The organism is Acidobacteriota bacterium (genome assembly GCA_016712445.1).
GTDB lineage: Bacteria > Pseudomonadota > Alphaproteobacteria > Caulobacterales > Hyphomonadaceae > Hyphomonas.
Genome location: JADJRB010000001.1, coordinates 388,869 through 443,471, shown reverse-complemented (window position 1 = coordinate 443,471; position 54,603 = coordinate 388,869). Strand labels below are relative to the sequence as shown.

Sequence of the window (54,603 nt, the reverse complement as noted above, 5' to 3'; positions counted from 1 at the left end):
CTGGTCACGGTCATAGGTTCAAGGCCGGTCAGGGTCATGATCGCCATATACGCGGCGCTGTCGGCGAGGCTCATCTGGGTCGGCCCGGAGATATAGCCACCGGGGCGCAGGTGGGTTTCGTCCGCTTCCAGCCGCAGGATGGCGCGGCCTTCTTCCATCAGCACAACCTGGTTCTGCCGGCCGCGCCCCTTGAAGGCGCCGTCAAGGAATGCGTTGGCCTCTTCGGCGGTAAACTTCGTCATGCATCCTCTCGCGGGGGAACGTCTTGATTGTCACATGACCCGGCGCCAACCTGTCGTCAACGACCCGCGCCAAGTGGTCACGCCAAGGAAGGACGCCGCATGCTCACCGCCGGAGACGAGTTCCCGATCCACCAGACGCCGGAGCCTGTGGCTTTCGCCGGGTCGGACCGCAATTTCTACGACCGCTATTTCTTCAACGGCTACAGCGCCGACGGGAAAACCTTCTTCGCTGCGGCGATGGGCGTTTATCCGCACCTCAACATCATCGACGGCTCGGTCTCGATCCTGCGCGATGGCAAGCAGGCCTCGATCTTCATGTCGCGCCCGCTCAACATGGAGCGGATGGACACGTTCGTGGGGCCGCTGTCGGTCTCGGTGATCGAACCGCTTAAGAAAGTGCGCTTGACGCTGAAGGAGACCGAGGGCCTCGCGCTCGACGTCGAGTTCACCGGCCGGGCCTTTCCGATCGAGGAGCCGCGCTTCACGCGCCGCATCGGTCCGCGGATGATGATGGATCTGACCCGGATGACACAGAACGGCCGCTGGTCCGGCACGCTGAAGATGGACGGCAAGGAAGAGAAGGTCGATCCCGCGAGCTGGACCGGCACGCGCGACCGCAGCTGGGGCGTGCGCCCGATCGGCGCACCGGACCCGCAGCCGGCAATCCCCGCCGTGCCGCCGCAATTCTACTGGATCTGGACGCCGACCAATTTCCCGAACCTGTCAATGTTCTTCCATGTCAACGAGGACGGTGCGGGCGAGCCCTGGAACCAGCGCGCCTCGCTGGTGATGGACGGCTCGAAACAGGGCGAGGGCATCCACCTCAGCGACCCGAAGATGGACGTGCGCTATGCCAAAGGCACGCGGCGCATGCAGTCGGCGACGCTGTCTGTGAAGGACCCCTCCGGCCGTCCGCATACGGTGGAGTTCACGCCGCTCGGCACGTTCCTGATGAAGGGCATCGGCTACGGCCACCCGGTCTGGCGCCACGGCGCCTTCCAGGGCGACCAGCTGAAAGTGGTGCGCGAGGATTTCGAGCCGCCGAAGACGCCCTGGCAAATGCCGGAGAACCTGCACATCCAGGAAATCGTCAAGGCGGTCCACAAGGGGCCGGACGGGTCCGGCTCGGAAGGCATCGGCACGTTCGAACAGCTCTTCCTCGGCCCCCATGTGCCGTCGGGCTTCAAGGACATCCTGGACGGGGCGGCCTGATCAGACGGAACTTCGCGCGCGGGCAGGCGGTTCGAAGGCCTGAGCGGCGCCGTGCTGCTGCAGTCCCGAGCGGAGGATGTCGCCGGCCGGTGTTTGCGTCAGGCCTTCCAGCCTCTGCGCGGCCGTCTCGATATCGAACCGGTAGCTGACCACCGGCCCGTCGCGGTGCACCGAAAGCCCCCCGAGGCTTCGGAAGAGTTGCCGGGATGCGCGGTTCTCTGCGAGCGTCTCCGCCGTCAGATGGGTGATGCCGGCGGCGCGTGCGTCCGCGATCACGCCGGTCAGCAGCAGCCGGGCGAGCCCCTTGCCGTGCCAGTCATCCAGCACGGCGAGGGCCAGTTCCGCCTCCCGGCTCGTTCCGCGGCGAATGGCGTGAACCGCCCCGATGGCGGGCTGGCCGGGCGAAGCAAGGTCAATCGCGCCCCAGGCTATGTGTTTCCAGCCGTCCGCGTCGCACAGGCGCTCGATCACATGGTCGGGCAGGGTCTGCGAGCCATTGAAGAAGCGCAGATAACGGGAATGGTCAGAAAGCGCGGCGATTCCGGCCCGCATACGGCCGGCATCGTGCCGCCCGATGGGCCGAACGAGGACCGCCTCGCCGCTGTCCAGATGGACGGGGAAACTGCGATTTGCCATGCCCGGATTGTTGCGGTGCAACATGGCCGCAATGGGGCGTGGCTGCAGCATGGCGGCGATGTAATTTTGCAGTGCTTTTAGCGTGTCTTTTCCGTTTCGAGCGGGTATGGGACGCCGATGCTGGAAATCCGCAACCTCGACTACCGCGTTGAAGCGCGCCCGCTGTTTGAATCGGCGTCGGCGCGGATTTCCGCTGGCTGGAAGGTCGGCCTGATCGGGCGCAACGGCACGGGCAAGTCGACGCTGCTGCGCCTGATCCGCGAGGAAATCAATTCGCCCGGCAAGGACAGCCCGATCCGCCTGCAGAACGGTGCCCGCCTCGGCTGGGTGGCGCAGGAAGTGGCGCCCAGCGACGATACGATCATGGACGTGGTGCTGCAGGCCGATTCCGAGCGCCACGCGCTGATGACCGAGGCCGAGACCGCCACAGACCCGGACCGGATCGGCGAGATCCATGCGCGCCTGCTCGACATCGATGCCTGGTCGGCCGAGGCGCGCGCCGCCGAGGTGCTGATGGGGCTCGGCTTCCAGCATGCCGACCTGTCGCGCGCGACGCGGGAGTTCTCCGGCGGCTGGCGGATGCGCGCGGCGATTGCCGGCGCCCTGTTCGCCCAGCCGGACCTGCTGCTCCTCGACGAGCCGTCGAACTATCTCGACCTTGAAGGCGCCGCCTGGCTGGAAGGCTACCTGCGCAAGTATCCGAACACGGTGCTGATCGTCAGCCATGACCGCGAGCTGCTCAATCGCAGCGTCACGCACACGCTGGCGCTGGAACACAAGAAACTGTCGATCACGCCGGGCGGCTATGACGACTGGCTGCGCCTGCGCGCGGCGAAGTTGGCGCAGCTCGAAAGCCAGCGCGCCAAGCAGGCCGCCGAGCGCGAACACCTGCAGGCCTTCGTGGACCGGTTCCGCGCCAAGGCCTCGAAGGCGCGGCAAGCGCAAAGCCGCGTCAAGATGCTCGAGAAGATGCAGGATGTGCAGATCCCGATTGCCGAGCGCACGACACCTTTCAGCTTCCCGGCGCCGGACTCCAAACTCTCGCCGCCGCTGCTGGAGATCAAGGGCGCAGACCTTGGCTATGGCGCCGGTGCGCGAATCCTAAGCGGTGTGGATATTCGTCTGGACCCGGATGACCGGGTGGCGATTGTCGGCACCAACGGGCAGGGCAAGACGACGCTGGTGAAATCCATCGCTGAGCGCCTGCCGCTGATGGCGGGCAGGCGGTTGGCACCCAAAGCCGTCCGTATCGGGTATTTCTCGCAGGACCAGCTGGACGAACTGACCGCCGGCGACACGCTGCTCGAACACGTCATGCGCGCCCTGCCGCAAGGCACGCCGCCGGCCAAGCAGCGCTCGGTCGCCGCGCAGATGGGGTTCAGCCACGAGAAGGTCGAAACCAAGGTCGAGGCCCTGTCCGGCGGCGAGAAGGTGCGCCTCATTCTCGGCCTGATCGCGCTCGAAAAGCCGCACATCCTGATCCTCGACGAGCCAACCTCGCACCTTGATATCGACAGCCGCGAAGCGCTGATCTACGCGATCAACGACTTTCCCGGCGCCGTGCTGCTGATCACCCACGACGTCTACCTTGCGGAGGCGACGGCGGATGAGCTCTGGCTGGTAAAGGATGGCCGTGTGTCGCGCTATGACGGCGACCTCAACGACTATCGCACGCTGGTGCTGAGCACCGACCGGGAGAAGGCGTCCGCGTCGAAGGGTGCTTCCGGCGAAAGTCAGGACAAGGACGAACAGCGCCGCAAGGCCGCGCAGGCCCGCGAAGCTGCCGCGCCGCTGCGCAAGAAGGCGCAGGATGCGGAGAAGACGATGGAGCGTCTCGCCGCCAAGATCGCTTCGCTTGATGCCGAAGTGGCGCGGCCGGATATCGCGCCGCACGAAATGAAGCAGCGCCTCAAGGAGCGCGCGCGCTACGTATCCGAGAAGGAGGCTGCGGAGCTCGTCTGGCTGGAAGCGTCAGAGGCTTACGACGCCGCGGTGCGCTGAGCGGACGAGGGTCACCCCCAGAGCGACGTGCTGGGCGGCGATACCATCCCGCCCTCAATCGCCAACCCGTCCGCGATGTCTTCGGCCAGCCAGAGCGGTCCGTCCACATCCGCAGCGTCGGCAAGACCCGCGAGCAGAACGGCGGGCGCTATCGACAGCGAGCCGGCCACCATGCAGCCGACCATCACGCCCATGCCGGACTGGCGCGCGGCGCGCACCATTGCGAGCGCTTCGGTCAGCCCGCCTGCCTTGTCCAGTTTTACGTTCACCGCATCATAGGCCTTCGCGAGCGTCTGGATGTCGGCGCTCGTATGGGCGCTTTCGTCCGCACACACCGCAACAGGGCCTGGCCGCCGGATCAGCGCCTCGTCCTTGCCGGCGGGAAAGGGTTGCTCGATCAACACGACGCCGAGCTTCGCCGCCGCCTTGGCAATGGCGGGAAACGCGTCCGCCGCGAGGCCTTCGTTGGCGTCGACGATCAGGCGCGCATCGGGGCGGGCCGCGTGGACGGCCTTGATCCGGTCGAGGTCTTCGGGGCCGCCGAGTTTCAGCTTCAGCAGCTTGCCGGGCGCGGTGCGGGCCGCTTCGGCCATCTCGTCCGGCGCCGCAAGGCTGATCGTGACGGCGGTCTCGACCGGGCGCGGCGCGGGCAGGCCGGCGAGTTGCCAGACCGGTTTGCCGGCCTGTTTGGCGGCGAGATCCCACAGCGCGCAATCCACCGCGCAGCGTGCGGCGCCCGGCGGAAGGGCGTCCTGCAGCGCCGCGAGGTCCATCCCGTCTTCGAGGGCCGCGCGCACGGATTCGATGGCCGCCATCACGGACGCGGTCGTTTCTCCGAAGCGCGCATACGGAACACACTCCCCGCGGCCCGCGTTTTCACCTTCGACAAGGCGTACCTGGACCGTGTCCGCATGCGTCTTCGCCCCCCGCGAAATTGCGAAGGCGGCGCGCAAAGGCGAGGAAACATGGACGATTTCGAGCTTCCGCTTGCGCATAGGTTAATCCCGAGAGGTGAAATGTGTTGGACTGGCCAGCCCTGTGCTTAAGCATGTTTTGTTAGAAAGGTCAGGTCACCAAGCCGCATGTTGCACCCTGTCGACCCCGGATTCGCGCTCGAGTCGAGTGACGAAGAGACGATCCTCCGCCTGTCGGGCGACTGGACCGTGGCGACGCTGCATACGGTCGAGCCGGCGTTTTCGGCGCTCGACCTGCCGCCGGCAGCGCAGATCGACGTCTCCGGGCTCGGCCGGCTCGACACGGCGGGCGCCTTCGTGATTGACCGGGCTGTGCGTGCCATCGGGACATTTCCGCCACTTCTGCGCGGCGAGCACGCGACGGCCGCCGGGCTGATCGCGCAGGTTCATGCCGTCGCCGATCCGGCCGAGAAGTCGCCTCCGCGGGCCGTCAACCTGATCGACCTTCTCGAAAGCCTCGGGCGCAATACGGTTGCGTTCGTGCAGGAGGTGGTCGCCACGCTCGCATTCCTGGGCGAGACGCTCGTCACGCTCGTCCGCCTGCTGCTGACCCCGTGGAAGATGCGCTGGACCTCCATCGTGTCGGTGATGGAAGAAGCCGGCCTCAATGCCATCCCGATCATCGCCTTCCTGTCCTTCTTCGTCGGCATGGTGGTCGCTTTCATCGGCGCGACGACCTTGCGCGATTTCGACCTTGAAGTGTTCACCGTCGAGCTGATCGGCTTCTCGATGCTGCGCGAGTTCGGGGTCGTGCTTACCGGAATCGTGCTGGCGGGGCGCACCAACTCGTCCTTCACGGCGCAGATCGGCACCATGCGGATGCGCCAGGAAATCGACGCGATGCAGACGCTCGGCTTGAAGCCGATGGAGGTGCTCGTGGCGCCGCGCGTCCTGGCGATGCTGGTGATGACGCCGATCCTCGCCTTCGTTGCCACGCTGTCCGGCATCGCCGGGGGCATCATCGTCGGCTGGACATCGCTCGACATCAACCCCGGCCTGTTCATCGAACGCCTGCGCAATGCGGTGCCGCTCGACCAGTTCTGGGTCGGCATGTCGAAGGCGCCGGTCTTCGGCCTGGTCGTGGCGCTGATCGCCTGCCGGCAGGGCCTGCTCACCGGCGGCAGCGTGCAATCCCTCGGCCATCGCACCACGACTTCGGTCGTGCAGGCCATCTTCGCGATCATCGTGCTCGATGCGCTGTTCGCCATCTTCTACATGCAGATGGGCATATGAGCAGCGATCCGATCATCCGTATACGTGACCTCACGGTCGCCTTCGGCAGCACGACGGTGTTCGAGCATCTCGATCTCGACCTGCCGCGCGGCGAGATCATCGGCGTGATCGGTCCGTCCGGCTGCGGCAAATCCGTCCTGCTGCGCACCATCACCGGCCTGAAGGCGCCGGAAAGCGGCAGCATCGAAGTGTTCGGCCAGCGTCTCGAGACGCTGCCCGCAGAGGAGCGCACGGCGGTCGAGCGCCGCTGGGGCATCATGTTCCAGGACGGCGCGCTGTTCTCGAACCTCACGGTGCGCGAGAACGTCATGGTGCCGATGAAGGAGCACACGAAACTTAGCGCGGCCCTGATGCGTGACCTGGCCGACATGAAGATTCGCCTGTCAGGCCTCGGCGCCAGCGCCGGCGACAAGTTTCCGTCAGACCTTTCAGGCGGCATGCGCAAGCGCGCCGCCCTCGCGCGTGCGCTCGCGCTCGATCCCGAACTCCTGTTCCTCGATGAGCCGACCGCCGGCCTCGACCCGATCACCGCCGCCGCCTTCGACGAACTCGTCCGTTCGCTGCAGCGCGCGCTCGGCCTCACGGTCTTCCTCGTGACGCACGATGTCGATACGCTGCACGCCACGTGCGACCGCATCGTGGTGCTCGGCGAGAAGCATGTGCTGGCGATGGGAACGATAGCGGAGCTCAGACGCGTCGATCATCCCTGGATCCAGGAGTATTTCAGCGGGCCGCGCGGACGTGCGGCGGCGCCAATGACGGAAGAAGAGGCTTAGAACGAGCATGGAAACCCGCGCAAACTATGCCCTGATAGGGGCCCTTGTGGTCATCGCGACCGCCCTTGTTGCCGGCTTCGTGCTCTGGCTCGGCCAGTCCGAGTTCCAGCGTGACTTCAAGGCCTATGACATCGTGTTCGATGGGCCGGTCTCGCTCGAGCAGGGCGCCGCCGTCCGCTATATCGGCGTCAAGGTGGGCGAGGTGGCCACCGTGCGCATCGACAAGGCCGACCCGTCCAAGGTGCGCACCCATATCCGGGTGTCGCGCGAAACGCCGATCAGGGAAGACTCGACTGCCTCGATCCAGCTCGCCGGCATCACCGGCATCACGTTCGTCCAGATCAGCGCGGGCACCGGCCGGCCGCTCGAAGGCAAGCCGGGTCAGCCCGTGCCGATCATCAAGTCGGAGCGCACGCTGGTGGACCAGATCGTTGCCGGCGGCGCGCAAGCGCTGGGGCGCGCGAACCTCACTTTTGACGGCATCAACAAGATCCTAACCGACGAGAACATCGCCTCCATCACCACTTCGATCCACAATATCGAGACGCTCACCACGCAGCTCGCCGGCGACAAGGGGCTCGTCAGCGAAGCGTCGGCGACGCTGAAGGATGTGTCCGATGCTGCGGCGGCATTTGAAACGGCCTCCAACGAGTTCGGCTCGGTCAGCGTGTCGGCGAATACCGCGATCACCGGCGCGGGCGAAGACCTGAAGACACTGGTTGGCGACTTCCGCACGGTCGCGACGGCGGCGACCGAAACGCTGGCCCAGACACAGCGGACGGTTGCGGCGGCCACGGCCGTCATGGAAGGCCCGGCGACCCAGACCTTCGAAAATACGTCGGCCGCCAGCCAGGATCTGCGTGTACTGATCAACCGCCTCGACCGCGCCGTGCGCGAGATCGAGCGCAATCCGCAAGGCTTCGTCGTCGGCGAACCCCTGCCTTACGAGGAGAAGAAGCGATGATCCGGAAACTGGTCCTTGTCGCAGCGTTCGCGGCCCTCGGCGGCTGCGTCAATGTGCTGAAACAGCCTGAGGCGCCGGATGCCTATTACCGCATCGGCCCGATGGAGCCGATGCACCGGCTCACCGCGACCGTCACGATCCACGAGCCTGAGGCTTCGCGCCTTTTCTCTGGCCGCACGATCGCTGCCGAAGACGAGACCGGCGCCCTGCGCATCGTGCGCGGTGTGCAGTGGACGGACAATGCGACCGAGATGATGCAGGGCGCCCTTCTGGATTCGCTCAGCGGCGAGGGCCAGTTCGCCGCGCTCGCATCGAACATGTCGGGGCCGACGCAGTTCGAGGTGCAGTGGCGCCTGTCGGAGTTCACGCTTTATGGCGAGACGGCGCGCTGCCGGCTCGATGCCACGCTGCTGACCGGGCGTGCGCGCAAGGTGGTCTCGCAGACCAGTCTTGCCACCTCCGCCATCGCACTCGATCCGTCGAACGCCGCCCGCGCCAAGGCGCTCACCGATGCCGGCCGCGCCTGCGTCAGCGAACTCGCAGGCTTCATCGCGCAGGAGACGCGCGCGCCGGAATAGGCGGGCCAAGAGCAAATTTCGCTCAAGTGGGCGCCGGTTGAGCGCAAGAACTTTCGATCAATCCGAAAGCCTTGAGAACGCGATCTGATTCCATCAGATCGCGCTTTGCTCTAGCCCTTTTTCATCGGGCAGGTGCTGATGCCCAAGAGACTGTAGACCGGGCAGGTGCCGGCAAGGCCGGTGATCAGCGGTACAAGGCCGATCCAGCCCCAGACGATCTTGGGTCCGACGAAGACGAGGCCGATGAGTACGAGGCCTGCAATCACGCGCAGGGCGCGGTCGAGGGTGCCTTCATTGGTCTTGAACATGGCGGTCTCCTTTGTTGATGGAGACACTTTAAGCCGGCCCGGCCAAGGCGTCGGTGACTAAGTCACCGAACCGGCGGCTTTCCTTTGCAGGACGGATTTCGCCCGCAGCGTCACCTTTCCGCGCGACAGGCCGACCAGGCCGGCCCGTTCGAACCGGGCCAGTTGGCGGCTCACGACTTCGCGGGCCGAACCGATCTCGGCGGCGAGTGCGTCATGCGTCAGGTGCACGTCGTCCTGCGCGTCGGCGCGTGCGAGAAGCGCCTCGGCAAGGCGCGCTTCGATGCTGGCCGAGGCGAGCGATTCCACCAGGTGTTCGAAGTCGGCAAACCGGTGCGCCACGGCCATGAAAACGCGGCGGCGGAAGTCGGGGTCTTCCGCCAGCCGCCGTTCGTATTCCGCAGGCGGGATCAGCTCACCTTTAAGTTCGGTCTCGGCCACACCCTCGGCGGAATAGACCCGCCCTTCGGCGAGGCAGGTGAAGGTCTGCAGACAAACATCGCCTGGTTGGACCCGGTAGAGCACGATCTCGCGCCCGCCCGGGCTCGTCAGCGACACCCGGATGCAGCCTTCCGCCAGCACCACGAACCCCGCACAGGTGTCGTCGGGGCGGAACAGCACCGTGCCCGCCGGACAGGCCAGCGGACGGGCACCAGAAGAAGGCGGCGTTGCACGCGTCATCGCACCACAATAAAAAAGGGGCGGTCTGCCATGCAAGCCGCCCCTTGAGGTCAGGTCGTCCGGATCCGCCCTAGCCGGCCTTCATTTCGTCGAAGGCGAGATCCTTGTCGACGCGCACGTCTTGCGGCAGGCCGAGCACGCGCTCGGCGATGATGTTCTTCAGGATCTCGTCGGTGCCGCCCGCAATACGAAGGCCCGGAGCCCACATGAAGCTCTGCTGGAAGATTGCATCGCCCGGCATCCGCTCGGTTTCGGTGATGATGCCGTAATGGTCCTGCATCTCGATGGCCGAGTTGCAGATGTCCTGCAGGTGGTTGGCGGTGATGATCTTGCCGATCGAGTTTTCCGGGCCCGGTGTCTGGCCGCGCGACAGGGCCGTCTGGGTGCGGAACTTCGTCAGCTTGTAGCCTTGGGCCGCGACATACCAGTCGGCCAGCTTCTCGCGGAAGGCCTGGTCGGTGATGCTGCCGGCGTCCTTGGCATAGGCCATGATCTCGGCCCAGTCCGGACCGGGTGAGCCGCCAACCGCCAGGCGCTCGTTCATCAGCGTGACGAGGGCCACCTTCCAGCCGTCGCCGACGGGGCCGAGACGGTCCGTGTCCGGAATGCGCACGTCGGTGAAGTAGACTTCGTTGAACTCGCGCCCACCCGAGGCCTGGTGGATCGGGCGCACTTCAACGCCCTTCTGCTTCATGTTCACGATGAACATGGTCAGGCCTTTGTGCTTCGGCACTTTCGGGTTGGTCCGCACGAGGACGATGCCGAAATCCGAATAGTGCGCGCCGGAGGTCCAGACCTTCTGGCCGTTGATCACCCACTCGTCACCGTCCTTGACCGCCTTGGTCTTGAGGCCGGCCACGTCGGAGCCTGCCGAGGGTTCGGAGAACAGCTGGCACCAGATCTCTTCGCCCATCAGGGCCTTCTTCACATAGCGTTCCTTGTGGGCGTCCGAGCCGAACGCGATGACGGTCGGCACGCACATGCCAAGGCCGATGGCAAACGGGCCGGTCGGCGCGTCGAATTTCGATTCTTCCTGGCCCCAGATGACGGCTTCCATCGAGGTACCGCCGCGTCCGCCCCATTCCTTCGGCCAGGTGATCTGGGCGAACTTGTTCTCGGCCTTGATCTTCTGCCAGTCCTTGGCCTTCTGCAGCATGTTCACGCGGTCGCGCGATGTCGGCGCCGAGCCCTTGGGCTCCAGGTGCTTGCTGAGGAAGTCGTGCGCTTCCTTGCGGAAGGCGGCCTCGGCGGGGGTGTCGTTGAAGTCCATCTCGGTCTCCGTTGCTTTCAGTGGCTAGAGGTTGAAACCGGGCGCTCGGTCCGGGTTACAGTTTGGTAAAAAAATTTCTGTGTGAACGGTTGCTGACAGCGTGCCGCCATATTCCATCCCGAATTGGGGCGTCGTATGAGCTTCGTGCGCCGGGGCAAGGAGCGATGGGCTCCAGTTCGCGGCGCACTACAAAGGGACGAATTCTCATGTCGAAGATTCTTGCGCACACCCGTCGCATCGCCGCTGCCTCTGCAGCCTCCATGCTCATTGCCGGGCTCGCGCATGCCGGTGTCGAACTCAAGCTGGGCGCCGACAAGGTGCCTGCAACCGCGGTGACGTTCAGCGTCTCGCAGCAGCCGGTTTACGATCCGATCACCTACATGCCGGTCGAGCCGGCCAAGTCGACGCTCTACGCCGGCGGCATCTATGTCACGCGCAGCTTCGACGCGTCCTCGGTGAAGGTCATCAAGAACATTGTGGCAGGCACGGCTGTTCCGACCGTCGAGATTACGATCACGGCTGACGGCTCGGCCGACAAGCAGGTCTGGACGCTGACCAACGCCGTGCTGAACAACTACTCGACCTATACCGGCGAGAACAACGTGGTCGTCGAGAACTTCGACATCACCTACAAGACCGCCAAGCTCGACGTGTATGCGGCCGGCGCGACCAAGCCGACCGACTCGGTCAGCTGGGAAGCCCCGCCGCCGGTCACCTACGGCGCCGTTGAAGGCCAGTAACGCAACAACAGACGGGCGGCGGGAGAATTCCCGCCGTCCGCTCATTGCCGCAGGGTTGGCCTCAGGCCGCATTCTTTGCCTCGAGCGCGCGCACCAGTTTCTCTTTCCAGACCTTGGGTGAGCCTGCCTGCACCGCCAGCAGCTTTGCGCGGCGGTAGAACAGGTGGCAGTCGACTTCCCAGGTGAAGCCCATGCCGCCATGGGTCTGGATGTTTTCCTTCGACGCGAACCAGTAGGCCTCCGACGCGGCAACGCGGGCGGCCGCAGCGGCTTCCGGAAGTTCGGCTGCGCCGGTCGAGAGCGCCCAGGCGCCGTAATAGCTGTTCGAGCGGGCGACCTCGTTCTTCACATAGATGTCGGCCAGCTTGTGCTTGATTGCCTGGTTGCCGCCGATCGGGCGGCCGAAGGCGTAGCGGTTCTTGGCATAGTCGTTGGCCATGTCGAGGCAGACCGAGGCGCCGCCCAGCTGTTCGAAGGCGAGCAGCACTGCCACGCGGTCCATCAGTTCGGCGTTCAGGCGTTCGCCTTCGCCCTTGCCGCCCAGCCGCTCGGCGGCGACGCCGTCGAACTGGATCTCGGCATGGCTGCGGGTCGGGTCGATGGTCTGGACAACCTTGCGGGTCACGCCCTTGGCGGACAGGTCGACCAGCACAAGCGCGAGGCCTTTGCCTTCCTTGGCGAGCACCACGGCGTGCGTGGCGATGTCGCCGTCTGTGACCGGGATCTTGGTGCCGGTCAGCGTCTTGCCGTCAAACGTGGTGCGGATGTTGGAGGCGTCCGGCGCGCCCGGGCCTTCAGAGGCGGCATAGGCGCCGATCACGTCACCTGCCGCGATCTGGGGCAGGATGGCGGCCTTCTGCTTTTCGCTGCCGGCCAGCTTCACGGCTTCGGTCAGGTAATAGGCGGTCGATGCGAACGGGACGGGCGCAATCGCGCGGCCCATCTCTTCAGCCAGCACGCACATTTCCAGCATGCCGAGGCCCAGCCCGCCGTGCTCTTCCGGGATCGCGGCACCGAGCCAGCCCATCTCGCCGACCTTCTTCCAGAGGTCCTTGTGATAGGCGACCTTGTCGTCGTTCAGCACCTTGCGGACTTCCGAGGTCGGGCACTCGGCCGACAGGAACTTCCGGGCTTCGCCGGCAAGGTATTTCTGGTCTTCGGAGAAATCGAAATTCATGGCGCGTTTGCTCCCATCGCCCTTCAGGCAGGCGTGCTTGTTATGCGGATGACGGGAGAATAGCGCACTTTACGCGCGCGGAAAGGCGTGACCCAGCGGCAATGGCGGGCAGGCGGATCGGTTGAATTTCACCGTTCCCGTTCACCGGACCCCCACAAACCTGTGGCACCTTGTCGTCTGGTTGGAGGACACCCCGCATGGCCAAGGCCCTGTTCCACAAGTCGCAGCGCGTTTTCGTGAAGCCGGTCGGCACATGGGCCGTCGTCGAACATGTCGTTCCCCATTGGGTGAAGGACGTCAACGAACCGCTCCGCATTACATATGACTGTGGGCTCGGCCGCCAGTTCCACGCACACGAGCTTGTCTCCGAACAGGCCGTACACAACCAGAACCGCGTCGCCGACGATGACGACGACATCATGCTGGAGCAGTGGGTCATCGACCGCCGCTCGATCAAATGGCGTCCCAGCGAGTTCGGCGTCACGCTCGCCAATCCCGGCACCTATCCGGTGGTGGCGACCGACGAGGGCAGCAGCGGCGGCTGGCGCGTCAGCGGCGCCGAGTATGACCGCGACCCGCAGCGCATCGAGCACCAGGCCCGCATGATCGTCCACACGCCGGACCTCCTGCGCGTCGCCCGCAAACTTTCGGAATTCGCATCGGACAATCCGGGCGACGTGCCGGCCGACCTAAAATCGGTCGCCCAGCACTGCCAGATGATCCTGCGCAACGTCTACCGGCTCGACGAAGAAGTCACCGTCGCAGCCGAATAGTCATGCGCGGCGTGTCCGCGCGATGATCCACACCAGCAAGACGCCTGCACCCGCGCCCGCCATGTTGGCGAGGGCGTCGAGCGCGGACAGCTCGCGCCCGGTGCCGGAAAGGCCCTGCGCGATTTCCATCAGCGCGCCGTAGCCGCCCACCGCCAGCCAGGCGGCGAGCCGCCGCGGGCTGAACCACATTGCCGCCGGCACCGCCAGCAGCGCATAGGCCGCAAAATGTCGGATCTTGTCCGAGATGTCGGGCGCCGGCACATCGCCGGGCGGGACCAGCGAGTAGTATCCGATCATAGCCGCAAGACAGAGCGTGATGACCAGTGCGGCGCGGCGGATCGGCGGCGGATAGGGCAAGCAGTCAGGCTTCATGCCTGCCTCATGCCAGTCCCGCCGATTGCAGACAACGCCCTCGACGCGCCCGGCCCGGCCCTATATCCCGGTGGTTCCCGATATTCCCGAACTGAGGAGCGCCAGTGATGCGAACGGAAACGCCAGTTGCGGTGAAGCTCAAGGACTATTCGCCCTATCCCTTCACGCTCGACAGCGTGTCGCTGGACTTCGATCTCGGCGCTGCGAAAACGCTGGTCAAGGCCGTACTCGAGGTGACGCCGCTTGCCGCCGGCCCGATGCGCCTCGATGGGGAGGCGCTGCACCTCAAGTATATCGCCATCGGCACGGGCGACGGTCCGGCAAGGCCCCTCGATCCGGCAGACTTCGCCGTCGATGCGCGCGGCCTGACACTGCACACGCCGCCGGCCGGTCCGTTCACGCTGGAAACCGAAGTGGAGATTTCGCCGGAAGCCAACACCGCGCTGTCCGGCCTCTACCTTTCGGGCGGTCGCCTCTGCACCCAGTGCGAGGCCGAAGGCTTCCGCCGCATCACTTACTACCCCGATCGGCCGGACGTGATGAGCGCCTTCCGTGTGCGGATGGCCGGGCCGAAGGCGGCTTTCCCGATCCTGCTGTCGAACGGTACGCCCGGCGCGTCGGGTGACCTGCCGGACGGGCGGCACTTCGCCGAATGGGTCGACCCGCACAAGAAGCCCGCCTACCTCTTCGCGCTCTGCGCCGGCGACTATGACGTGCTGCGCGACAGCTTCACCACGATCTCCGGCAAGACCGTCGACCTCGGCATCCATGTTGACAAGGGCGACGCCCCGCGCGCCGCCTGGGCGATGGACTCGCTGAAACGTTCCATGCGCTGGGACGAGGAAGTCTATGGCCGCGAGTATGATCTCGGCGTCTTCAACATCGTCGCCGTGCGCGACTTCAATTTCGGCGCCATGGAGAACAAGGGCCTCAACATCTTCAACTCGGCCTATGTGCTGGCCGACGAAGCGACGGCCACCGACTTCGATTTCGAAGCGATCGAATCCATCGTTGCCCACGAATACTTCCACAACTGGACCGGCAACCGCATCACCTGCCGCGACTGGTTCCAGCTCTGCCTGAAGGAAGGCTTGACGGTCTTCCGTGACCAGAACTTCTCCGCCGACATGCGCTCGCGCCCCGTCCAGCGCATCAAGGACGTCATCAAGCTGCGCGCCCGTCAGTTCGCGGAAGATGCCGGCCCGCTCGCCCATTCCGTGCGTCCGGACACCTACGGCGCCATCGACAATCTCTACACCGCGACGGTCTACGAAAAGGGTTCCGAGCTGATCGGCATGCTGCGCCGGTTGATCGGCCCGGAGAAATTCCGCGAAGGCATGGACCTCTATTTCGCGCGTCATGATGGGCAGGCGGTCACGATCGAGGATTTCTACGCCTGCTTCGAAGCCGTCACCGGCGAGGACTTCTCGCAGTTCCGTCTCTGGTACGCTCAGGCCGGCACGCCGGAAGTGAAGGTGGAGGAGACCTGGGATCCGAAAACGCGCGAGCTCAGCATCACGCTTTCCCAGTCAACGCCCGCCACGCCCGGCCAGCCGGTGAAGAAACCCGTGCCGATTCCGCTTGAGATGGCCCTGATGGACAAGGAGGGAAACCTCGCCGAATGGACCACCATCTTCGAGGATGAAGAGCTCACGATCACCCTCGACCTGCCCGAAAACGTCAAGTCGCGCCCGCTCCTGTCGGTCAACCGCGACTTCTCGGCGCCCATTCGCGTCTCCCGCGCGCTCAGCCGCGACGAGCGGATCGCGCTGGTGCGGGCGGAGACCGACCCGTTCAACAAGTGGGACGGCCTGCAGACGCTGATCAAGGAAGAGCTGCTTGCGCTCTCCGACGGCAGCCAGACCAATCCGAACCACGATCTCGTCGAGGCCATCGCCTCCTCCGTGCGCGGCGCGCTGAATGACCCGGCCTTCGCGGCGCTGCTGACGCGCCTGCCGGAAGTCGGCGAACTCTTCCTCGAGCGCCAGCCCGCCGATCCGGTCGCGCTCGCGGCGGCGCGAAAGAAACTGCAAGGCGCGCTCTACAGCCTGCTCTCGGGCACCATCGCCGAGACGCTGCAGGCCCCGGCGCCAACGCCGTATCATCCGGGCGCGGAGCAGGCGTCCGTGCGCGCGCTGCGCACGGCGTTCATCGGTCTTCTAGGGGCATCGGACTCTCGCGACGCAGCGCCCGCGCTTTTCAATTTCTATGAGCGCGCCCCAAACATGACCGAGCGGCTCTCCACCCTGCGGGCCCTGATGTCCACCAAAGGCGGCGCCAAGGCCGAAGCTGTCTCCCACTTCGAAGCCCTCTGGAAGTCGAATCCCCTCGTCATGGACAAGTGGTTCTCCGTGCAGGCCTCCACCGGCACGGCCGAAGACGTGAAGCGCCTCATCGCGCACCCGGACTTCGACCTGCGCAACCCGAACCGCGTGCGCGCTGTCATCGGCGCTTTCGCCATGCAGAACCTCGCCGCGTTCCACGCGCCGGACGGCTCCGGCTACCGCGCGGTGGAAGGCACCATCCTCGCGGCCGACAAGGTCAACCCGGCCCTCGGCGCGCGCCTGATGACGGCGTTCGAACAATGGCGCCTGCTTGAGCCGCGCGCACGGGCAGAGGCCGAGGCTTGCCTGCGGCGCCTGATCGAGGCCGGCCTGTCTGAAAACGCGATGGACATTGCCAGCCGGGCGCTCTCGGACCCCGCCCAAACAAGTTAACAAATCCAACGGATTGGTTAACCAAGCGGCAATCTTTGGCACCCAGACTGCCCGAATCCGGCGATCCGTTCGGCGGACAAGGGGAAATCTTGGCCAAGCCTGCGTCACGCTCCAGCAAGGAAAAGCCTTCCGCACAGGCGGAAGTGCCCTCCCTTGCGGCTGACAACCAGCGCACCTGGGGCCTCGTTCTCGGCATTCTCGGCCTGCTGGCCCTCGCCCTTGCCCTGAAGGGTTGGGACGAGCGCCAGTCTGACGAGCGCGACTTCCTGTCCCGTCTCGACGCCGAAACCCGGATGCTCGCGGCCCGGGTCGAGGCGCGCGCCGATGCGGGCCAGGGCCTGCTGAAGCTGGTCGGACAGGCGCAATTGTCCACCTCCCAGGTCGCGGGCCTCTCGCCCGGCATGGACGCGCTGGTCACCTTGCGCGATGGGGCCCAGTCGCCCGCGGGCTCGCGCCTTGGCGATGCCGCCGCCGCCGCCAAGACGCTTCCCCCCGGCGAGCCCGGCCTGACCGTCACCGTGCACGGCGACCTTGTGCTCGTCGATACCGTACCTGGCGGCGAGCCGCTGATCGCGCTGTCGCCGGTCTCGGCCACCTTCGCCGAACCGGAAAATGCGCGTCTGACCTTCCGCTCGCCCGGCAACAAGTTCAGCTATGGCGCCGCCTGGCTGTCGGATGCGGCAGACCGGGCTCCCGGCGGGCCGCCGTCGATCCAGTCCGGCGACAACATCGTGCGCGCCGGCACGGCGTGCACCCTGGTTGAGGGCAGCCTCGTCAGCGTCTGCCTCACCGCCGCCCGGCCGCTCTTCACCGCTGCCGATATTGTGCGGCTCGCCATCTTCGGCCTGTTGATCGCAGCCCCCGCGATGGCCATGCTCGGCCTCACGCGCCGCCTGTCCCGCCGCCAGACCGAAATGCTGATGCAGGCGACCCGCAACGAGGAGTCCGACCGCATCCTCGGCCTCGTCATGCGCGGCGCACAGGCCGGCTATTGGGAATGGTCGTTCGACACCGACAAGATCTTCTTCAGCGACGGCGCCTCCGCGATACTCGGGCTTGACCGGACCGGTCTCTCCTCGCTGCAGGACCTGCTCGGCCGTGTGCCGCTGGAGGGGCATGAGCGCATCCGCGAAGCCTTCCAGAAGGCGCAGACCATCGGCTGGATCCAGATCTCGTTCCCGGTCTCCGCGCCACAGGGGCGCTGGATCGAGATGCGCGGCAGCCTCTCCGACGATCCCGCCTCCGGCCACCAGGTGTTCGGCGGCATCATGCTCGACGTCACCGACCGCAAGCAGGCGGAAGACCGCGTGCGCGCTGCCGAGCGCCGCCTGCGTGCAGCCATCGAAGGCTTCGCCGGGCCGTTCGCCTTGTGGGACTCCCGCAAGCGGTTGCTCTACTGGAACCGCGCCTTCGCCCACAGTTTCGGCCTGCAGGATACGCTGCGCGCCGGCATGGGCCACGACACGGTCCAGATTGCCCGGGCCGGCGCCGTGCTGCTGGAACGCCAGTCGAGCGAAGACGCCCGCACGATGCTGATCGCGCTGCGCAGTGGCCGCTGGCTCAAGATGGTCGAACGTCCGACCCCGGACGGCGGCCTGCTGACCGTCGGCGTCGATGTCACCGAGAACATCCGCAATGAGGAAGAACTGAAGAAGCAGCAGGAAAAGATGAAGCGCACCGCGCTCGACCTGCAGCGCTCCGAAGGCAAGGCCAGCGAACTGTCGCGCAAGTATGCCGAGGAGAAGGCCAAGGCCGAGCACGCCGCCTTCACCAAGTCCGCCTTCCTCGGCAACATGAGCCACGAACTGCGCACCCCGCTGAACGCGATCATCGGCTTCTCCGAGATCATGATGAACGAGCTCGCCGGACCTCTTGGGCATCCGTCGTACAAGGAATACTCGCGCGACATCCTCACCTCGGGCCAGCACCTGCTCGACATGATCAACGACATCCTCGACATGGCGAAGATCGAGGCCGGCAAGATGACCATTACGCCGCAGCCGATCGACCCCGTCGATCCGGTCGATGCCGCGCTCCGGATGATCCGCCGCAAGGCCGAGGAGAAGGAGATCGACCTCGTGCTCGAGGCTGGCCAGAACCTGCCGGACATCGACGCCGACCACCGCGCCATCCGCCAGATGATGCTGAACCTCGTCTCCAACGCGATCAAGTTCACCGACCGCGGCGGGCGCATCACGGTGCGCGTCGAACAGCGCGGACCAGACATCTATTTCGGCGTCACCGACACCGGGATCGGCATTCCGGCCGAGGACATCGCCCGCCTAGGCCAGCCCTTCGAGCAGGTCTCCAAAACCAAGGACCGCAACACCGATGGCACCGGCCTCGGCCTCGCGCTCACCAAGTCCTTCGCCGAAATGCACGGCGGTCGCCTGCACCTGTCCTCGATCTACGGCGAAGGCACCACGGTCGCCTTCTTCCTGCCGATCGGCGGACCCGCTGCGGCAGGTACCGGCGCCGCCCCGCGCGACGTTGCCTGATCAGGCCGGACGCAGGTTCCAGGCAACGATACGGCTTGCCGCCGGCGCCACGAACAGCTCGCCCCAGGCCCCGGTCTTCAGCTTGCGGTCCAGTCCGGCGGGCTTCTCGTCCACGACATCCGGCAGGAAACGCGCGGTGCCATTGCTCGTGACGACGAGCACATTGGCGTCGTCGGGCAGCGCTGCGATCTCTGCGAGCAAGGCGCGCCAGCCGTCGCGGATCGCGGCTGGATCGACCAGCCAGCCCTCCGGAACTATGCCGTCCGTGTCCCACGCCTTCAACGCCACTTCACCGAGACGGGCGACCACCGCCTCCTCCGGCTGGTTCTCGTCCGGGCCGTAATCGATCTCGCGCAGGAACGGGCGCACCAGCAGCGCCGGCGCATCCGTCCGTACCGAGAGGATCGTGCGCGCCGTCGCGCGCGTGCGCTCCAGCGGCGAGGCGAGCGCCGCCGCGAAGGCCGTCTCGGCAAAGTGTGCGGCGAGCCTGGCGGCCTGCACGCGGCCGGAATTCGACAAGGGCAGGTCGGTGCGCCCGCCGACGCGCGTCACCACGTCGCCCGCATCGAACGTATTGCCATGCCGCACAACGAACAGGCGCGCCATGTGTCAGCCGGCGTCCGGGTCGCCGTGCTCGGCCACCAGCCGTTCGGCGAGCTTGATATCCTCCGGCGTATCGATGCCGGGTATGGCAATCGCGCCGGGCTGCACTTCCACCGCCTGCACGCTCATGCCGTTCTCGATGAGGCGCAGCTGTTCCAGCCCTTCCAGCCGTTCGTAGCGGCTCTCCGGCAGCGCGCAGTAGCGCTGCAGCGCCTCCAGCCGGAACCCGTAGAGGCCGATATGCTGGCACACGGGCGACAGCGGCGAGAGCTTGCGCAGCTCCGCCTCCTTGCGCATCGCCGGCAGGATGATCTTGGAAAACCAGATCGCGCGACCTGCCGGATCAGTCACCAGCGTCGTGCCGGAGAACGGCGTCTCCAGCTTGTGCGCCCGCAGCCGGTCGAGCGCCTCCCAGCTGAGGCGGATGAACGGCGTCGCCGCATCCGTACCGCTCGCGGCGAGCGCATCGACGATGGCCACCACATGCGCCGCCGGCGTGAACGGCGCATCGCCCTGCAGGTTCACCACGAACTCCGGCGACGCGCCGAGCCCGTCCACAGCGGCGAGCGCGCGGTCGGAGCCGGACGGCAGCGCCGGGTCGGTCATCACCACCGGAATGCCGCCGTCGCGGCAATGCTCGAGGATGCGTGTGTCATCCGTCGCCACCACATAGTCCGCCTGCGTCAGTTGCGCGGCGGCGCGGCGCGCCAGGCCCGCCACGCGCGCCACCATCGTGCGCCCCGCGATCAGCGCCAGTGGCTTGCCCGGAAGGCGCGTCGAAGCATAGCGCGCCGGAACAACGATCAGGGTCTTCATGGTCAGAGGCTCGTCTTCTGCGCGCTACTGCTGCGCATCGATGGCTTGCGACAAGGCGAGCACCGGGCCCACCCAGGCCAGCGTCGGCTCCGGCACGCCTTCACGGCGCAGGAACTCGGTGAAGGCCGGCACGAAGCCCGGATCGCTGCGGCACTCTGCAATCGCCGCGCGCAGATCCGGCACCACCTGGTTCTGGAAGCTGTCGGCAAACCGGCGCAGCTCGTCGGCCTTTGCCGCCAGCAGGATCGCCTGCACCGGGTCAATCTCGCCATCAGCGCGCGTCAGCTGCCGCAGGTCCGATACGAGCATCCGGTTGTCCGAGGCAAAGCGCTTGAGGATCCGGTCGGTCTTGTAGTCCACCCATTCGGTGGTGCACGGCTCCGGCGCGGTGGCGCAGGCGCCCAGCGCACTGGCAGCCGCCAGGGCAGCGAAAAGGGCACGAAGGTTCATGGCGTCAGCTCCCGGTCCTGTGTCGCGCGCACCCTACCGGCTCAGGATGGCGCCGCAAAGCGCCTGCAGGCAGGCAAAAAAGACCCCGGCCTTTCGGGCCGGGGCTGAAGGGATCTGCGTAAGGGGCGTCTCTTATTCTCCGTCGAGCGGAACTTCGGGCACTTCGGGCGCTTCCGGCGGCTCGGGCATCTCGGCATCGTCGCTGCGGAAGATCATCACCCGCTTGCGTTTCTGGCCATCGGCAGCGGCGCGGAAGGCATCCTTCTCGGCGGCGGTGATGCCGGGGTAGGAGTCGATCGCGGCGAAGGTGGCGGCCTCCTTCAGGCGGTCACGGCCACCTTCGACACAGGCCAGGCGAACCATTTCGCCGTCCGCATCGGCGCGCTCGATGATGCGGGTCTCGCCCGGGTTCAGCTTGGCGTCCTGACAGCTGTCTACGAGGAACTCGACCACGCCGGCCTGCGCTTCGATGCGGGCTTCGAATTCGGGGCCGAAGCGTTGCTCCATGATCCGTTCGATCTCCGCGCCGTGGCTTTCGATGCGCTTCTCGATGACCAGCGCGCGGCGCTCAGTATCTGCGTCCATGCGTTCCTGGTCGGCGAAGCGTGCTTCCAGTTGCGCGCCGTGCTCTTCCATGCGCGCTTCCATCTCCGCTGCGCGTGCCTCGATCTCTGCCGCCTTGGCTTCCATCTTGGCTTCGAATGCGTCGGACCATTCCTCGATTTCCTCTTCCGACATGCCGCTGAAGTTCATCCGCAAGGCTTCCGAGGCGCCCAGCGTACCGAGTTCCGCGCCCATCAGACCCAGTTCGGTCGAAAGACGGGTGATTTCGATGAAGTCGGGATCACTGGCCATATCGATCGCCACATCGACCGAATAGATCTTCGACAATTCGGCGGAGTCAGCCGCAATCTTGCTCTCCAGCTCGGCGAGTTCCGGCGGATGCATGTCTTCCGGCGTCACTTTTGCCATCGGGTCACCGAGCAGTACGATCTGGCGGTCGGCATTGTCGTCCTTGCTGATCCACAGGCCGTCGCTTTCGATGCGGAACTCGTGCACGCCGTCATTCTCGGGTTCACCGGCGGCGGCGACCGAAGAGGAGATCGCAAGTGTCGACACACCGAACAGGAGGGCGGCACCGAAGCCGATCATGCGGCGGCGGGACGAAGGGGCGGGATAGGTCATGCGGGTCAGTCTTTCCTTGAGGGCATGAGTCAGGGGCAGGCGGCCAGTGGCCAGGGCCGGTTCGGGCAGGTGCAGCCGGGCCGCCTTCACGAGGATTGAACCGTAGGCATGCGGGCTGGTCTGGCAGCGCGCGAGGACGTCAGCGTCACATGCGGCTTCCTGGTCAGTCCGAAATGCGTTCCGGGCAATATAGGCCAGAGGGTTGAACCACATCGCCGCCACGAAGAGTTCAGAGACCTGCAAGGCCCAGAGGTCGCCGCGCCGCACATGCATCAGTTCATGGGCGAGCGCTGCGCGCGCCTCTGCGGGCGTGTAGTCGTCCTCGAACCAGGCCGGCATCACGACAACAGGGCGGAAAAGTCCGGTCACGAACGGACCGCGGGATATCAGGCTGGACACGATGCGCGGCGCACGGCGCAGGCCGGTCTCCGCCGCGATACGGTCCGCAAGGTCGGCCATGCGCGCCGACACCGGCATCGCTTCGCGTTCCACCGTCTGCATGAAATTGCGGTGCGCCAGCAGGCTGCGCAGCGCGAAGTAGAGCGTGCCAGCCACCCAGGCTGCGACGCCGGCCATCAGGGCCATTGTCCAGAGATCGGCCGGCAGGCTGGCGGGGGCAGCGACTGCAGCGACGGGTTCGGCCGGCATCGCCGGTTGCCAGGCGGCGGCATGACCGGCGCCCTCGGTCAGCGCCGTGGTCGTTTCCGTCGTGGCGGTGCGAACCGTCGTCACAGTTTCGGCAGCCGGCGCGGCGGCGAAATCGAGGTTGAGGAAGGAGACGGGCGTCGACATCGGCGGCAGGAGAAAGCGCACCACCGGAATGGCCCAGAGCAGGTAGACGATACCCGCCCCGAACTGGCGCGACACCGCCCGGCGCAGCATCAGCACCACCAGGATCAGCGCCGACACGGCCAGCAACGTTTCGAGGGCGTTGGAGAAATCTCCGTTGAGAATGGCGTGGATCATTTCTTCAGCTCCCCCAGAAGCTTCTCAAGTTCGGCGATGTCTTCCCGGCTCAGGCCGCGGCTGTCGGCAAGGTGGGCAACCAGCGGCGCAGCGCGGCCGGAGAACACCCGGTCAATGAACTGCGTGGCGGCCTCGGCCTTGTACTCGGCTTCGTCGAGCACCGGGTAATAGAGGTATCGCCGGCCGTCTTCCTCGGTGCGCAGGGCACCTTTCTCCACCAGCCGGGCGAGGAAGGTCTTCACCGTGCGGATGTTCCAGTCGCGCCCGTCGCCGAGCACATCGTGCACGTCGCTGGCCGCAAGGCCGGGCCGCGCCCAGAGGACATCCATGACCTCGAGTTCTGATGCGGAAATCTGTGTCATTGACCACCTGCATTATGACTACACACGTGGTCTTATAATCGACTACAGCCGTGGTCAACTTGAATCAGATGAAATTCCGGTAAGCGTTTGTTGCGCAGCGCCGGGGGCCGCATGCCCTTCATTTCCCTGAACGGCTCCTGTAGGGTTAATCGCAGTTGCGTACGCTGCCCGTGGCAGTTCCTGGAGTGTGAAGCATGAAACCCGGCATCCTTGCGGCTCTGGTTCTTGCGATCCTGCCCATGGGCTGCGAATCGGCCGGCGTCTACGCCCCTGTGCTCGGCAGCGTCATCACCCAGCCCGGCGGCCCGCTGACCAGCGCCGAAATCGAGGCCGGCCTGCGCGAGGCCCTGACCGTCGGCACCACCAACGTCGCCGCCCAGCTCGGCAAGTCGAACGGCTATTACGGCGACCCGAAAATCCGCATCCCGCTTCCCGGCACTTACCGCGAAGTGCAGCGCAACCTCGCGGTCATCGGCGCCAGCGGTCCGCTCGATGATGTCGAGCTGCGACTCAACCGCGCCGCCGAAGCCGCCGTGCCGGAAGCGCGCGCGCTGATCCTCGGCGCGGTGCGCAGCATGACCATAGAGGACGCCCTCGGCATCCTGCGCGGCGGCGACACGGCGGCCACCGACTTCCTCCGTAACCGGACGGAAACCCAGCTCAAGGCCGCGTTTACCCCGCATGTGAAGGCTGCGCTTTCGAAGTCCGGCGCCTTCACCTCGATGGAAAGCTACCTCTCCGGCATCGGTCTCGGCGGCGCGACATCCACCATGCAGGCGGAGCTCACCTCACATGCTGTCAGTCTCGGGCTTGACGGCATCTTCCTCTATGTGGCGGAAGAGGAGAAGAAGATCCGGGAGAATCCAGTGGCGCGCACGACCGACCTGCTCCGCAAGGTGTTTGGAGCCGCTGCCTGATGCGCCGTTTCCGCGAAGACATGAAATCCGGCGGACAGATGGCCGGGATCGAGTTCGGCGACCCGATCAAGCCCTATGCCGCCGTCTGGCTGCACGCCACCGGTTTCAACGCGATGACTTACCAGTCGATGCTCGCACCGCTCGGCCTGCGCGCACGTGTCGCCGCGCTCGACCTGCGCGGGCATGGCCGCTCCACCTTGCCGTCGAAAGGCGGGCTCACCTCCTGGGCGCGCTACCGCGACGATGTGATTGAGTTCCTCGAGAACGAAGCGCCGCAAGGCGTCGTGCTCGGCGGCCATTCGATGGGCGGCTGCGTCGCGCTGATGGTCGCCGGCAAGCGGCCTGACCTCGTCAAGGGCCTCGTCCTCGCCGATCCGGTGATCCTGTCTCGCCGCACCTATTTCTGGAACCACGTCTTCCCGCCGGTGAACTGGCTCCTCAGCCGCAACGGCATGGCGGCGCGCGCCCGCAAGCGCCGCGCCGAGTTCAGTTCGTTCCGTGAGGCGCTCGACGGCTATGCCGGCAAGGCGACGTTCAAGTCCTGGCGCGAACCCTTCCTCGCGGACTACCTGCTCGACGGCCTCGACCGCGCCGACCACGGCCCCGCCGATGCCGAGAAGCAGAGCTGGAAACTGCTCTGCACGCCGAAATGGGAAGCCAAGACCTTCGGCGCCCAGCGCAACACGCCGTGGAGCGCGCTGCGCAAGGTGCGCAAGAAGAAGATTCCCATCGTCATCCTGCGCCCGAGCCGCGACTCCGTCATCTCCGACAAGGTCCGTGCCGAGATCATCCAGCAGAACCCTTCGCTGATGATGCGCGGCATCCGCGGCACCTCACACTTCCTGCCGATGGAAGCGCCCTATGAAGTACGCGACCAGCTCTCCGCCTTCATCGCGCGCCTCGTCGAACGCCTGACGCTGGAGGAAGACGGCCCCGTCTCGCGCAACCTGCGCCAGCGCCGCCGCCGGGCGGGCTAGAGTCCCAAATGGCGGATGACTGGTCCTTTTGGTTGATGCGCATTTTGGTGGTGTCAGTTTTAGGCACTGCAATTATCGTAACTGAACGACTCTTCTCTAAAGTGCAGGGTTGGGGAAAGTGGGTTGCCGTGTTTGGGCTGCCTCTAGCCGCCTCAGCACTCTTGATTCTCATTTGTTTGACGGATTCGGCGATGACCCGTGCGATTCCAGAAGATGCGAGAATCTTGATCGTAGGAAGCGCTTTCCTGTTCGGATTTATTTGCTTCGCTGCTTTTGCTTTCAGCACAGTTCGATGGATAGACTCTTGGGAACGTCGCGATGGCAACAAAGGCAAGCACGATCAAAACTAGACTTCGCAACCACATTTGGACGCTGCGGAGTTGGCTATTTCATCACCAATGAAGCAGTCATGTAGCGCTACCTTGCCTAACGGGTAACCCGAATCGAGCGGCGCCGCCGGGCAGGCTAACGCGCGCCGCGAAGGGCCAGGCGTTCCTGCGCCCGCGCACGCGGGCCGCCGACCGGCCGCTCCGCGTAGTACATGACCTCCTGCCGCGTCGTCGCCGTCGAGCAGACTTCGACCGGAATCTCGTTCGATCCCCACCTTGTCTGCAGCACGCCCGTCGTCAGGTTGTCGCCGGTCTGGACGATCGCACCGTCCAGGTTGCGGCCGGACTGGACGAGGCAGGCATTGTTGCCGGACCCCGTCTGCACCACCACACCGGTATTGCTGCGGCCGAACTGCAGGATGCCCGCAGTATTGCCGCTGCCGGTCTGTCCGATGCCGGCGGCGTTGCCCCGGCCTTCCTGGATCGTCGTCGACACGTTCGCCGCCGGGCTCCTGGCCGGCGCCGCATCGACCAGTCCCATCGTCCGTGCACGTCCGCCGTCCGCGAAAGCGGCGCCGGAAAACGCGAACAGGGCAACAAGAACGGTCGCGGACCGATGGGTGGGGGGTCGCATGGTGCAGCTCCTAGGATTTCTGTTCGAGACGGCAGAGTTCGCCGTCCGCGTCGCTCAGTGTCAGGACGGCGCGGTAACGCCCGTCCGGAATTTCAGCCGCGCCCAGTCCGGCAAATTCGCCGGGCGCGAGGTCAACGGCGCCGCCCTGCGAAACATCGGACGATCCGCCCCCGCCGAATGCGGTGATCGTGAACGCGTAGTCGCCCTGCAGCGGACGGTCGGTGCGCACGAGGGCTTCAAGCAGCCGGCCGCGCGCGGTCTGCGTCGACCGGATGTCGCAGTCGACCGCCGGCGGCACATACCGCTCGCGCTCCGGCGGCGCCGCGTCCAGCAGCATCACGGTCGATCCGGAAGGTGCGGAAACGGTCTGCACGCTGGCCGGCGCCTGGGCGGCGCACGCCGTCACCAGCATCAGGGCTGCGCCAAGGCTTGGTTTCAACATGGACTTGCTCCTCGGGTCTTGCGCGTTGCGGAGAGGCCAGCGAGGCCTCTCCGCCCGCAACCTCAGTTGTAGCCGCTTTGTACGACCACGGAGATGTTGCCGTCGCCGCGCTGGCGCACTGCCACATCCTGGCCGTTGCCGATCTGGATGATGCCGGAGGTGTGGTTCACGCCGTCCTGGTCGGCAGACGCGGTGTTGTTCGTACCGATCTGCGCAATGCCGGAGACGTTGCCATAGCCGGTCTGCAGCGTGCTGGCGCGAAGGTTGCGGCCTTCCTGTCCGGTCACGGCGAAGTTGTCCTCGCCGATCTGGGCGGTCTCGACGCGGTTGCGCGTGCCATACTGGTCCATGCGCAGAAAGTTGTTGTAGCCGGTCTGCACGCCGCGGGCATACTGGCCGTAGCCGCCCTGCACGACGACCGTGCCGTTGCGGTCGCCCTGCTGCGCGGCAGCCGCGCCGTTGGCATAGCCCGACTGGTCAATGCGCACCCGGTTGCGTTCCGCATGGGCGGTGCCGAGGCTCAGCAACATCAGCGTGGCGGCGGCAGTCGAAAGAAGGTGTTTCATGGTCCAAACTCCTGGGTTGTGCCTTGCGCCTTTGATGAAGCGGCGCTCGAACGCGATCAGGAATGGACCCGCGCCACTGAACGCGGTTTGAATGCGCGGTTCAGGTTCGTTCACATACGGAAAGATTCAGCAGCGGCGCAAATCCGGCGCCGGAAGGGTCACCACAAGGCGCGCTCGGGCGAGGCGGCCTGCGCCAGCTTCGCCATCAGCCGCGCCAGCTCGGCCTGTTCCTTGTCGCTCAGTGTACTGACAAGCCGGGCCTCCTCGGACAGGGCCAGCGGCACGATCAGTTCATAGATGTCGAGCCCGGCTGCCGTCAGGAACAACAGCGACCGGCGCGCATCCTCCACCGAGGGGCGCCGCTCAAGATAGCCCACCTCGATCAGCCCGGCCACCGCGCGGCTGACCGCCACCTTGTCCATCTGCGTGCGCTGGCCGATCTCGGTGGCGCTGATGCCCGGCGTGTCCGCCGTCACCGCCATCACGCGCCATTGCCAGACCGAAAGGCCGAATTCCCGGTCATAGAGCTCCGCAATCCGCTGCGAGACGGCGTTCGACAACACCGACAGCCGGAACGGCAGGAACGTCGCAAGGCGCAGCGGCGCGGGGTGGGGCGTGTCGGGCATGGTCGGACGAAAGCTCCTCGGCTTGCCTTGCATCTCGGGCGCAAATTAGTTACATATGAAACTATATTTTCCAGCCTTGCAAGACGGGAGACTTTGCCATGGCAGACCTTTTCGACAATCCCGCCGGCCTCGACGGTTTCGAGTTCATCGAGTTCTCCGCGCCCGGGAAGGGCGTGCTGGAGCCGGTCTTCGAAACCATGGGCTTCAAGAAGATCGCCCGCCACCGCTCCAAGGATGTCGAGCTGTGGCGCCAGGGCGGCATCAACCTGATCACCAATTACGAGCCGAAATCCCCGGCCTGGTATTTCAGCCGCGAGCATGGCCCGTCGGCCTGCGGCATGGGCTTCCGCGTGCGCAATGCCCGCAAGGCGTATGACCATCTCCTCAAGCAGGGCGCCGAGCCCGTACGCGTCGAGACCGGCCCGATGGAACTGTCGCTGCCCGCCATTCGCGGCATCGGCAATTCGATCATCTACCTGATCGACCGCTACGAAGAAGGCGAAGGCAGCTTCTCCATCTACGACATCGACTTCGACTACCTGCCGGGCGTCGACCGCCATCCCGAAGGCGCCGGATTCAAGCTGATCGACCACCTGACCCACAACGTCTATGGCGGGCGCATGAAGTACTGGGCGGACTTCTACGAGAAGCTCTTCAACTTCCGCGAAATCCGCTACTTCGACATCAAGGGCGAATATACCGGCCTCACCTCCAAAGCGCTGACCGCGCCGGACGGGAAGATCCGCATACCGCTCAACGAAGAAGGCAAGGGCGGCGGCGGCCAGATCGAGGAATTCCTGCGCGAGTTCAACGGCGAGGGCATCCAGCACATCGCGCTCATCTGCGACGACCTCTATGGCTGCTATGACAAGCTGAAGAAGCAGGGCGTGCCGTTCATGACCGCGCCGCCGGCCACCTATTACGAGATGCTGGACGGCCGCCTTCCGGGCCACGGCGAAGACGTAAAGGGCTTGCAGTCGCGCGGCCTCCTGCTCGACGGCACGACCGAAGACGGCAATCCCCGGCTCCTCCTGCAGATCTTCGCCCAGCCGAAAGTCGGCCCGGTCTTCTTCGAATTCATCCAGCGCAAGGGCGACTACAAGGACGGCTTCGGCGAAGGCAACTTCAAGGCCCTGTTCGAAAGCATCGAACGCGACCAGGTCGAGCGCGGCGTGCTGGGCGTGAAGGAAAAAGCCTAAAACAAGATGCACCGCTCATCCTGAGCGAAGTCGAAGGATGGGCCACAAGCTGATACGTTTGAACAACTCGCGCTCGCCCTTCGACTTCGCTCAGGGTGAGCGCTCAGGAGGACCGGCAAGATGACCACCCCCAAACTCAAAGGCGTCCACCACGTCGCCTATCGCTGCAAGGATGCGAAGGAGACGGTGGAGTTCTACAAGAAGACGCTCGGCATGGATTTCCAGCTGGCGATCGCCGAGGACCATGTGCCCTCGACCGGCGCCTATGATCCCTACATGCACATCTTCCTCGATGCCGGGAACGGCAACGTGCTCGCCTTCTTCGAGCTGCCCGAGCAGCCGGAAATGGGCCGCGACCCGAACACGCCGGTCTGGGTCCAGCACATCGCGCTGCGCCTCGGCAGCCTCGACGAACTCCACGCCGCCAAGGCGCACCTTGAGTCCCTTGGCGTCGACGTGCTCGGCCCCACGCATCACGGCATCTTCAAGTCGATCTACTTCTTCGACCCCAACGGCCACCGCCTCGAACTCGCCGCCGACATCGGCACGCCGGAGCAGATGAAGTCCCTCAAGGACGTCGCCGAACCGATGATCGAGGAATGGAGCGCCACCAAGAAAGCGCCCCGCCACGCCGCCTGGCTGCACGAGAAGATCAAGGAAGAAACGAAGTAGGTTTCATTCGCTCTGAACCCCTCTCCCCCGTGGGGGAGAGGGGCAGGGGTGAGGGGGCGCGGCATATCCCTCCGCCCGAAATATTTCCACTTCACCGTTGACACCCTCACCCCCAACCCCCTCTCCCTATGAGGGAGAGGGGGCTTTGAAGCCTCCCCAAGGGAGAAGGACACAAGATGAAACTCGCCACCCTCCGCAATGGCACCCGCGATGGCCGCCTCGTCGTCGTCAGCCGCGACCTGACGCGCGCCACCGACGCCGCCCGTATCGCGCCGACCCTGCAGGCCGCGCTCGACAAGTGGTCGATCTACGGGCCGGAGCTGGAAACGCTGGCCGGGCAGGTGGAGCTGGGCTCCGTGCCGACCTTCCGCTTCCACGAACACGACTGCGAGAGCCCGCTTCCCCGCGCCTATCAGTGGGCGGACGGTTCGGCCTATATCAACCATGTCGAGCTGGTGCGCGCCGCGCGCGGCGACAAGGTGCCCGAGAGCTTCTACTACGACCCCCTGATGTACCAGGGCGGCTCGGATGGCTTCCTCGGCCCGCGGGATCCGATCCCGCTCGCCGATCCCGAATGGGGCTGCGACATGGAAGGCGAGATCGCCGTGATCACCGATGACGTGCCGATGGGCGTCGGCGAGGAAGAGGCCGGCCACCACATCAAGCTGATCATGCTCTGCAACGATGTCTCCCTGCGCGGCCTCATCCCCGGCGAACTCGCCAAGGGCTTCGGCTTCTTCCAGGCGAAGCCCGCCAGCGCTTTCTCCCCGGTCGCCGTCACGCCGGACGAGCTCGGCCCCAACTGGCAGGACGGCCTCGTCCACCTGCCGCTCCGCGTCGACCTCAACGGCGCCCCTTTCGGCCGCGCCAATGCCGCCGTCGACGCCACCTTTAATCTGCCCCGCCTCGTCACCCACGCCGCAAAGACGCGCGCCCTCTCCGCCGGCACGATCATCGGCTCCGGCACCGTCTCCAACAAGGGCAAGGATGGCGGCGCGGGCAAACCCGTCAGCGAAGGCGGCCTCGGCTATTCCTGCATCGCCGAAATCCGCATGATCGAGACCATCGCCGCCGGCGCCGCGAAGACGCCCTTCATGAAGCCCGGCGACACGGTGCGCATCGAGATGCACGACAGCACCGGCCATTCGATTTTCGGCGCCATCGAACAGACGGTCGAAGCGGTCTGAATTTCTTCAACAGCTGTTGAAATTCGCATTGCGTTGGGGCATGCAGGCGCCGCAGTTTGTGCTAGGCACACGGAACACCGCCGCGGGAACGACAAGGGAGCTCATGCCGGATGGCAAGCAAGGTCTACAAATCGGCGAAGGAGGCTCTCGACGGGCTGACCTTCGATGGCATGACGGTGATGGCCGGCGGCTTCGGCCTCTGCGGCATCCCGGAAAACCTCATCCTCGCCCTGCGCGACTCGGGCGTGAAGGACATCACCGCCATCTCCAACAATGCCGGCGTCGATGATTTCGGACTCGGCCTCCTCCTCAAGACGCGCCAGATCAGGAAGATGATCTCGTCCTATGTCGGCGAGAACAAGGAGTTCGAGCGCCAGTACCTCTCCGGCGAGCTCGAGCTTGAATTCAACCCGCAAGGCACGCTGGCCGAACGTTGCCGCGCCGGCGGGGCAGGCATCCCCGGCTTCTACACGAAAACCGGCGTCGGCACGCTGGTCGCCGAAGGCAAGGAACACCGCGAGTTTGGCGGCGAGACCTATATCCTAGAGACCGGCCTCGTCGCCGACCTTTCGATCGTGAAGGCCGAGAAGGCCGACACGCAGGGCAACCTCGTCTTCAACAAGACCGCCCGCAACTTCAACCCGCCCATGGCCATGGCCGGCAAGGTCACCGTCGCCGAGGTCGAGGAAATCGTCCCCACCGGTGACATCGACCCCGACCACATCCACCTGCCGGGCATCTTCGTGCAGCGCATCATCAAGGGCAGCTTCGAGAAGCGAATCGAACAACGCACCACCCGCAAACGGGAGAGCCACTGATCGTGCTGACTGTCCGCATTCTTTTGCTTTTAGCTGTTTTCAGCTGGGGCACGCAGTGGACTATTGCCGAAGGGGATGACGCCGTAATGTCTGGCCAAGGAAAAGAGCGTACCGTGGCTTTCGCGGAAGTTGCCATAAAAGTCGCGGCGGAGGGCCTGGCCGCGAATACATTCGAAGGCCGCACCAAGGCTTATTACGCCATAATTGAAGCGCTCAATCTCGCTGAGTCCGAGGGATATGATGGTCACAGCGCGAAGCTGTTCCAGTATCTCGGGGACATGTACCTGCAGGCTGGAGATACCGAAACCGCGCTGAGCGCATATTCTGATGCGGTGCTAAGTCCTGGCGGCTTGGGGGACCCGGAAATTCATTTGCGGCTTGGAAAAATATTCTATGATCGCGGTGATCAGCCGAAAGCTGGAGATGAGTTTGCGCGTGCCCTTATCATGGGCGGGAAGAAGATTTTTGACGATCAGCCCGAAGAGTACTTCCGCTTTGTTACGAGCATATTGCTTCCGCCGCCTGAAGGCTGGGACAATTATGTTCCCCCGAACAATCAAGATTAAGAGGACAGGATGGCCTGGACACGCGACGACATGGCGGCCCGCGCCGCAAAAGAGCTTCACGACGGCTACTATGTGAATCTCGGCATCGGCATCCCGACGATGGTGGCCAACCACATCCCGGAAGGCATGGACGTCACGCTGCAAAGCGAGAACGGCATGCTCGGCATGGGCCCGTTCCCCTATGAGGGCGAGGAAGACGCGGACCTCATCAACGCCGGCAAGCAGACGATCACCACGCTGCCGCGCACCAGCTTCTTCGACTCGGCGACCAGTTTCGCGATGATCCGCGGCGGCCATATCAACATCGCCATCCTCGGCGCCATGGAAGTCGCCGAGAACGGCGACCTCGCCAACTGGATGATCCCCGGCAAGCTCGTCAAAGGCATGGGCGGCGCGATGGACCTTGTCGCCGGCGTCAAGCGCATCGTCGTCGTCATGGACCACGCCAACAAGGCCGGCGAATCCAAGGTGCTGAAAGCGTGCACCCTGCCGCTCACCGGCAAGGGCGTCGTCAACCGCATCATCACAGACCTCTGCGTGATGGACGTCGTCCCCGGCGGCCTGAAAGTCATCGAACTCGCCCCCGGCGTCACGATGGACGAAGTGAAGGCAAAGACCGAAGCGACGCTGGTTTCGTAAAGTCAGACCCTCACCTCCCACGACCTCCGGTCGCGGGTCCCTCCTCCCCCATTTCATGGGAGAGGGGTCAGGGACTTGCCGCGCGCACAACTAACTCCTCTCCCGCTTGCGGGAGAGCAAGGGCCCATTGCAAAGCAATGGGAGGTGAGGGCCTTCGAGGGTGCACAGGTTCCCGCGTGTGCAACCCTTTCGCCGCCCATTCAGGGAAATAAACTTCTCCAGAACAAAGCCTTGCAAAAAAACTTGCCGCGGCGAATCCGGCCGCATCCCGCGCGGATGTATGCTCCGCAGATGACCCGCACCCGTCCCGAGTTCTGGTATCCCATCGCCCGGCTTTTGTCCGCGCTGCGTGCGCTACTGCGAGCGACGGCGCCAGACGCCTTCGCCGCCATCGCGCAGGAGGCGCGGGCGCAGCTGATCGCCGTCACGGCTTTGGTGCGCCGCTACATTCATGTGCTCGCCGCCGGGCTGGTCCTCCCGCCGCCGCGCGTCAGACTTCCGTCCACGGAAGATATTCCCACGCCGGTGTCGGCGCGAAGTGGCGCCCGCGCGACCCTCTTTCCGCTGATCGAACATCCTGCGCGCCCCGGCAGCGCGTCCTCCGGCGAAGACCCGCCCGCGCTGCAATGGGCTTTGCTCTTGCAGGCCGCCGAGCGGCTCGCCGGCGTCCTCGCAAATCCCGCGCCGCATGCCCGCCGTCTCGCGCGCCGGTTCGGCACGCTGCTCCACGCGGGTCTGCGCGAGATGCCCGCGCCCTGGCACGTCATCCGCCGCCTCGGCCCCGGCATCGACACGCTGCTCCTGCGCCTCGATCAGGCGGCTCGCCCGCTGGCATGGGCGGGGCTGGATACGTCGTGAAAGCCCGCCGCCGTCTGCGGCCCAAACGCCTCCCTCGCATTGCGGGGGAGGATAAGGGTGCAGCCGATTGCGACGTCTTCCTCCCCCGTTTACGGGGGAGGTGGCCCGAAGGGCCGGAGGGGGCTGCTTATTGGGCCCGCCAGCTGTCTTCCAGACAGCTGGCCTTGTCGGGGAAATCGCGGTGCGATTTCTTATCCCTCCAAGCCCTCCACAAAAATCACCCGGTAGTCCGACGCCTGAAACCTGTGCACCTTGGCGGCGGTATATTCCGGGCTCGTGTACCAGGGCTTCGCTTCGGCCATCGTCGGGAAGGCAAGGATCACGACGCCTTCAGCATCGGCGCCCTCGGTCACTTCATGCTTGCCGTAAAAAGCCAGCGCCGTGAGCTTGTGGTCGCCGCGTGCGGCAGCGGCGGCCTCGCCATATTTCTTCATCGCGGCTTCATCGCGCAGCTTCTCGCGGATCAGGACTACGTAGGCGGTCATCTGTGTCTCCCTTGCAGGCCAGCATGTTTCGCGATCCGCGCGCCCCGCGCAATTGTCACGCCGCGTCAATCCGGCGGGGTTCACCCGCCCGGCAAAAGCCGCTAGGTCTGCCCGAAGCCATCCGGAACCTGCCCATGTCCCACTTCTCGAGCCTCACAACCCTGCCGCCCGATGCCTTGCTCGGCCTGATGGCGGCCTACCGCGCCGATCCGCGCACGGAAAAGTACGATCTCGGCGTCGGCGTCTACAAGGACATGGACGGCAACACGCCCATCCTCTCCTCGGTAAAGAAAGCCGAAGCGCGCCTGATCGAGGCGCAGGCGACGAAAGTGTATGAAGGCCAGCGCGGCAACACGGATTTCTGCGCGCATGTCGAAGATTTCGTCTTCGGCAAGGATCATCCGGCCCGCAAGGAAGGCCGCACGCTGTCCTTCACCGCGCCCGGCGGTTGCGGCGCGCTGTTCCAGGGCGTCAGCCTGATGCGCAAGACCGGCACCAAGCGCGTCTGGGTGTCGAAGCCGACCTGGCCGAACCATCCGAATGTCGTGAAGTCGCTCGGCCTCGAGGTGAAGGAATATGCCTATGCCCGCGACGGCGAATTCTACCAGCTCGGCATGATGGCAGACCTCTCGGCCGCCGAGCCGGGCGACGGCGTCATCATCCAGGGGCCGTGCCACAATCCCACCGGCATCGATCCTTCGGTCGACGACTGGAAAACCCTCGGCGTGATGGCCAAGGAGAAGGGGCTGCTGGTGCTGCTCGATGTCGCCTATCACGGCTTCGCCAACAGTCTTGAGCGCGACATGGACGGCGTGCAGGCCTTTATGGACGCCGCCGGCGAAGCGATGGTGGCCTATTCCTGCTCGAAGAATTTCGGGCTCTACCGCGAACGGACGGGCTGCTTCCTTGTGCTGGGCTCCAGCGCCGAGGCGATCGCGGCGGCAACGACCCACGTCGCCGACAATGGCCGCGCCACCTGGTCGATGCCGCCTGCGCACGGCGCGGGCATCGTCGCGACCATCCTTGGCGACGCGGACCTGCGCAAGGAATGGGAAGCCGAAGTTGCCGCCATGCGTACCCGGATGAAAAGCCTGCGCGCCGAACTCTCGGACGCGCTGGTCGCCGCCACCGGCTCCAACGCGCTGGCCGCGCTGAAGGCGCAGAACGGCATGTTTTCGCAACTTCCCGTGTCCGCCGCCCAGACGGTCGAACTGCGCGAAATGCACGGCGTCTACATGCCCGCCTCAGGCCGCATCAACATCGCAGGCCTGCATCCGAAAGACATCCCGGCGCTCGCCGGAATCCTCTCGGGCTATCTCTAGATCGTCAGCCCGCGCGGCGCGATCTTCTCCAGCTCGGCGATCATCTCGGCGGGCGCCTCCACGGCCTTGCGCGCATCGAGGTCGAGCGAAATGGCGATCACTTCGCACGTCGCCCAGGGCCCGCCGCTGCGGGGATCCATCACCCAGTGGATCAGGTTGTGTGTCTTGCCCATCACCTTGCCGAGCGAGGTGTGGACAACAAAGCGGTCGCCCTCCTGCGGCAGCCGGTGGTAGCGCAGGCGATATTCGAGCACGGCCGCGCCCATGCGGCGGCCACCGGAGTTCTGGCCAACGCGGTTGCGCCAGTCAAACAGGAGGTTCGGCACCGAGTCCGAAATACGTCCGATGATCCAAGAGGGAATCATTTGTCCGTGAGGCCCGCAATGAACTGCCGGAACGGCGCCCATGCCGATCAGCGGCGCGCCGACCTGTTCGACGCGGTCCAGCGTGATCTGGTCGGCCGGCAGGCCGGGGGCATCGGGATCGAACGAGCGGGGTTTCGCCTCGTCAGGCGTTACGCCCTTTAGGGCTTCCAGCTTCGCCAGCACAAGCCGGCTCCAGGGAAAGGCGGTGCCTTCGGCGGTATCGATATGTGCAATCCGTGTACGGAAGGAAGCCGACAGCGTCCCATCCGCATGGCGCAGTTCCTGGTAGATGACGGCATCGCTCTCGCCGATCTCCAGCACGCAGCCCCGCATCGTCAGCGGGCGGCCGGGCAGGACCTCGCGGATGAAGCGGATATGCTGGTCAGTCGGCGAGACAGTCGAGGGCGAATCCGGCCGGAACGCATTCGGCATGCCGGCCGCGTGGCAAAGCGCGACGAGGCCTTCCAGTTGTTTCTCGACATAGACGCGCACATTCATGTGCCCCATCTCGTCGCAGTCCCACTGGTTGCAGCTGCCTTGCCAGAGGGGGATCATGCGGCACAGTTCCGGCAAGTGCCGCGCACTTCCACTACGGCCCGCGCCATCCGGAAACCCGCCGCGCGTGTTTCCGATTTCAGCGCATCGCTCGTGGCCGTCGCGTGAAGTTCCTCAGCTGTGTGGCAGGTGTCGCAGATCAGGAACACGGCCGAGTGGCTGTGGCTCGTATGGCCGCAGGCAACGTAGGCATTGAGGCTCTCGATCTTGTGGACGAGGCCGGCCTCCTGAAGGAAGTCCAGCGCGCGGTAGATGGTGGGCGGCTTGGCGGCGCCTTCGCCGTCAAGATTGGCCAACAGGTCATAGGCCTTGGCCGGGCCGCCGTTTTCCAGCAGCAGGCGGAGCACTTTCCGGCGGATCTTCGTCATCCGCTGGCCCTGCCGCACGACGAGCGCCTCCGCCTCATGCAGGAAGGTGTCGGCGTCCGCCGGGCTGCACGGCGTATTCGCGTGCCCGTGGGCGTGTGGGGGGTGAGAAATGGCCATGCCCTTATTTCAGGTGTTTCGACCCGAATGTGAAGGGGCAGGCGGCTTTGCGGCTCTGGACGCTGCGCGCAAATCACTTGAGATTCGCCTGATGCGCGATTCCTGCAGGGGAGCAGGGCGCGACGTGGAGATGTAGAAAATGCAGTTATCCGAACGGGACGGGCTCGAACTCTGGCGCAAGGCGGTCACCGCCTCTGTGCGCTCGGACGCGCCGGACCTGACCGCGCGCCAGCAGGCCGTGCTGATGAGCGTGGCGCTGATGCCCGGCCCGCACACTGTGCGCGGCCTTGCGGAACATCTCGGCGTTGCCAAACCGGCGATCACGCGCGCCCTCGATGCACTCGAGCGGCTGAATTTCATCCGCCGGCTGCCGGACGATTCGGACCTGCGCTCGATCTTCATCGAACGTACGCCGGACGGCATGACCTACCTGCGCAGCTTCGCCCGTCTTGTGCTGGCCGCCGCCTCCGGCGAAGAAAGCGGCGGACGGCCGTCAGCGAAGCGTTCGAACGCCGCCTGAGGCCCTGCCTCGGAGCTGCCCATGCCGGACCTCTACGACCCGCGACTTGCCCGCCCGCCGGGCGTGCCAGTGACGTTTCAGGTGACCGCCGGCGTTGCGGCGGTGCGCGAAGCGCCGCTGCCGGATGCGAGGCTCGTCACGCAAGCACTGCACGGCGAGATCGTCGACGTGTTCCGTGAGGAGGGCGAGTTCGGTCTCTGCCAATTGAGGCGAGACCGCTACACCGGCTGGATCAACCTGGATGCGCTGTCGGCGCCCGCGCTCGAAGTGACCCACAAGGTCAGTGCGTTGCGGACCTATTGCTTTGCCGAACCGGACCTGAAGTCAGCGCCGCATTTCCTGCTCAGCCTCGGCGCAAGGGTGGCCGCGACCGGCCGCACGGTGGGGGACTGGACCGAATGCGCGCGGGCCGGATGGGTGCATGCCTGCCATCTGGCGGACCTCGATGCGTTCGAGACAGACCCGGCAGGCATCGCGGCGCGCTACCTTGAAGCGCCGTATCTCTGGGGCGCGCGGGAGAGTCTCGGGCTCGACTGTTCCGGGCTCGTGCAGCAGGCTTTTGAAGCCTGCGGTGTACTGCTGCCGCGCGATTCGGACATGCAGGCCGAGTGGGCAGGCGAGCCCGTAGAAAACTGGCAAGCACCCGGAGCACTGAAACGCGGCGACCTCGTGTTCTGGACCGGACATGTCGGCATACTGACGGACCCGGGCACCTTGCTGCATGCCAATGCTTTCCATCTCGCCGTCGCGGCAGAACCGCTGGCGGAGGCGATTGCACGGATACGGAGCGTTGCGGGCGATGTGACTTGCGTGCGGCGTGTCGACGTCACCGCCGCGCGCGGTCGAGCGACTTCCTGGCTGCCGGCGACTTGACGTGACGGGCTTCAGCGCGCCGCGCCTCTTGCCGCTGTCGAACCCGCGAAGCCGTGCCTTTCGCGAGGCATATGCGATCTATGAAGCGACGATCCCGAAAGCGGAGCGCAAGACGCGCCGCCAGTTGCTCGCGGCACTGCGCAATCCGGCATTCCGTTTCTGGGCGTTTGAAGTCGAAGGCCGGATAGCCGGTTTCGCCTCGCTCTACGCCTCCGGCGCGCTCAACCTGGTGCTGCTCGAATATCTTGCCATTGCGCCGGCCTTTCAGGGCAGGGGGCTCGGCTCGGCCTTGTTCGAGGCGGCGGTCGCGGCGAGCAGGTTTGAGCGGCGCACCCGTGTGCTGGTGGAGGTGGACTCCGAACGCGAAAGGACCAGCGCGGCGGAGCGGCGCCTGCGCCTCAGCCGCAAGCAATTCTACCGCCGGCTCAGCTGCCGCGAAATCGAGGGGATCGAGTACCTGCTGCCGCTTGAGACCTACGGGCCTGCGCCAAGGATGAACCTGCTCGTCCGCAGCGCGGACAAGGCCGCCTTGCCGGCCGCGTGGCTCGGGCAGGCGCTCACCGACGTCTATGTGAACGTATATGGGCAGGCGCCGGACGATCCGCGCCTCGCGCGGATGATGGCCGGTCAGGGGCCGCGTCTCGCCCTGAAATGAAAAACCCCGGCCGGGGCCGGGGTTTCACAAATCTGGCTCAGCCGCCAATCAGGTCGGCGGGGTTTCTTCCGCAGGCGCTTCGGCCGGCGCCTCGGCAGGCGCGGTTTCACCTTCAGCCGGTGCGGCCGTGCCGTCAGCCGGGGCAGCCTCGCCTTCGGCGGGGGCTGCTTCGCCTTCAGCCGGAACACCTTCCTCAGCCGGGGCCTCAGCGGCCATCGGCGCCGGGAAAGCCGGGGCGTTTTCGGTATTGGCGGCGAGATAGGCGATCACGTTGACGCGGTCGGCATCCTTCTTGAGGCCGGCGAACGACATCGAGGTGCCTTTCACGTAGCCGCCGGGGCTCTTCAGCCAGGCGTCGAGCGCTTCATAGGTCCAGGGCTGGCCAGCGGTGGCTTTCATCGCGCCCGAATAGCCGAAGCCCGGCTGGTGGGCGTGGACGTTGCCGACGATGTTGTGGATGTTCGGGCCGGTGCCGTTGGCGCCGCCGGGGGTGATCGTGTGGCAGGTGGAGCACTGGCCGGCGAAGGTACGCTCGCCGCGGGCCACATCGGCGGTCAGCAGGGCGGCGCCGAGGTCGAACACGGCTTCTGCGGGGCCGCTGGAGGCGGCTTCGGCGATCTCGACGCAATAATGGAACTGCGCGCACATCTTCTGGCTGAGGGTCTGTTCCTCGCCATGCTCTTCGCCGTGATGGCCGCCGCCTTCGCCGCCGAAGACCAGGCCTGGCAGCTGCATCAGCGCCATCATGCCGAGGGCGGTCGCCAGCAGGGCGCCGAAGATCTTGTTGAGACCGAGTTCTCCCATCGGGGCATTCCTTCGAATCTATTACGTGACTTACGTCTTGGCGCGCGCCTTTTGGCACGCTAACCGGGTGCGCACAATATAACGGGTGCCTCGATGAGGCGCTTTCCCCCGGCGTCGCGGCGATCAGACGCATGCCGGTTTGGGGGCTCATGGCAGGGATTTCCTAGATGACGCAGAAAATTGCCTATCAGGGCGAACCTGGCGCGAACTCGCATATCGCCTGCAGCGAGGCGTTTCCGGCCTATGAGCCTATGGCCTGCCGCACCTTTGAGGACTGTTTCATTGCCGTCGAGAAGGGCGAGGCCGATCTGGCGATGATTCCGGTCGAGAACACGATCGCCGGCCGGGTGGGCGACATCCATTACCTGCTGCCGTCGACCCAGCTGCACATCACGGGTGAATACTACCTGCCGATCCGCTTCCAGCTGATGGCTCTGAAGGGCACCAAGCTCGCCGAGGTGAAGAAGGCGCGCTCGCACATCATGGGCCTTGGCCAGTGCCGCAACTTCCTGCGCCGGCATGGCATCGAGGCGGTGACGGCGGCCGACACGGCCGGCGCGGCGCGCGAGGTGGCGGAGCTGAACGATCCGGCGGTCGCGGCGATTGCGCCGAGACTGGCGGCTGAGGTGTACGGTCTCGAAATCCTCGCCGAGGATATCGAGGACGCGGCCCACAACACGACACGCTTCGTCATCATGTCGCGCGAGCCGGCCGACATCGACGCCGAAGACGGACCGGCAAAGACGGCCTTCATCTTCGAAGTGCGCAACATTCCGGCGGCGCTCTATAAAGGCCTCGGCGGATTTGCGACCAACGGCGTCAACATGACGAAGCTCGAGAGCTATCTCGTCGGCGGCTCTTTCGAGGCGACGCAGTTCTATGCCGAGATCGAAGGTCATCCCGACGAGCGCCCGGTGCAGCTCGCGCTCGAAGAGCTCGGCTTCTTCTCGCAGTCGCTGAAGATCCTCGGCGTGTTTCCGAAGACCGTGAACGCGCGGCTCTGACGCAAGACCCTCACCTCCCATTGCTTCGCAATGGGCCCCTCCTCTCCCATTGCATGGGAGAGGGGTCAGGTGGCGCGCATCACTTCGAGACGTGTCAGGCCGCAGGCGGCGGCGATGGCGGGTTCGGCGTGGTCGACGAAGAGTTTTGCCTTGCCGCGCAGCTTGCCGGAACTCCAGACCGCGTGGATGGGAAGGCTCGGGCCGTGCCAATCCGGCAGTACGCGGACGAGCCGGATCTCGCCGGTGCATTCGGATGCGAGCCAGGCAGGCGCGAGCATCAGGCCGACGCCGCCCGCGGCTGCTTCGAGCAGTGTCTCGCCGGAGGACGCGCGGAAGGGGCCATCGACGCGCGCTTCGACTTGTTCGTTGCCGCGGCGCAGGTCCCACGTCGTCTGGCGCGTGTGGCGGAAGATGACGGCGCTGTGGTGGGCGAGGTCTGAGGGATGTTCGGGCCGGCCATGGCGGTCGATATAGGATTGCGACGCCCAGACGACCTGCGCGGCCTCACCCACCTTCTTTGCCATCAGGCTGGAGTCGCGCAGCTCGCCGAGACGGAAGGCGATGTCGACACCTTCGGCAACAAGGTCCGTGATCGAATCGTCGGAGATCAGGTCGACGCGGATCTTCGGCCAGGCGGCGAGGAAGCTGGCGGCGGCGGGCGCGACGACGCGGCGCGCGAAGGAGTGGGAGCAGGAGATGCGCAGGAGGCCGACCGGCGCATGCTCGAAGCCGCGCGCTTCGGCTTCGGCTTCATCATACTCGGTGAGGATGTCGGTCGCGCGCTTGTAGAAGCGGGCGCCGGCTTCGGTCAGGCTGAGGGCGCGCGTGGTGCGCTGGAAGAGGGTGGTGCCGAGGCTCTCTTCGAGATCCTGGATGCGGCGCGAGACGGTGGGCTGGCCGAGCTCCAGATCGCTGGCGGCGCGCGAGAAGCTGCCCGCGTCGGCGACGCGCAGGAAAAGGCGCATTGCATCAATCCGGTCCAATATCATTCTCCGCATGCAGATTTCGCATGAACCATAGGCGAACTCGCGGACTTGCGCGAGAGGGCGCGCCGGCGGGCGGCTCACGCGGGTGTGAAGCGGGCTCACAAAGGCGTGCTTTGAGGCGGGCAGGGCCGGCGTGGCATAAGGCTGCCAAGCTGAGGACCCGCCCCATGATGCACCGCCTTCTTTCGTACGCGCCGATCGCCTATGCGCTGACTGCCTCGGCGGTGTTTCTCGACAGCCTGCGCTTCAAGTTCACCAACGCGCCTGAGACGCAGGTGATCTTCGGGCGGCTGGATGCCTGGGCGGCGAGCTTCGGTGCCGGCGGCGTATTCTCGCAGACCGGTGTGTTCAGCCAGTACGTGATCGGATCGGCGGAGCTGGTTGCCTCGGCGCTGCTGCTCGCGAGCCTCGTGCCGGCGCTGAAGCGCCTGCGCGTGATCGGCGCGCTGGTTGCGGTGGCGGTGATGAGCGGGGCGGTCACGTTCCATCTCTTCACGCCGCTCGGCATCGATCCGAACAATGATGGCGGCGGCCTGTTCGCGATGGCGGTGGTCGTGTGGCTGTCGTCGATCGCGATGCTGGTCGCCGGACGCGGCGTGCTGATCGAACTGGCCGGCGCGATTGCGCGTGTGCTCGTGCCTGAGCGGCGCAGCGCACCTCACCTGACGGATGGACCGATGCCGACCCCTGCACGGTCCTGATCCCGGCCGCGGGCGCGCGATCTCCCCCTCCTGCGCGCCTGCGGCCATACTTTCCCTCTTCACTCCCGAACCGGAACCCTGACCATGAAACTCCGTACACTCCTCGCCGCCACGGCCCTCGCCCTGACGCCTGCGCTTCTCCTGCCGCCGCTCGCGATGGCGGAGCCGCCGATCTATACCGGCGCCTTCGACGACCTCGCCGTGCAGGGCTACGATCCGGTCGCCTACTTCACGCAGGGCGCGCCGGTGAAAGGCGACAAGCAGTTCTCGACGCAGTACCAGGGCGCGACCTTCCGCTTCGCAAGTGCAGCGAACCTCGCGAAGTTCAAGGCGGACCCGGATGCGTACGCGCCGCAGTATGGCGGCTACTGCGCCTGGGCGGTGAGCCAGGGCTACACCGCGAAGGGCGACGCGCGGAACTGGAAGATCGTCGATGGCAAACTGTATCTCAACTACAACACTTCCGTACAAAAGAAGTGGGAGGCCGACATCCCGGGCTTCATCGCGTCTGCGGACACCCATTGGCCGGACCTCGTCGACTGAGATTCGGCAGATCTGAATCGGACGGCGCCGGGGGACAGACCCTCCGGCGCCGTTTCGATTCCGGGGCGGCGGCGGCGGCCGACGCGCGTGGGAGTGCGGGGAAAATTAGCGAGCGCGCGCGGGCGGGAGGGTGCGGGAGAGTGTCGGTGCGCAGCGGCGCAAGAGGTGCGTGATGGCGTCACGCGGCTGCGGGACAAGGCGTTCAGGAAGCCGCGCAAATTCCTTGAAATCACAAAAGAAAACGGGCGAGCTTGCGCCCGCCCGTTTGTATTTTGAAGTCGTCCGTAGACTTACTTCTTTTTCGCTTTTGCAGCCGGTTTTTTGGCCGGGGCAGCTTTCGCGGTTTTGGCAGCCGGCTTTTTAGCGGCGGCTTTCGGCGCAGCTTTTTTCACGGCAGGTTTCGCAGCGGGTTTTTTCGCGGCGGGTTTTTTTGCAACAGCCATCTTCGATCTCCTTTGAGTGGCACTTCCAATAATATGCTGATTCGCCGGAAAGCAACTCCTGATTTTCACTTTTCAGGCGAAATCCTGTATCCGTCCGTACACGGTCAATCGGTCCGCTCGGCCCAAACCTTCATAATATGATGGGCAATTGCGGATGGAGGCGGGCAAAAAAGTTCGGCGTGCTTGCCTGAAAGAATTTCGCGCATCTCGGCGCGGGAAACCCACCGCGCGCTCTCGAGCTCCTGCGTGTCGATGCGAATCTCGTCGGTCTGGGCCGGCAGGATGAAGCCCATCATCAGCGAAGACGGGAACGGCCAGGGCTGGCAGGCGACGTATTGTGCCAGCGCAGGATCGCAGACTATGCCCGCTTCCTCGAACAGCTCGCGCGCGGCGGCCTGTTCGATCGTCTCGCCCGGTTCGCAGAAACCTGCGAGGCAGGACATGAAGCCGGCGGGCCAGAATTTCTGGCGGCCGATGAGCGCCTTGCCGTCTTTTTCCGCCAGCATGATCGCGACCGGATCGGTGCGCGGGAAATGTTCGGCGCCGCAGGCGGTGCACTGGGCTTTCCAGCCCGCATCGGTGATGCCGTTGCGTCCGCCGCACTTGGCGCAATAGGCGTGCGAGCCGTGCCAGAGGAAAAGGCTGCGCGCGGTCGAGGCGCAGTTGGCGTCCATCGCCGGCATGCGCGCGGCGCCCTGGCGGAAATCAGTGAACTCGCCGACGCCTTCGATGAGGGAGCCGGCGAGTTCGAACTTCGGCGGCAGGTCGAGCGCGAAGACGGGCGCGCCGGTCTTGTCGGCGCCGAGGAAGAGGCGCGGCGAGCCGGGCGAGACGCGCGCCGCTTCCGGCCCGAGCCAGACGGCGCCGCCATCGCGCGCGATCAGCGGTTCGCCGCCGCGCATCACGAGGACGAGCGCATCGTCGCGCTTGAAGGCATCTTCAAGCCAGGCTTCGTCGGTGCGCCGGTGGGCAGCGCGGTCGATGGGCTTGGCGGCGAGGGGCATGTCGTTCGAGTTCGTCATGCCAAGCGCACTAATCCGGTTTTCGTCCGGAGGGAACACGCCTCAGCCAAGAGTGTGCCTTTACTCTGCCCCAGTCTGGCGTCTTAACTTCGCGTCACAACAGGGAGGGGAGTCCCATGAAGAAGATCCATGCAGCGGGCCTTGGCGCGCTCTTGCTGACGGCGGCTGCCTGCACGTCGCTGCGCCCGTGGGCGCAGGAGCCTGAGGCGGATGCGCTCGTTGCGGCGCCGGCGGCCGACAAGACGGTCAACCGCTTTGCGTCCATCCAGATCCCCGAGCAGGAAGAGTACCTGCCGGGTTATGCAGACCCCGCGCTCGACGCGCTGCGCGCGCCGACGCTGACGCGCTTCAACAGCGAGGCGGAGTTCCTCGACTGGCTGAAGGCGGTGCGCGAAGCGGCCAAGGCGCGCAACATCTATTCCTGGCGCGACATGCCGGTTGCAATGGCGGCGCCGCCGCCGGCCGGGGCAGTCGACATGGCGATGGAGGCGCCGGCCGCCGAAGCATCTGTCTCCGACATCGTGGTGACCGGAAGCTCGGTTGCGGGCGATGCGAATCCCGAGATCACCAACAACCAGAAAGCCGGCGTCGACGAAGGCGGCATCGTCAAGCAGATCGGTGACTACCTGGTCGTGCTGCAGGACGGGCGGCTGTTCGTCACCGACCTGATGCCGGGCGGCAAGCCTGGCCTGAAGCTGGCTGACCGCGCGAACGTCTATCGATCGAGCAGCGAAGACACCTGGTATGACGAGATGCTCGTCTCGGGCCGGACGATTCTCGTCACGGGGTATTCCTATGACGAGAACGCGAGCGAGTTCACGGTGCTGACCCTCGGCGAGGACGGCAAGGTGACGCGCGATGCGACGTTCTATATCTCGTCGGACGATTACTATTCCGGCAGCAACTATGCCTCGCGGATGATCGACGGGAAGCTCGTCATCCACACGCCGATCTATACGTCCGGGCAGGGATGGTGGGACACGTTCGATCCGCCGGAGATCCGCGAGTGGCGGCGCGAGGGACCGGACGGCGAGCGCGAGCACCTGCGCGGCCATCCGCTGTTCCGCGCCGAGGACATCTGGATGCCGGTGCAGCGCGTGTTGCAGCCGGTGATCCATACGGTGACGGTGTGCGACATTTCGGGCGTGACCGACGCATCGGCGCCGGCCTGCAAGGCCACTGCGATCGTCGGCACGGAAGAGCACGAGTTCCTCGTGACGAAGGATGCCTTCTGGCTGTGGATGAGCCCGTCGTGGAGCGAGCGCAACTACAATTCCCTGAACGTCGAGGATGCGGAGATCGCGGCCTGCGAGGCGCGCCAGTCGCATGCGCCGATCAAGGACATCGTGCCGTCTGCGCTGGTGAAACTTCCGATCGACGGCGCGCAGCCGTCGGTGCTCGGTGTGCGCGGAGAGCCGCAGAACCAGTTCTCGATGGACATGGATGCCGGCACCTTCCGCGCGGTGGTCGACTGGCAGGCGAGCCTCTGCCCGTCGCCCTATGACAAGCCGGCGATGGTGACGTTCTTCGATGCGCCATTGGCGGCGCTGTCCCCGACGCTCAAGGACGAGGCGGGCGGGCGCTACGTGCCGCTGCCGACGCCGGGCACGACGGACTACGAGGCGCGCTTCACCGAATCGCACCTCGTCTATGGCGCACGTGAAGGCTGGGGCAGCTGGGCGCCAGGCGAAGGCGAAGAGCCGCGCGAGAACGGGCGCGTCATTGTCGTGCCGGTCGACAACCCGACCTGGCCCGTGACCCTGACCGTTCCGCACGATGTGATCCGCGCCGAGCGGGCCGGACCCTACATGGCGCTGACCGGATACCGCGACTACAAGGGCCTGTCGGTGTCGCTGATCGATCTGCGCAAGGACGAGCCGGCGGTGGCCAGCACGTTCGTGATGGAGAACCGGTTCGAGAGCGAGAACCGCAGCCATGCGTTCAACAGCCGGATCGGCGCGGACGGCGAAGGCCTGATCGGCCTGCCGACGGTGACGCACAGCGAGGAGTCCGATCGCTGGTGGTGGTGGTCGGCGAGCTCGGACCTCAGCTACCTCGCGACGAGCGCGAACGGTGAACTCTCGAAAGCGGGTGACCTGATCGCGACGCGCCGCGATCCCGAAGCGGAGAGCCCGACGGGATACGATTGCGAAGTGTCGTGCGTGGACTGGTATGGCAATGCGCGGCCGATCTTCACCGGCGGGCGCGTACTCGCCCTCGTCAACTCGGAGCTGATCGAAGGCGTGCTCGAGAATGGCGTGGTGAAAGAGACCGCGCGGATCGACCTGACAGCCAAGCCGGAGTGAATGTCAGGCCCCGGAAAGGGCGCGCGCCGGATCAGCTCCGGCGCGTGCCGCCCGACCGGGCGTTGAGATGGTCGACCAGTTCCGGCGTGATGGTGCCGGTCACTTCGAGGCCTTCCATCTCCTGATAGTCGGTGATCGCCGCGGCGGTCTGCGGGCCGAGCACACCGTCCGGAGTGCCGGCGCCGAAACCGAGCCGGCCGAGCGCCGTCTGCACGGCCTGGACCTGCAGCGGGTTGCCGGTGTTCCAGCGCTGCGCGCCGAAGCGGCCATTGGCGAGCGGCGGCGGCGTGGCGGCCTTCCACTTCTTCGCCGCTTCATTGGCGTCCATCGACTCGGTCATCGAGACACGCGTGCGCAGGTTGGTCACTTCCTGCTTCGCGCCTTCATCCCCTGCCATCGCGGCGACTTCGAACCAGAAGAGGGCCTTGGCGAGATCCTTTTCCGTGCCGATGCCTTCGGCGTGGACGACGCCGAGGTTGTACTGCGCATCCACGAGGCCATGCTTGGCGGCGGCTTCGAACCAGGTGACGGCGCCGGTGTCCGATTTCGGTCCGCCATCGCCTTCGGCGAGGAAGAGGGCGTAGTCGTACATCGCGTTGACGTGGCCGGCTTCGGCGGCCTTCTGGATCAGGCTGCGCGCTTCGATCAGGTCCTTGTCGACGCCCTGGCCGCGCTCGTAGAGCTTGCCGAGTTCGTACTGGGCGGGCGCCACACCTTTCTGGGCGGCGCGGCGCAGATAGGAGGCGGCGGTCTCGAGATCGCCGTCCGACATCTTCACCTGCGCGAACTGGTATTGCGCGACGGCGTTGCCGGCATTGGCTTCGGCCTCGACCGTGACGACGGCCGGGATCGCCGGGAAGGTGTTGTCCGTTGCCTTGGCGAGTTGCAGCGCGGCGCGCGGGTCGGCTTCCGGTGCGGCCGGCTTGAGCGACGGCGGGCTGCCGGCTTCGATCGCTTCGGCGGCGGTGACGATCGAGCGGATGGCGGTCTGTTCCGGCGTCAGCTTCGGTTCGGGTTTCGCCGCCGGCGCGGGCGCAATTTTCGCAGCCGGTTTGATCGACGGCGCGACGGTCTGGACCGAGGCGAGGATCACCGGTTCCGGCGTGGGCGCGAGCAGGACCGCGTCGTCACCGGAGAGCTCTTCGGCCGGCGGGGACGTGTCCGCTTCGGCGAGGACTTCCTCTTCGAAGAGCGCCTGATTGTCGAGCAGACCTTCGTCTTCGAACAACATCTGTTCGGCGTCGAGCGGGGCCGGACGGTCGGCAGAGGCGAGGGTGGTGGTCGCGGCGGCGGTGCCGGTGGCGGGATCGATGTAAGTGTCGACCGGACCGGCGAGCGCCGGGGCAACGGGCTGCTTGCCGCGCAGGTAGAGATAGCCGCCGACGCCGGCGCCGGTGATCACGACCGCCGAGGCGGCGAGCAGCAGCGGCACTTTCACACCGCCGGATTTCGGATCGGCCATCCGGGTGACGGGTGCGGCCTTGCCTTTTGCCTTGCCGGCGGGTTCGGCGGCAGCCATCGCGGCGCGGCGGGCGCGGGCGATATAGTCGGCCGTCTGTTCGTCTTCGGTTGCGTCGAGCGGCGCGCGCGGCTCGGTTTCGGCATAGGTGCGCGCGAAGTCCGGCTCGTCGTCGAAGATGTCGGACTCGCGGGCCTCGGTCTGGCTGTCTTCCAGGCTGTCGCCGAGCAGGTCGAAACTGTCGAGTTCGGCCACCGGATCGAAGACCGGAGCGTCAGGCGCCTCGGGCTCATCATCGGGCAGGTCGGCGACGTAGTTGTGGATCTCTTCAGGCGCCGCGGCTTCGACGAGGTCGTCATCTTCCACCTGGGTCTCGACGGTGGCCGCTTCGGGCTCGGCCATCCGTGCGCTGACGGCGCGGATGGCATCGAAGTCCGACTTGTAGGGGCTGTCGCTGGCTTTGGTGTCGACCACTTCCCAGCCTTCGAAGCCGGCTTCGAATTCGTCGGCATCGTTGATGTCGGCGTAGAGCGGCGTGTGCAGCTCGGGCGCGTCGTCTTCGGCGGCGATGGCGGGATCATCGATGAAGTCTTCATCGAGCACCGGCGGCGGCACGTCGACGTGCGGCGGCGTGGTGAAGGTCTCGAGGCTTTCAAGCCGGGTGGCGAGCGCGGCGATGGCGCGCTGCACCGGCGAGAGGGACTCGGCCGACTGGGCCTGCATCTGGGCGATGCGCTCGGAGACGCTCGACAGCGCGTCGGACAGGCGCGCGTCGGAGGCCTTGCGCATGCCGTCGATGTCCTGCGCGATGGCGGTGATGGCTTCGTCCTGACGCTTCTGGAGACGGACGGCGGCAACGGTGACCTGTTCGCCGACCTGTTCGATGGCTTCGGCGCTGCGGTGTTCGCTTTCCTCGATCCGGTCCTCGACCTGGGCGGCGAGCGCGTCGATGCGCTGGGCGACCTCGGTGCCGAGGCGGCCGACTTCTTCCTGGACGGTGGCGGTGATGTCTGCCGGCTCGCGCGCCTCGACTTCAGCGAGGCGGGCCTTCAGCTCACTGACTTCCGCCTTCAGGCGTTCTTCGAGTTTTTCGTCCTGGCCGGCGGCGGCCTTGGTGATCTCGGTGGCGATCTCGAGGCGGGCATTGTCGACGGCGCTGCGGACCGAGCGGGTGAGGTCCTCGAAGCGGGCTTCGAATTCCTGCTTCAGACGTTCGGCCTGTTCGGGATCGATCTGGCTGGCGACCTGTTCGATCTTCTGGTCGAGATGCGCGAAGGTCGCCTCGAGGCTCTTGAGGGCGGAGTCGGTGCCGGTCTCGGCGCGGTTGAGGCGTTCCTGGATGCGCAGGAGCGTCGATTCCATCGAGTCGAGCGCGCCGGAGACGTCGGCTTCGACGGCGCTGAGGCGTTCCTCGGACTGGGTCGAGGTCGCGAGGCGTTCCTGCACCTGCGACTCGAGCGTGGTCATCCGTTCGGCGAGCACACGGGCGGTGCCTTCGGCGCGCAGTTCGGCTTGCTCGACGGCGCGTTCGACGCGGGCGGCGGCATCCGACAGTGTGCGATCGACGCGCGTTTCCATGCCTTCGACGCGGTCGCCAAGATCGGCGAAGCCGGATTCGACGCGGCCCTTGATGGCGGCGGTCTCGTTCTGGGTCAGCTCGGCTTCTTCGTAGACATGCGTCGCCAGCTTGCCGAGCGCGCCTTCGAGCGCCTTCAGCGCTTCGACATTGTGCCGGCCGCCATCGTCGGTCTCGAGGCGGCGAACTTTGGTCTGCAGCGTCTCGTGCGTGGCGCGCAGTTCGTCGATCAGGCCTTCAACGTGGGTGGCGATGGCGACGGTCGTCTGTTCGGAATTCTGGAGGCGGGCGACGAGGCCGTTGACGGCGTGGTCGATGCCGTTGATCGCGAGGGTCGAGCGCGCTTCGGTGGCTTCGATGCGGCGGGTCAGGCGGTCGAGGGTCGAAGCGGTGTCGGGCACCTGCTGGGGCGGCACGGCGCCGCCGGTCCGGCGGGAGTAGGAGTAGGGCGTCTCGCCGGGCTGGACATCGTCGACCATGGTCAACAGGCGGTTCAAGTATTCGCCTAGCGAAATGCCTTCGGCGTAGGCCGCTTCACGTGCGGCGTCCCGGGCCCGCTGATCGGTGCTGAACTTGCTCCATCCGGTCTGGCTCATGCGCCGCTCCTCACGCCGATGCCGTTCCCGGTTGGTTAAGGGGAACGGCGAATTTGTTTACACCCCGCCAGAAATGCCTCCGTGTCTGTTAAGGGCACGTTAAAGGTAAGATTCCGTGCGGGTTTCGCCCCGGACGGCACCCGGCGCGACCTTTCCCTTCGCGTAAGCGGAAATTTACGTTGACGTTCGCGTAAGGCCAACGTTAGAACGCGTTATAGAGAAGTCTGCAGACTCGAACCAAGGGAGCTTACGCCATGCAACACCGTACCATCACGTCCATTTCTGCTGCCGATTCGCGCACGTACACGATTTCCGAGCTTGCCCGGGAGTTCGGGGTGACGCCGCGCGCGCTGCGCTTCTATGAAGACAAGGACATGCTGCATCCGGCCCGAGACGGCATGATGCGCCTTTATTCCAACCGCGACCGGGCCCGGCTGACGATCATCGTGCGCCTGAAACGCCTCGGCCTGCCGCTGGCGGATATCCGCGAAATCCTCGACCTGTATGCGCTCAATGACGGCAAACGCGCCCAGACGCGCATGATGCTGGAGAAATTCCGCAAGCAGGCCAGCGAGCTGGAAGTGCAGCGCGGCGACATCGAGACGGCCCTGACCGAGCTCTACAAGGGCATCGAATGGCTGGAAGACCTGGTCAGCAACAACGGCCAGTCTGAAGAAACCAAGCGCCAGGCTGCGGCTTACGAGCAGGTCGCGCGCAAGCAGCTCGACGAAGTCTGAGTTCAGGTTACCGATAAAATTGTAGATTGGCGGGCGTGTTGGAATGACTTTTCCAACACGCTTTGCCATTCAGGCTACCAGACACTTCGTTTGACAGGAGCCTTTGCCCCATGCCCCGTTATGATGCCCCGGTCCGTGACATGCAGTTCGTGCTGCACGAGATGCTGCAGCTTCAGAACTATTCCAATCTGCCCGGCTTTGCCGACGCGACGCCAGACGTGATCGACCAGATCCTCGATGAAGGCGCCAAGTTCGCCAAGAACGTGCTGTTCCCGCTGAGCGCCGTGGGCGACCGGCAGGGCTGCAAGCGCGCCGACGACGCGAGCGTGAAGACGCCGGACGGTTTTCCGGATGCGTATCGCCAGCTGGTCGAGAATGGCTGGCCGCTGCTGTCCGCACACCCGGAAATGGGCGGGCAAGGCCTGCCGCATGCGGTCAACATCGCCTGGACCGAGATGGTTTCCGCCTCGAACATGGCGTTCGGCATGTATCCGGGCCTGACGCACGGCGCCTACCAGGCGCTGATGGCGGGCGGGTCGGACGAGCTCAAGAACAAGTACGGCCCGAAGATGGCGTCGGCCGAATGGGCCGGCACGATGAACCTGACCGAGCCGCATTGCGGCACGGACCTCGGCCTGATCAAGACCAAGGCTGTTCCGCAGGCAGACGGTACCTACAAGATCACCGGCCAGAAGATCTGGATTTCCGGCGGCGAGCAGGACCTGACCGAGAACATCATCCAGCTCGTGCTCGCCCGCATCGAAGGCGGGCCGGAAGGGATCAAGGGCATCTCGCTGTTCCTGGTGCCGAAATACTTCGTGGGCGAAGACGGCTCGATCGGCGAACGCAACGCGGCGAGTTGCGGCGGCCTGGAAGAGAAGATGGGCATCCACGGCAACGCGACCTGCGTGATGAACTATGACGGCGCGACCGGCTGGCTCGTCGGCGAAGAGCACAAGGGCATGCGCACCATGTTCGTGATGATGAACGAGGCGCGCCTCGGCGTTGGCCTGCAAGGGCTGTCGCAGGCCGAGATCGCTTACCAGAACGCGCTCGACTTCGCGAAGGACCGCCTGCAGGGCCGCTCGCTCGCCGGCACGCAGGCGCCGGAGAAGGCCGCCGACCCGATCATCGTCCACCCCGACGTGCGCCGCATGCTGCTGGACCAGAAGGCCTTCATCGAAGGCGCGCGGGCGTTTGCCTACTGGCTCGCCTTCCAGGGCGACCTGCAGCACAAATCGCCGGACCCGAAAGTGCAGGAGAAGGCGGGCGACTACATGGCGCTGCTGACGCCGGTGGTGAAAGCCTACCTCACCCACAAGGGCTTCGAGAGCGCGAACCTCGGCCTGCAGCTGCATGGCGGCTCCGGCTTCACGCGCGAATGGGGCCTCGAACAGATCGTCCGCGATTGCCGCATCACCCTAATTTATGAGGGCACCAACGGCGTGCAGGCGCTCGACCTGGTCGGCCGCAAGCTGGGCGCCAATGGCGGGCGGGCGGTGTTCAGCTTCTTCGGCGAGATCGACGAGTTCGTCGCCTCGGCGGAAGGCATGCCGGGCATGGAGCCTTTCCTCGAGGGCCTGAAGACCGTGCGCGGCGAAATGCAGGAAGGCACGATGTGGCTGATGCAGAACGGCATGAGCGACTTCAACAATGCCGGCGCGTCCAGCCACGACTACCTTCACCTCGTCGGCCTGACGGCGCTTGCCTACATGTGGGCGCGGATGGCGAAGCTGGCGCTGGAGCAGAAAGACTCCGGCGATCCCTTCTATACGGCGAAGCTCGCAACCGGCCGGTATTTCGTGGAGCGCCTGCTGCCGGACGCGGCGGCGCATCTTGCGAAGGTGAAGACCGGCGCGGCGGCGATGATGGCAGTCAGCGAAGCGCAGTTCTGATATGATCCTGACGCTGCGGCACGGATGGCGAAACCGTGCCGCGGCGCCTACATGCTGACGTGAACGTAAGCGGCAACCCGCGTGCCGCCCCGGCCCTGGAGATTGCCTGATGCAGACGAGCCCCCTCAACGTCCCGAAATCCGCCTGGCGGCAGGATGAAGAGCTCGACATCTTCGCCGATGCGGTGGGGCAGTTCTTCGAGAAGGAATGCGCGCCGCATGTGCCGGCCTGGCGCAAGGCCGGCGTGGTGCCGCGCGAGATCTGGAAGAAGGCCGGCGAAATGGGGCTGCTCGGTGCGTCCGTGCCGGAGGAGTATGGCGGCGCCGGCGGCGACTTCCGCCATGAGGCGATCATCATCGAGCAGCAACAATGGAAGGGCATCGACGGCTTCGGCATCACGCTGCACAACGCGATCATTGCGCCCTACATCACGGCCTATGGCACTGAAGAGCAGAAGCGCCGCTGGCTGCCGAAGATCTGCTCGGGCGAGATCGTCACGGCGATCGCGATGACCGAGCCGGGCGCCGGCTCCGACCTGCAGAACATCAAGACGACGGCGAAGCTGGACGGCAACGAGTACGTCATCAACGGCTCGAAGACGTTCATCTCGAACGGCCAGACCGCCAACCTGATCCTCGTGTGCGCCAAGACGGATCCGACCAAAGGCGCCAACGGCATCTCGATTGTCTGTGTGGAGACGGACCAGGCCGAAGGGTTCCGCCGCGGCCGCAACCTCGACAAGGTGGGCCAGCATGCCGCCGACACGTCGGAGCTGTTCTTCGACGATGTGCGCGTGCCGACCAGCAACCTGCTGGGTGAGGAAGCCGGCAAGGGATTCATCCAGCTGATGCAGAAACTGCCGCAGGAGCGCCATGTCATCGGCCTGCAGGGCATCGGCATGATCGAGCGCGCGATTGCCGAGACGGTCGAGTATGTCAAAGGCCGCAAGGCGTTTGGCGGCACGATCTGGGATTTCCAGAACACGCAGTTCAAGCTGGCCGAGTGCAAGACCGAGGCGACGGTGGCGAAAGTGTTCGCCGATCACTGTACGGAGCTTCTGCTGAAGGGTGAGCTGGACGCCGCGACAGCCTCGATGTCGAAATACTGGATCAGTGATCTGCAGTGCAAGATCATCGACGAGTGCCTGCAGCTGCATGGCGGCTTCGGCTATATGGACGAGTATCCGATCGCGCAGATGTATGCCGACGCGCGCGTGCAGCGTATTTATGGCGGCGCGAACGAGGTGATGAAGATGCTGATCGCGAGGACGCTCTGAGCCATCATGCCTGACCGGCATCTCCTCCGCGAAG

Annotated in this window: 57 protein-coding genes (2 of these 57 running past the window's edge); 32 read left to right on the top strand and 25 right to left on the bottom strand. The window is 65.6% G+C overall.

The window, feature by feature from the left end:
• On the bottom strand, positions 1 to 242 hold the 5' portion of the coding sequence (locus tag IPK75_02295) for a PaaI family thioesterase (GenBank protein ID MBK8197173.1). The gene continues 184 nt to the left of window position 1, outside the view; the window shows 242 of its 426 coding nt (coding positions 1–242); the start codon lies at positions 240 to 242; its stop codon lies beyond the left edge, outside the window.
• A gap of 99 nt (positions 243 to 341) precedes the next feature.
• Here IPK75_02295 and IPK75_02290 point away from each other — a divergent pair, with 99 nt between their 5' ends.
• Positions 342 to 1,454 carry a hypothetical protein gene (locus IPK75_02290; protein MBK8197172.1) on the top strand — a complete coding sequence of 371 codons (1,113 nt, stop codon included), beginning with the start codon at positions 342 to 344 and terminating at the stop codon, positions 1,452 to 1,454.
• On the opposite strand, the gene IPK75_02285 is transcribed toward IPK75_02290, so the two are convergent.
• Positions 1,455 to 2,141 (bottom strand): GNAT family N-acetyltransferase, encoded by a 687-nt coding sequence (locus IPK75_02285; protein ID MBK8197171.1) that lies wholly within the window; start codon positions 2,139 to 2,141, stop codon positions 1,455 to 1,457.
• Between the two features lie 66 nt (positions 2,142 to 2,207).
• Here IPK75_02285 and IPK75_02280 point away from each other — a divergent pair, with 66 nt between their 5' ends.
• On the top strand, positions 2,208 to 4,091 hold the full coding sequence (locus IPK75_02280; protein MBK8197170.1) for an ABC-F family ATP-binding cassette domain-containing protein: 1,884 nt from the start codon (positions 2,208 to 2,210) through the stop codon (positions 4,089 to 4,091).
• Positions 4,092 to 4,102: 11 nt separating this feature from the next.
• Here the strand turns inward: IPK75_02280 and IPK75_02275 are convergent, their stop codons facing one another.
• A complete protein-coding gene (locus tag IPK75_02275) occupies positions 4,103 to 5,086 on the bottom strand; it encodes a dipeptide epimerase (GenBank protein ID MBK8197169.1) in 984 nt (327 codons plus the stop codon).
• Between the two features lie 87 nt (positions 5,087 to 5,173).
• On the opposite strand from IPK75_02275, the gene IPK75_02270 reads away from it, so the two are divergent.
• Genes IPK75_02270 through IPK75_02255 form a run of 4 tightly spaced genes read left to right on the top strand, consistent with a single transcriptional unit; the run spans position 5,174 to position 8,616 of the window.
• Positions 5,174 to 6,298: an ABC transporter permease gene (locus tag IPK75_02270; protein ID MBK8197168.1), complete on the top strand. Its 1,125-nt coding sequence runs from the start codon at positions 5,174 to 5,176 to the stop codon at positions 6,296 to 6,298.
• The gene (locus IPK75_02265; GenBank protein ID MBK8197167.1) at positions 6,295 to 7,074 is read left to right on the top strand and encodes an ATP-binding cassette domain-containing protein; all 780 of its coding nucleotides are present in this window, start codon (positions 6,295 to 6,297) and stop codon (positions 7,072 to 7,074) included. Before IPK75_02270 ends, IPK75_02265 begins: the two co-directional genes overlap by 4 nt.
• Positions 7,075 to 7,081: 7 nt before the next feature.
• Positions 7,082 to 8,038 carry an MCE family protein gene (locus IPK75_02260; protein MBK8197166.1) on the top strand — a complete coding sequence of 319 codons (957 nt, stop codon included), beginning with the start codon at positions 7,082 to 7,084 and terminating at the stop codon, positions 8,036 to 8,038.
• Positions 8,035 to 8,616 (top strand): membrane integrity-associated transporter subunit PqiC, encoded by a 582-nt coding sequence (locus IPK75_02255; protein ID MBK8197165.1) that lies wholly within the window; start codon positions 8,035 to 8,037, stop codon positions 8,614 to 8,616. The genes IPK75_02260 and IPK75_02255 overlap by 4 nt, the downstream gene beginning before the upstream one ends.
• Positions 8,617 to 8,726: 110 nt before the next feature.
• Here IPK75_02255 and IPK75_02250 read toward each other — a convergent pair whose 3' ends face one another.
• The 3 genes from IPK75_02250 to IPK75_02240 form a co-directional block, all read right to left on the bottom strand.
• Positions 8,727 to 8,924 (bottom strand): DUF2892 domain-containing protein, encoded by a 198-nt coding sequence (locus tag IPK75_02250; GenBank protein ID MBK8197164.1) that lies wholly within the window; start codon positions 8,922 to 8,924, stop codon positions 8,727 to 8,729.
• A gap of 57 nt (positions 8,925 to 8,981) precedes the next feature.
• Positions 8,982 to 9,602 carry a Crp/Fnr family transcriptional regulator gene (locus IPK75_02245; protein ID MBK8197163.1) on the bottom strand — a complete coding sequence of 207 codons (621 nt, stop codon included), beginning with the start codon at positions 9,600 to 9,602 and terminating at the stop codon, positions 8,982 to 8,984.
• Between the two features lie 70 nt (positions 9,603 to 9,672).
• A complete protein-coding gene (locus IPK75_02240) occupies positions 9,673 to 10,872 on the bottom strand; it encodes an acyl-CoA dehydrogenase family protein (protein ID MBK8197162.1) in 1,200 nt (399 codons plus the stop codon).
• A gap of 206 nt (positions 10,873 to 11,078) precedes the next feature.
• On the opposite strand from IPK75_02240, the gene IPK75_02235 reads away from it, so the two are divergent.
• Positions 11,079 to 11,612, top strand: a complete 534-nt coding sequence (locus IPK75_02235) for a type VI secretion system tube protein Hcp (GenBank protein ID MBK8197161.1) — start codon at positions 11,079 to 11,081, stop codon at positions 11,610 to 11,612.
• Between the two features lie 61 nt (positions 11,613 to 11,673).
• On the opposite strand, the gene IPK75_02230 is transcribed toward IPK75_02235, so the two are convergent.
• Complete coding sequence (locus IPK75_02230) at positions 11,674 to 12,789, bottom strand: acyl-CoA/acyl-ACP dehydrogenase (protein ID MBK8197160.1); 1,116 nt, start codon at positions 12,787 to 12,789, stop codon at positions 11,674 to 11,676.
• Between the two features lie 197 nt (positions 12,790 to 12,986).
• On the opposite strand from IPK75_02230, the gene IPK75_02225 reads away from it, so the two are divergent.
• Entirely contained in the window at positions 12,987 to 13,562 is a 576-nt protein-coding gene (locus IPK75_02225; GenBank protein MBK8197159.1) for a hypothetical protein, read from the top strand.
• On the opposite strand, the gene vanZ is transcribed toward IPK75_02225, so the two are convergent.
• Entirely contained in the window at positions 13,563 to 13,934 is a 372-nt protein-coding gene (gene vanZ / locus IPK75_02220) for a VanZ family protein (protein MBK8197158.1), read from the bottom strand. It lies immediately after the preceding gene.
• Positions 13,935 to 14,041: 107 nt separating this feature from the next.
• On the opposite strand from vanZ, the gene pepN reads away from it, so the two are divergent.
• Both pepN and IPK75_02210 read left to right on the top strand, forming a co-directional pair.
• Entirely contained in the window at positions 14,042 to 16,651 is a 2,610-nt protein-coding gene (gene pepN, locus IPK75_02215; GenBank protein MBK8197157.1) for an aminopeptidase N, read from the top strand.
• 89 nt (positions 16,652 to 16,740) lie between these two features.
• Complete coding sequence (locus tag IPK75_02210) at positions 16,741 to 19,149, top strand: PAS domain-containing sensor histidine kinase (GenBank protein ID MBK8197156.1); 2,409 nt, start codon at positions 16,741 to 16,743, stop codon at positions 19,147 to 19,149.
• Here the strand turns inward: IPK75_02210 and IPK75_02205 are convergent, their stop codons facing one another.
• From IPK75_02205 to IPK75_02185, 5 genes are all read right to left on the bottom strand, one after another.
• On the bottom strand, positions 19,150 to 19,755 hold the full coding sequence (locus tag IPK75_02205; GenBank protein MBK8197155.1) for a histidine phosphatase family protein: 606 nt from the start codon (positions 19,753 to 19,755) through the stop codon (positions 19,150 to 19,152). It abuts the gene before it with no gap.
• Between the two features lie 3 nt (positions 19,756 to 19,758).
• Entirely contained in the window at positions 19,759 to 20,568 is an 810-nt protein-coding gene (locus IPK75_02200) for a 3-deoxy-manno-octulosonate cytidylyltransferase (GenBank protein ID MBK8197154.1), read from the bottom strand.
• A gap of 24 nt (positions 20,569 to 20,592) precedes the next feature.
• A complete protein-coding gene (locus IPK75_02195) occupies positions 20,593 to 21,018 on the bottom strand; it encodes a hypothetical protein (GenBank protein ID MBK8197153.1) in 426 nt (141 codons plus the stop codon).
• A gap of 132 nt (positions 21,019 to 21,150) precedes the next feature.
• Positions 21,151 to 23,169, bottom strand: coding sequence for a hypothetical protein (locus tag IPK75_02190; GenBank protein MBK8197152.1), 2,019 nt, complete (start codon positions 23,167 to 23,169; stop codon positions 21,151 to 21,153).
• A complete protein-coding gene (locus IPK75_02185) occupies positions 23,166 to 23,531 on the bottom strand; it encodes a BlaI/MecI/CopY family transcriptional regulator (protein MBK8197151.1) in 366 nt (121 codons plus the stop codon). Before IPK75_02185 ends, IPK75_02190 begins: the two co-directional genes overlap by 4 nt.
• 194 nt (positions 23,532 to 23,725) lie before the next feature.
• Here IPK75_02185 and IPK75_02180 point away from each other — a divergent pair, with 194 nt between their 5' ends.
• From IPK75_02180 to IPK75_02170, 3 genes are read left to right on the top strand one after another with little or no spacing between them, the layout of a single operon-like run.
• Positions 23,726 to 24,448: a DUF4197 domain-containing protein gene (locus IPK75_02180; protein ID MBK8197150.1), complete on the top strand. Its 723-nt coding sequence runs from the start codon at positions 23,726 to 23,728 to the stop codon at positions 24,446 to 24,448.
• A 38-nt stretch (positions 24,449 to 24,486) separates the two neighbouring features.
• Positions 24,487 to 25,425, top strand: a complete 939-nt coding sequence (locus IPK75_02175) for an alpha/beta hydrolase (protein MBK8197149.1) — start codon at positions 24,487 to 24,489, stop codon at positions 25,423 to 25,425.
• An 8-nt stretch (positions 25,426 to 25,433) separates the two neighbouring features.
• Positions 25,434 to 25,775 (top strand): hypothetical protein, encoded by a 342-nt coding sequence (locus tag IPK75_02170; protein MBK8197148.1) that lies wholly within the window; start codon positions 25,434 to 25,436, stop codon positions 25,773 to 25,775.
• A gap of 115 nt (positions 25,776 to 25,890) precedes the next feature.
• On the opposite strand, the gene IPK75_02165 is transcribed toward IPK75_02170, so the two are convergent.
• The 4 genes from IPK75_02165 to IPK75_02150 all read right to left on the bottom strand — a co-directional run bounded on the left by IPK75_02165 (position 25,891) and on the right by IPK75_02150 (position 28,022).
• On the bottom strand, positions 25,891 to 26,388 hold the full coding sequence (locus IPK75_02165; protein MBK8197147.1) for a hypothetical protein: 498 nt from the start codon (positions 26,386 to 26,388) through the stop codon (positions 25,891 to 25,893).
• 10 nt (positions 26,389 to 26,398) lie between these two features.
• Positions 26,399 to 26,830 carry a hypothetical protein gene (locus IPK75_02160; protein ID MBK8197146.1) on the bottom strand — a complete coding sequence of 144 codons (432 nt, stop codon included), beginning with the start codon at positions 26,828 to 26,830 and terminating at the stop codon, positions 26,399 to 26,401.
• Between the two features lie 62 nt (positions 26,831 to 26,892).
• Positions 26,893 to 27,396 (bottom strand): curlin-associated protein, encoded by a 504-nt coding sequence (locus IPK75_02155; protein MBK8197145.1) that lies wholly within the window; start codon positions 27,394 to 27,396, stop codon positions 26,893 to 26,895.
• Between the two features lie 158 nt (positions 27,397 to 27,554).
• Positions 27,555 to 28,022 carry a winged helix-turn-helix transcriptional regulator gene (locus tag IPK75_02150; protein ID MBK8197144.1) on the bottom strand — a complete coding sequence of 156 codons (468 nt, stop codon included), beginning with the start codon at positions 28,020 to 28,022 and terminating at the stop codon, positions 27,555 to 27,557.
• Between the two features lie 98 nt (positions 28,023 to 28,120).
• Here IPK75_02150 and hppD point away from each other — a divergent pair, with 98 nt between their 5' ends.
• The 7 genes from hppD to IPK75_02115 all read left to right on the top strand — a co-directional run bounded on the left by hppD (position 28,121) and on the right by IPK75_02115 (position 33,961).
• Positions 28,121 to 29,221 carry a 4-hydroxyphenylpyruvate dioxygenase gene (gene hppD, locus IPK75_02145; GenBank protein MBK8197143.1) on the top strand — a complete coding sequence of 367 codons (1,101 nt, stop codon included), beginning with the start codon at positions 28,121 to 28,123 and terminating at the stop codon, positions 29,219 to 29,221.
• 120 nt (positions 29,222 to 29,341) lie between these two features.
• Complete coding sequence (locus IPK75_02140) at positions 29,342 to 29,893, top strand: VOC family protein (GenBank protein ID MBK8197142.1); 552 nt, start codon at positions 29,342 to 29,344, stop codon at positions 29,891 to 29,893.
• A 176-nt stretch (positions 29,894 to 30,069) separates the two neighbouring features.
• Positions 30,070 to 31,080: a fumarylacetoacetate hydrolase family protein gene (locus tag IPK75_02135; protein MBK8197141.1), complete on the top strand. Its 1,011-nt coding sequence runs from the start codon at positions 30,070 to 30,072 to the stop codon at positions 31,078 to 31,080.
• 110 nt (positions 31,081 to 31,190) lie between these two features.
• Entirely contained in the window at positions 31,191 to 31,898 is a 708-nt protein-coding gene (locus IPK75_02130; protein MBK8197140.1) for a CoA transferase subunit A, read from the top strand.
• 2 nt (positions 31,899 to 31,900) lie between these two features.
• On the top strand, positions 31,901 to 32,464 hold the full coding sequence (locus IPK75_02125; protein MBK8197139.1) for a tetratricopeptide repeat protein: 564 nt from the start codon (positions 31,901 to 31,903) through the stop codon (positions 32,462 to 32,464).
• A 9-nt stretch (positions 32,465 to 32,473) separates the two neighbouring features.
• A complete protein-coding gene (locus tag IPK75_02120) occupies positions 32,474 to 33,103 on the top strand; it encodes a CoA transferase subunit B (GenBank protein MBK8197138.1) in 630 nt (209 codons plus the stop codon).
• Between the two features lie 291 nt (positions 33,104 to 33,394).
• A complete protein-coding gene (locus IPK75_02115; protein ID MBK8197137.1) occupies positions 33,395 to 33,961 on the top strand; it encodes a hypothetical protein in 567 nt (188 codons plus the stop codon).
• A gap of 191 nt (positions 33,962 to 34,152) precedes the next feature.
• Here the strand turns inward: IPK75_02115 and IPK75_02110 are convergent, their stop codons facing one another.
• A complete protein-coding gene (locus IPK75_02110; protein MBK8197136.1) occupies positions 34,153 to 34,446 on the bottom strand; it encodes a DUF1330 domain-containing protein in 294 nt (97 codons plus the stop codon).
• A gap of 134 nt (positions 34,447 to 34,580) precedes the next feature.
• Here IPK75_02110 and IPK75_02105 point away from each other — a divergent pair, with 134 nt between their 5' ends.
• Positions 34,581 to 35,768 (top strand): aspartate/tyrosine/aromatic aminotransferase, encoded by a 1,188-nt coding sequence (locus IPK75_02105; protein ID MBK8197135.1) that lies wholly within the window; start codon positions 34,581 to 34,583, stop codon positions 35,766 to 35,768.
• Here the strand turns inward: IPK75_02105 and IPK75_02100 are convergent.
• Positions 35,765 to 36,688: a thioesterase family protein gene (locus IPK75_02100; GenBank protein MBK8197134.1), complete on the bottom strand. Its 924-nt coding sequence runs from the start codon at positions 36,686 to 36,688 to the stop codon at positions 35,765 to 35,767. The two genes, IPK75_02105 and IPK75_02100, sit on opposite strands and share 4 nt — an antisense overlap.
• Positions 36,685 to 37,173, bottom strand: coding sequence for a transcriptional repressor (locus IPK75_02095; protein MBK8197133.1), 489 nt, complete (start codon positions 37,171 to 37,173; stop codon positions 36,685 to 36,687). The genes IPK75_02100 and IPK75_02095 overlap by 4 nt, the downstream gene beginning before the upstream one ends.
• Before the next feature lie 139 nt (positions 37,174 to 37,312).
• Between IPK75_02095 and IPK75_02090 the strand changes: the two genes are divergently transcribed.
• From IPK75_02090 to IPK75_02080, 3 genes are read left to right on the top strand one after another with little or no spacing between them, the layout of a single operon-like run.
• The gene (locus tag IPK75_02090; protein ID MBK8197132.1) at positions 37,313 to 37,693 is read left to right on the top strand and encodes a MarR family transcriptional regulator; all 381 of its coding nucleotides are present in this window, start codon (positions 37,313 to 37,315) and stop codon (positions 37,691 to 37,693) included.
• Positions 37,694 to 37,714: 21 nt separating this feature from the next.
• Positions 37,715 to 38,566 carry a C40 family peptidase gene (locus IPK75_02085; protein MBK8197131.1) on the top strand — a complete coding sequence of 284 codons (852 nt, stop codon included), beginning with the start codon at positions 37,715 to 37,717 and terminating at the stop codon, positions 38,564 to 38,566.
• Between the two features lies 1 nt (position 38,567).
• A complete protein-coding gene (locus tag IPK75_02080) occupies positions 38,568 to 39,221 on the top strand; it encodes a GNAT family N-acetyltransferase (GenBank protein MBK8197130.1) in 654 nt (217 codons plus the stop codon).
• A 48-nt stretch (positions 39,222 to 39,269) separates the two neighbouring features.
• Here IPK75_02080 and IPK75_02075 read toward each other — a convergent pair whose 3' ends face one another.
• On the bottom strand, positions 39,270 to 40,025 hold the full coding sequence (locus IPK75_02075; protein MBK8197129.1) for a cytochrome c family protein: 756 nt from the start codon (positions 40,023 to 40,025) through the stop codon (positions 39,270 to 39,272).
• A gap of 167 nt (positions 40,026 to 40,192) precedes the next feature.
• On the opposite strand from IPK75_02075, the gene IPK75_02070 reads away from it, so the two are divergent.
• Positions 40,193 to 41,029, top strand: a complete 837-nt coding sequence (locus tag IPK75_02070) for a prephenate dehydratase (protein MBK8197128.1) — start codon at positions 40,193 to 40,195, stop codon at positions 41,027 to 41,029.
• Between the two features lie 65 nt (positions 41,030 to 41,094).
• On the opposite strand, the gene IPK75_02065 is transcribed toward IPK75_02070, so the two are convergent.
• Complete coding sequence (locus tag IPK75_02065) at positions 41,095 to 42,012, bottom strand: LysR family transcriptional regulator (GenBank protein MBK8197127.1); 918 nt, start codon at positions 42,010 to 42,012, stop codon at positions 41,095 to 41,097.
• Positions 42,013 to 42,185: 173 nt separating this feature from the next.
• Here IPK75_02065 and IPK75_02060 point away from each other — a divergent pair, with 173 nt between their 5' ends.
• Positions 42,186 to 42,716, top strand: coding sequence for a hypothetical protein (locus tag IPK75_02060; GenBank protein ID MBK8197126.1), 531 nt, complete (start codon positions 42,186 to 42,188; stop codon positions 42,714 to 42,716).
• Between the two features lie 84 nt (positions 42,717 to 42,800).
• Positions 42,801 to 43,259 (top strand): YHS domain-containing protein, encoded by a 459-nt coding sequence (locus IPK75_02055; protein MBK8197125.1) that lies wholly within the window; start codon positions 42,801 to 42,803, stop codon positions 43,257 to 43,259.
• A gap of 290 nt (positions 43,260 to 43,549) precedes the next feature.
• Here IPK75_02055 and IPK75_02050 read toward each other — a convergent pair whose 3' ends face one another.
• A complete protein-coding gene (locus IPK75_02050; protein MBK8197124.1) occupies positions 43,550 to 43,702 on the bottom strand; it encodes a hypothetical protein in 153 nt (50 codons plus the stop codon).
• 104 nt (positions 43,703 to 43,806) lie between these two features.
• Complete coding sequence (nudC, locus tag IPK75_02045) at positions 43,807 to 44,724, bottom strand: NAD(+) diphosphatase (protein ID MBK8197123.1); 918 nt, start codon at positions 44,722 to 44,724, stop codon at positions 43,807 to 43,809.
• A 116-nt stretch (positions 44,725 to 44,840) separates the two neighbouring features.
• On the opposite strand from nudC, the gene IPK75_02040 reads away from it, so the two are divergent.
• On the top strand, positions 44,841 to 47,030 hold the full coding sequence (locus tag IPK75_02040; GenBank protein MBK8197122.1) for a beta-propeller domain-containing protein: 2,190 nt from the start codon (positions 44,841 to 44,843) through the stop codon (positions 47,028 to 47,030).
• Positions 47,031 to 47,061: 31 nt separating this feature from the next.
• Here IPK75_02040 and IPK75_02035 read toward each other — a convergent pair whose 3' ends face one another.
• Positions 47,062 to 50,661: an SEL1-like repeat protein gene (locus IPK75_02035; protein ID MBK8197121.1), complete on the bottom strand. Its 3,600-nt coding sequence runs from the start codon at positions 50,659 to 50,661 to the stop codon at positions 47,062 to 47,064.
• Positions 50,662 to 50,915: 254 nt separating this feature from the next.
• On the opposite strand from IPK75_02035, the gene IPK75_02030 reads away from it, so the two are divergent.
• From IPK75_02030 to IPK75_02015, 4 genes are all read left to right on the top strand, one after another.
• Positions 50,916 to 51,398: a MerR family DNA-binding transcriptional regulator gene (locus IPK75_02030; GenBank protein MBK8197120.1), complete on the top strand. Its 483-nt coding sequence runs from the start codon at positions 50,916 to 50,918 to the stop codon at positions 51,396 to 51,398.
• Between the two features lie 110 nt (positions 51,399 to 51,508).
• Positions 51,509 to 53,293, top strand: a complete 1,785-nt coding sequence (locus IPK75_02025; GenBank protein MBK8197119.1) for an acyl-CoA dehydrogenase C-terminal domain-containing protein — start codon at positions 51,509 to 51,511, stop codon at positions 53,291 to 53,293.
• A gap of 109 nt (positions 53,294 to 53,402) precedes the next feature.
• Positions 53,403 to 54,569 (top strand): acyl-CoA dehydrogenase family protein, encoded by a 1,167-nt coding sequence (locus IPK75_02020; protein ID MBK8197118.1) that lies wholly within the window; start codon positions 53,403 to 53,405, stop codon positions 54,567 to 54,569.
• Positions 54,570 to 54,575: 6 nt separating this feature from the next.
• Positions 54,576 to 54,603, top strand: partial view of a PaaI family thioesterase gene (locus tag IPK75_02015; GenBank protein MBK8197117.1) — the beginning only. It continues 407 nt past the right edge of the window; 28 of the gene's 435 nt are visible here — the first part of the coding sequence; it begins with the start codon at positions 54,576 to 54,578; its stop codon lies beyond the right edge, outside the window.

Excerpts from the sequence above, each read along its gene's own strand:
- IPK75_02290 (MBK8197172.1), top strand. The coding sequence starts at position 342 with ATGCTCACCGCCGGAGACGAGTTCCCGATCCACCAGACGCCGGAGCCT.
- IPK75_02285 (MBK8197171.1), bottom strand. The coding sequence starts at position 2,141 with ATGCTGCAGCCACGCCCCATTGCGGCCATGTTGCACCGCAACAATCCG.
- IPK75_02280 (MBK8197170.1), top strand. The coding sequence starts at position 2,208 with ATGCTGGAAATCCGCAACCTCGACTACCGCGTTGAAGCGCGCCCGCTG.
- IPK75_02275 (MBK8197169.1), bottom strand. The coding sequence starts at position 5,086 with ATGCGCAAGCGGAAGCTCGAAATCGTCCATGTTTCCTCGCCTTTGCGC.
- IPK75_02270 (MBK8197168.1), top strand. The coding sequence starts at position 5,174 with ATGTTGCACCCTGTCGACCCCGGATTCGCGCTCGAGTCGAGTGACGAA.
- IPK75_02265 (MBK8197167.1), top strand. The coding sequence starts at position 6,295 with ATGAGCAGCGATCCGATCATCCGTATACGTGACCTCACGGTCGCCTTC.
- IPK75_02260 (MBK8197166.1), top strand. The coding sequence starts at position 7,082 with ATGGAAACCCGCGCAAACTATGCCCTGATAGGGGCCCTTGTGGTCATC.
- IPK75_02255 (MBK8197165.1), top strand. The coding sequence starts at position 8,035 with ATGATCCGGAAACTGGTCCTTGTCGCAGCGTTCGCGGCCCTCGGCGGC.
- IPK75_02250 (MBK8197164.1), bottom strand. The coding sequence starts at position 8,924 with ATGTTCAAGACCAATGAAGGCACCCTCGACCGCGCCCTGCGCGTGATT.
- IPK75_02245 (MBK8197163.1), bottom strand. The coding sequence starts at position 9,602 with ATGACGCGTGCAACGCCGCCTTCTTCTGGTGCCCGTCCGCTGGCCTGT.
- IPK75_02240 (MBK8197162.1), bottom strand. The coding sequence starts at position 10,872 with ATGGACTTCAACGACACCCCCGCCGAGGCCGCCTTCCGCAAGGAAGCG.
- IPK75_02235 (MBK8197161.1), top strand. The coding sequence starts at position 11,079 with ATGTCGAAGATTCTTGCGCACACCCGTCGCATCGCCGCTGCCTCTGCA.
- IPK75_02230 (MBK8197160.1), bottom strand. The coding sequence starts at position 12,789 with ATGAATTTCGATTTCTCCGAAGACCAGAAATACCTTGCCGGCGAAGCC.
- IPK75_02225 (MBK8197159.1), top strand. The coding sequence starts at position 12,987 with ATGGCCAAGGCCCTGTTCCACAAGTCGCAGCGCGTTTTCGTGAAGCCG.
- vanZ (MBK8197158.1), bottom strand. The coding sequence starts at position 13,934 with ATGAAGCCTGACTGCTTGCCCTATCCGCCGCCGATCCGCCGCGCCGCA.
- pepN (MBK8197157.1), top strand. The coding sequence starts at position 14,042 with ATGCGAACGGAAACGCCAGTTGCGGTGAAGCTCAAGGACTATTCGCCC.
- IPK75_02205 (MBK8197155.1), bottom strand. The coding sequence starts at position 19,755 with ATGGCGCGCCTGTTCGTTGTGCGGCATGGCAATACGTTCGATGCGGGC.
- IPK75_02200 (MBK8197154.1), bottom strand. The coding sequence starts at position 20,568 with ATGAAGACCCTGATCGTTGTTCCGGCGCGCTATGCTTCGACGCGCCTT.
- IPK75_02195 (MBK8197153.1), bottom strand. The coding sequence starts at position 21,018 with ATGAACCTTCGTGCCCTTTTCGCTGCCCTGGCGGCTGCCAGTGCGCTG.
- IPK75_02190 (MBK8197152.1), bottom strand. The coding sequence starts at position 23,169 with ATGATCCACGCCATTCTCAACGGAGATTTCTCCAACGCCCTCGAAACG.
- IPK75_02185 (MBK8197151.1), bottom strand. The coding sequence starts at position 23,531 with ATGACACAGATTTCCGCATCAGAACTCGAGGTCATGGATGTCCTCTGG.
- IPK75_02180 (MBK8197150.1), top strand. The coding sequence starts at position 23,726 with ATGAAACCCGGCATCCTTGCGGCTCTGGTTCTTGCGATCCTGCCCATG.
- IPK75_02175 (MBK8197149.1), top strand. The coding sequence starts at position 24,487 with ATGGCCGGGATCGAGTTCGGCGACCCGATCAAGCCCTATGCCGCCGTC.
- IPK75_02170 (MBK8197148.1), top strand. The coding sequence starts at position 25,434 with ATGGCGGATGACTGGTCCTTTTGGTTGATGCGCATTTTGGTGGTGTCA.
- IPK75_02165 (MBK8197147.1), bottom strand. The coding sequence starts at position 26,388 with ATGCGACCCCCCACCCATCGGTCCGCGACCGTTCTTGTTGCCCTGTTC.
- IPK75_02160 (MBK8197146.1), bottom strand. The coding sequence starts at position 26,830 with ATGTTGAAACCAAGCCTTGGCGCAGCCCTGATGCTGGTGACGGCGTGC.
- IPK75_02155 (MBK8197145.1), bottom strand. The coding sequence starts at position 27,396 with ATGAAACACCTTCTTTCGACTGCCGCCGCCACGCTGATGTTGCTGAGC.
- IPK75_02150 (MBK8197144.1), bottom strand. The coding sequence starts at position 28,022 with ATGCCCGACACGCCCCACCCCGCGCCGCTGCGCCTTGCGACGTTCCTG.
- hppD (MBK8197143.1), top strand. The coding sequence starts at position 28,121 with ATGGCAGACCTTTTCGACAATCCCGCCGGCCTCGACGGTTTCGAGTTC.
- IPK75_02140 (MBK8197142.1), top strand. The coding sequence starts at position 29,342 with ATGACCACCCCCAAACTCAAAGGCGTCCACCACGTCGCCTATCGCTGC.
- IPK75_02135 (MBK8197141.1), top strand. The coding sequence starts at position 30,070 with ATGAAACTCGCCACCCTCCGCAATGGCACCCGCGATGGCCGCCTCGTC.
- IPK75_02130 (MBK8197140.1), top strand. The coding sequence starts at position 31,191 with ATGGCAAGCAAGGTCTACAAATCGGCGAAGGAGGCTCTCGACGGGCTG.
- IPK75_02120 (MBK8197138.1), top strand. The coding sequence starts at position 32,474 with ATGGCCTGGACACGCGACGACATGGCGGCCCGCGCCGCAAAAGAGCTT.
- IPK75_02115 (MBK8197137.1), top strand. The coding sequence starts at position 33,395 with ATGACCCGCACCCGTCCCGAGTTCTGGTATCCCATCGCCCGGCTTTTG.
- IPK75_02110 (MBK8197136.1), bottom strand. The coding sequence starts at position 34,446 with ATGACCGCCTACGTAGTCCTGATCCGCGAGAAGCTGCGCGATGAAGCC.
- IPK75_02105 (MBK8197135.1), top strand. The coding sequence starts at position 34,581 with ATGTCCCACTTCTCGAGCCTCACAACCCTGCCGCCCGATGCCTTGCTC.
- IPK75_02100 (MBK8197134.1), bottom strand. The coding sequence starts at position 36,688 with ATGATCCCCCTCTGGCAAGGCAGCTGCAACCAGTGGGACTGCGACGAG.
- IPK75_02095 (MBK8197133.1), bottom strand. The coding sequence starts at position 37,173 with ATGGCCATTTCTCACCCCCCACACGCCCACGGGCACGCGAATACGCCG.
- IPK75_02090 (MBK8197132.1), top strand. The coding sequence starts at position 37,313 with ATGCAGTTATCCGAACGGGACGGGCTCGAACTCTGGCGCAAGGCGGTC.
- IPK75_02085 (MBK8197131.1), top strand. The coding sequence starts at position 37,715 with ATGCCGGACCTCTACGACCCGCGACTTGCCCGCCCGCCGGGCGTGCCA.
- IPK75_02075 (MBK8197129.1), bottom strand. The coding sequence starts at position 40,025 with ATGGGAGAACTCGGTCTCAACAAGATCTTCGGCGCCCTGCTGGCGACC.
- IPK75_02070 (MBK8197128.1), top strand. The coding sequence starts at position 40,193 with ATGACGCAGAAAATTGCCTATCAGGGCGAACCTGGCGCGAACTCGCAT.
- IPK75_02060 (MBK8197126.1), top strand. The coding sequence starts at position 42,186 with ATGCACCGCCTTCTTTCGTACGCGCCGATCGCCTATGCGCTGACTGCC.
- IPK75_02055 (MBK8197125.1), top strand. The coding sequence starts at position 42,801 with ATGAAACTCCGTACACTCCTCGCCGCCACGGCCCTCGCCCTGACGCCT.
- IPK75_02050 (MBK8197124.1), bottom strand. The coding sequence starts at position 43,702 with ATGGCTGTTGCAAAAAAACCCGCCGCGAAAAAACCCGCTGCGAAACCT.
- nudC (MBK8197123.1), bottom strand. The coding sequence starts at position 44,724 with ATGACGAACTCGAACGACATGCCCCTCGCCGCCAAGCCCATCGACCGC.
- IPK75_02040 (MBK8197122.1), top strand. The coding sequence starts at position 44,841 with ATGAAGAAGATCCATGCAGCGGGCCTTGGCGCGCTCTTGCTGACGGCG.
- IPK75_02035 (MBK8197121.1), bottom strand. The coding sequence starts at position 50,661 with ATGAGCCAGACCGGATGGAGCAAGTTCAGCACCGATCAGCGGGCCCGG.
- IPK75_02030 (MBK8197120.1), top strand. The coding sequence starts at position 50,916 with ATGCAACACCGTACCATCACGTCCATTTCTGCTGCCGATTCGCGCACG.
- IPK75_02025 (MBK8197119.1), top strand. The coding sequence starts at position 51,509 with ATGCCCCGTTATGATGCCCCGGTCCGTGACATGCAGTTCGTGCTGCAC.
- IPK75_02020 (MBK8197118.1), top strand. The coding sequence starts at position 53,403 with ATGCAGACGAGCCCCCTCAACGTCCCGAAATCCGCCTGGCGGCAGGAT.